We start from the raw sequence: 41257 nt of genomic DNA, 5'->3' as shown, positions 1-41257 counted from the left end.
GAAGGGTCGTTCGAGACCAGGACGTTGATAGGTCAGGTGTGTAAGCGCAGTAATGCGTTCAGCTAACTGATACTAATTGCCCGTAAGGCTTGATCCTATAACAAGTCTGCCTTGTAGATCGGCGCCGTGCTCAGGCACTGGCCGCGATCCAAAGCGACAAGTTGGATTCTCGTGTGTGATACACACAACCTGAATTACTGCTTCTTCTCAGATTGGTTCTGTTGGCCAAGCCAGCAGAACAACCCTCTTTGCCTGATGACCATAGCGAGTCGGTCCCACCCCTTCCCATCCCGAACAGGACCGTGAAACGACTCTACGCCGATGATAGTGCGGATTCCCGTGTGAAAGTAGGTAATCGTCAGGCTCCCCTCAGTCAGAAACCCCCGCCCACCAGGCGGGGGTTTTTGCATTTCCAGCGTCGGAAATGCACGCGCGCGCCGGTGCGCCAAAACCTCGCCCATCCTCTTCGAGACGGGCGGTCAGAAGGCCTGTAGACACCCCAGCCTTCTCGCGAACGGTCCGTTCGCCCCCGATTCTCGCAATCTCCCTCATCCTCATCGAAAGCGCGAGGCGATTTCTCGTCGCGAAATCGACACTTTGCGGCCCACCTCCGCCGTAAAATTCTCCAATCCCCAATCCGCGAATAAAACGATGAACGCCCCTACACAGATGGCCAGGGCCGTATGCCCTCACGATTGCCCTGATACGTGCGCGATGCGCGTCACCGTCGAAAACGGCAAGGCGCTCAAGGTATCCGGCGATCCCGATCATCCGCCGACGCAGGGTGTGTTGTGCACCAAGGTCAGCCGCTACGCCGATCGGGTGCATCATCCCGATCGCCTGACCGTACCGCTCAAACGCATCGGCGCCAAGGGAGAAGGGCGTTTCGTGCCGATCAGCTGGACCGAGGCATTCGACGAGATCGGTCGCCGCCTCGGAGAAATTGCGAGGCGCGCGCCGGAAGCGATTGTTCCGTACAGCTACGCGGGGACGATGGGGCTCGTGCAGAGCGAAGGCATCGCCCAACGATTCTTCCACAAGCTGGGCGCGTCACGGCTCGAGCGCACGATCTGTGCCGCCGCGGGCGCGGCAGGGCTGCGCTACACCTATGGCGGCAGTCTTGGGATGCACCTCGAATATTTCGAAGAGAGCGAACTGATTCTGATCTGGGGCGCGAACCCGATCGCGTCGAGCCTGCATTTCTGGACGCGAGCCCAGGAAGCGAAACGGCGCGGCGCACATCTGGTCGCGATCGACCCGTACCGCTCGCTGACGGCGGAAAAGTGTCACCAGCACATTGCATTGCGGCCCGGCACCGACGGCGCGTTCGCGCTCGGCATGATGCACGTGCTGATCACCGAAAACCTGCTCGATCACGACTATATCGCCAGCCATACGGTCGGCTTCGACGCGCTCAAGGCGCGCGCGATGTCCTATCCGCCGGAGCGGGTCGCGCGGATCTGCGGTATCGACGCGTCCGAGCTGATCGATCTCGCGCGCCGCTACGGCGCCACCCGGAAAGCGTCGATCCGGCTCAATTACGGCATGCAGCGGGTGCGAGGCGGCGGCAACGCAGTGCGCGCGATCGCCAGTTTGCCCGCGCTGACGGGCGCATGGCGCGATCGGGCAGGCGGATTGCTGCTGTCTTCCTCGGAATGGGCGCCGGTCAATCAGCCCGCACTGTTGCGTCCCGACCTGATGCCGGGATGGCCTCACAAGCTGCCGCGCGTCATCAACATGAACGCCATCGGCGATGCGCTGCTGCACCCGGGCGATGAGGCCTTCGGACCGAAGGTCGAGGCGGTGATCGTCTACAACTCGAACCCTGTTGCCGTCGCGCCGGATTCGTCGAAGGTAGCCGCAGGATTCGCGCGTGAGGACCTGTTCACCGTCGTTCTCGAGCACTTCAAGACAGATACCGTCGATTTCGCCGACATTGTGCTGCCGGCCACCACGCAGCTCGAGCATCTCGACGTCCACAAGTCGTATGGCCATACCTATGTGATGGCGAACCTGCCGTCGATTCCGCCGGTAGGCGATGCGCGGCCGAACACGGAGATTTTCCGCGGCATCGCGCGCAGCATGGGGCTCGATGAACCCGCGCTCTACCACAGCGACGAGGAGGTCGCGCGCGCGGCCCTCAGATGGGACGATCCGACGCTCGACAGCAATTGGGATGCGCTGAAGCAGGCAGGATGGATCAAGCTCAAGCTGCCTGACGCGCCGTTCGCGAACGGCGGCTTCAGGACTCCATCGGGCAAATGTGAGTTCTACAGCGCGCGGCTGGCGGAGATGGGGATGGATCCGGTGCCGGACTATCTGCCTCCGTTCGAGTCGGCCGAAGCGGCGCCTGAGCTTGCGGCGCGCTATCCGCTCGCGATGATCTCGCCGCCGGCCCGCAATTTCCTGAACAGCACCTTCGTCAACGTCGACAGCCTGCGCAATACGGAGGGCCAGCCGCATCTCGACATTCACCCCGTCGACGCCGACGCGCGGGGGATCTCGGACGGCGATGTCGTGCGCATCTTCAACGATCGCGGTTCGATGCAAGCGCGTGCACGGATCACCGACCGCGCCCGGGCCGGACTCGTGGTCGGCTTGTCGATCTGGTGGAAGAAACTGTCGCCGGACGGTCGAAACGCGAACGAGGTGACGAGCCAGGCACTCACCGATCTGGGCAATTCGGCGACGTTCTACGACTGCCTCGTCGAAGTAGCGAGAATTTGACGGAAGATCGGTGCGAGCACGCGCATGTGAGCGCCGGAAGTTCGAAGGGGGTGTCTAACCCTGTTGTGCCAAGTCGAGCGAGCCGCTAGGATGCGTTTTCGCACGACCATTCGAAAATCTGTGAGGAGACGCGCAGTATGGACAAGATTTGGCTGAAATCGTACCCGTCCGGCGTTCCGGCCGAAATTGATCCGTCTCCGTATCCGTCCGTCCCCGACCTGCTCGCCGAAAGCTTCACCCAGTACCGTGACCGGACGGCTTTCGTGTGCATGGGCAAGGCGATTACGTACGGTGAGCTGGACACGCTGTCGCGCCAGTTCGGCGCGTGGCTGCAGTCGCGGGGGCTCGCGCGCGGCGCCCGCGTCGCGCTGATGATGCCGAACGTCCTGCAGTATCCGGTGGCGATCGTCGCGGTGCTGCGTGCCGGCTATACCGTCGTCAACGTCAATCCGCTCTATACGCCGCGCGAACTCGAACACCAGCTCAAGGACAGCGGCGCCGAAGCGATCGTCATTCTCGAGAATTTCGCGACGACGCTGCAGGCCGTGATCGCCAATACGTCGGTCAAGCATGTGGTGGTCGCTTCGATGGGCGATCTGCTGGGCCTCAAGGGATGGCTCGTCAACTACGTCGTGCGCAACGTCAAGAAGATGGTGCCGGCGTGGCAGCTTCCGGCCTATACCCGATTCAAGGCGGCGCTGGCCGAGGGCGCGCGGCAGGCCTTCAAGCCGCAGAAGCTCGGCCCGAACGACGTCGCGTTCCTGCAGTACACGGGCGGCACGACGGGCGTCGCGAAGGGCGCGACGCTGCTGCACCGGAACATCGTCTCGAACGTGCTGCAGGCGGGGGCATGGCACCACCCCGCGCACGAGAAGTATCCGGACGTGAAGCAGTTCGTGACCGTGGTCGCGCTGCCGCTCTACCACGTGTTCGCGCTGACCGTCTGCGGATTCCTGACGATGCGCACCGGCGGCATGGGGATCCTGATTCCGAATCCGCGCGATATCGGCGGCATGATCAAGGAGCTGAAGGGGTACCAGATCTCGACGATCCCGGCCGTCAACACGCTCTACAACGCATTGCTGAACCACCCGGATTTCGACCAGCTCGATTTCTCGAAGCTCGCGATCGCCAACGGCGGCGGCATGGCGATCCAGGAAGGCGTGGCGAAGCGCTGGTACGAGAAGACGCACACGGCGATCGTCGAGGGCTACGGCCTGTCCGAAACATCACCGGTCGCAACCTGCAACCCGGTGACCGCCACGACGTACAGCGGAACGATCGGCCTGCCGCTGCCGTCGACCGAGGTGTCGATTCGCGATGACGCCGGCAACGAAGTGCCGCTCGGCGAACCCGGCGAAATCTGCATCCGCGGGCCGCAGGTGATGGCCGGCTACTGGAATCGTCCGGACGAAACCGCCAAGGTCATGTTCCCGGACGGCTTCTTCAAGACCGGCGATGTCGGCGTGATGGATGCGCGCGGCTACGTGAAGATCGTCGACCGGAAGAAGGACATGATCCTCGTTTCCGGCTTCAACGTGTATCCGAACGAGGTCGAGGACGTCGTGGCGTCACACCCGGGTGTGTTCGAGGTGGCCGCGGTCGGCGTGCCGGACGAGCATTCGGGGGAAGCGGTGAAGCTCTTCGTCGTGAAGAAGGACCCCGCGCTCACGGACAAGGACATTCTCGCGTACTGCAAGGAGCGGCTCACGGGATACAAGCGCCCGAAGCTCGTCGAGTTCCGCACCGAATTGCCGAAGACGAACGTCGGCAAGATCCTGCGGCGCGAATTGCGCGACGGACGCGCCTGACGGGGCGCTCGAACGATAGAGCCCGGCTTCGGCCGGGCTTTTTGTTTTCAGGCCGCCATGACTCGACAGCTACCCGCGTATCCGATCGCCACAGTTCGCCGCAGAACAAAGAAAAAGGCGCCCGAAGGCGCCTTCAATCGACTGCGACTTGTCAGGCAAGCTGATTAGAACTTGTGACGGATGCCGACGCGAGCCGCCACCTGGTTCTTGCTGGTCGACGGGTCGAGGCCATTGATCGCTGCGGTTGCATCGACCGGTTCATTATTCTTCGGATCAAGCGTCTTGCCGGATGCATGCTGATACACGCCGATCACGTAGACGTCAGTACGCTTCGACAGGAAGTAGTCGACGCCCAGCGAGCCTTGGTGGTATTTCGCGGCGGACGCGTCGCCGATCTTGCTGCCCTGCGTATAGTCGTACGCCGCGCCCAGGATCAGCGCCGGGGTCAACTGATACTTGAAGTTGATTTCGCCGTTATTGAACGTCGCAGTTCCGGAGAACCCGCCAGCAGTAAAGCCCTTGAACTTCGTGTTCGAGTACGTTGCCCCGATCGTCGCCGCGCCGAACGTGTAGGCACCGCCGGCACCGATAACCTGGTACGTGTTGGCGGTCGCTGCGTACGGACCATAGATCGGCGTCGATGCGATCGTCGTCGATGCGGTCGAACCGTTGTTGAACATGCCGCCGAAGTTCGCCGGCGTGCGCGCGTTCAGGTAGCCGACGCCGAGAACCAGCGGGCCGTTGTTGTAGCCGGCGCCGAGCGACCAGACCTGGTTCTTCGCGAACTGGCCGGCTTGCCCGCCGAAGCTGTACAGGCCGCCGAACGAGAAGCCGTTGTAGGACGGGCTCGTGTACTTGATCGCGTTGTTCACGCGGTACGCGTTGTTGAAGTTGTCGAGGTCGCCCGGGTGCGCGGCGATGTAGCCGCCCCACTGGTCACCCGCCTCGAGCGGGCCGACGAAGTCGACGACGGAGTCGTACTGGCGGCCCAGCGTGACCGTGCCGAAGCCGCTCCCCAGGCCGACGTATGCCTGACGGCCGAATTCGAGGCCGCCCTGCTTGAGGCCGCCGGTGTTCACGTCAAAGCCGTTTTCGAGCACGAAGACCGCCTTCAGGCCGCCGCCCAGGTCTTCCGTGCCGCGCAGGCCCCAGCGGCTGCCTTGCAGCACGCCGCTCGACAGACCGTACAGGTGCTTGCCCTTGGCGTTGTTGTTGAAGATGAAGCCTTCATCGATGATGCCGTAAAGCGTCACGCTGCTTTGCGCGTGAGCGGCGCCAGCGAACGCGCCCAGCGCGACGAGCGCGAGAAGCGACTTTTTCATGAACGGATCTCCAGAAATCATAGAATTTATTGTTGCGGGGCAAATAGTTATGTTCTGCAGACGATCCCCGCTGCAACTTCGCACGAAGTCCGACGTAATGTAGCAAAAGGATTTTTTGCAACAAAGCAAGATCCCCCGGCCCGGGGTCGCCATGTTTCGTTTATGCAACAATGGTTAAAATCACGGGTTAACCGCAATTTCCGCTGAAGAATCAAGTCGGTTACGCAGCGGACACGCGTTTTCGCCGGGTGCGAAAACGCAAGCACTAGCAGCCAGGAGAACAGGATGGTGTTGGATGAATTGATCCGCGAATTCGATCGCGGTCTGCGCTCGATGGCGGGCGTGAACCGCATGAGCCGCCCGGTGCCGGCGCCGGCCGAACCCCCGACCGTCGAGCTCACGCCGGCGGAGCGCACGCATGCCGCAGGACTGATGCGCGTGAACCATGTCGGCGAGATCTGCGCGCAGGCGCTGTATCAGGCGCAGAAGGTGACCGCGCGCACGCCGGCGGCCAAGGCGATGTTCGAGGAGGCTGCCCGCGAGGAGGAGGACCACCTCGCGTGGACCGCGCACCGGCTCAAGGAGCTCGACTCGCGTCCGAGCGTGCTGAATCCGCTGTGGTACGCTGGCGCGCTGGCGATCGGCGTCGCGGCCGGCGCGCTCGGCGACAAGGTGAGCCTCGGCTTCATGGCCGAGACGGAGCGCCAGGTCGAAAGCCATCTGGAAGGTCACCTGTCGACGCTGCCGGCGGGCGACACCGCGTCACGCGCGATCGTCGACCAGATGCGCATCGACGAGGTGAAGCACGGCAAGGCCGCGACCGACGCGGGCGGCATCGAGCTGCCGCTGCCGGCGCGAATGCTGATGCGCGCCGCATCGAAAGTCATGACGAGCACTGCGTACTACCTGTGACGAAATCCGCGGGGGCGGAGCGGTCAGCCGTCCCCGATCGAGCCTTCCGATACCGCCCGCTTTTTCCGCGTTTTCCCGCCCCCGAAAGCCCCGTTCGCACGCCCATCTGGCCGGCCTTGTTCACGTATCACCTTCACAAGTTGCACTAGCTCATTCATTTTTAACGGTTTTTGGAGTGCGGGGCACATGAGCTTGTGCGCGTAAGTCCTTGTTCTAACTAACAAAATTCGTCAAAAAACCGGGCCGCTCCCTTGACCGTGCCACACCCTTCCTCTAAAGTGGGAGACAGTGTGAGAAAGTGTATTTTTGTGTGATTTGGCAGGCTATTCCGGCTAAATTCTGAGCATTGAGCGGGTGCTTCGGTGCCCTGAACGGGAGAGCGGAAAGTGTTCCAAGGGGCGTCGGCGCTGACGCTCGATGCGAAAGGGCGGATGTCGGTGCCGGCTCGCTATCGCGAAGCGCTGCAAGGACAGGCAGAAGGACGGGTGACTGTGACCAAGCACCCGGACGGCTGCCTGTTGCTGTTTCCGCGCCCCGAATGGGAGGTGTTCCGCGCCAAGATCGCTGCGCTGCCGATGGATGCGCACTGGTGGCGGCGGATTTTTCTCGGCAATGCGATGGATGTCGATCTCGACAGCGCGGGCCGGATTCTCGTATCGCCCGAGCTGCGCATGGCGGCCGGGCTGGAAAAGGAAGTCATGTTGTTGGGAATGGGTAGTCACTTCGAGCTGTGGGATTCGCAGACCTACATCGCGAAGGAGCAGGCGGCGATGGCGCAGGGCATGCCCGACGCGCTGAAGAATTTCACGTTCTGATTGCGGTGACGGAGACGCCCGCGATGGGAAACGATTTGCAGCATCGGACGGTGTTGTTGGACGAGGCGGTCGATGCGCTCGTGACGCGGCCGGACGGCATCTATGTCGACGGCACGTTCGGGCGGGGCGGCCACAGCCGCGCGGTGCTCGCGCGGCTCGGGGCCGCCGGGCGCCTGATCGCGTTCGACAAGGATCCGCGTGCGATCGAGACGGCGCAGGGCATCGAGGATGCGCGCTTCTCGATCGTGCACGACAGCTTTGCGTCGATGCAGGGCGCGCTTGCGGCGCGCGGCATCGGGAAGGTGTCGGGTGTGTTGCTGGACCTGGGCGTGTCCTCGCCGCAGGTGGACGATCCGCAGCGGGGCTTCAGCTTCCGCGCGGATGGCCCGCTGGACATGCGCATGGATCCGACACGCGGCGAGTCGGCGGCCGAATGGCTCGCGCGGGCTTCGCTGCAGGAACTGACGGAGGTGATACGAGATTATGGGGAAGAACGGTTTGCTTTTCAGATTGCAAAGGCGCTTGTTGCTCGCCGGGCAGAGTCCGACCGTCTCGGGCCTCTCGACAGCACGGGCGAGCTTGCCCAAATCGTGGGTCACGTCGTCAAGACACGTGAGAAGGGCAAGGACCCGGCAACCCGCACCTTTCAGGCTATACGGATTCACGTCAATCAAGAGCTTGCGGACCTGCAAGTCGTACTAGACGCGGCATTGTCGTTGCTGGAGCAAGGGGGGCGGCTGGTGGTCATCAGCTTTCATTCACTCGAGGACCGGATCGTCAAGCGATTCATGCAGGCGCACGCGAGTGCGCCTGCGGTCGATCGTCGCCTGCCGATCCGCGCCGTCGACCTCCCGAGCCCCCCGTTGAAGATCATCGGCCGCAAATTCCCGAGCGACGCCGAAGTGGCCGCGAACCCGCGCGCGCGCTCGGCGGTGATGCGCATTGCGGAGCGCGTCGCGCCATGAGCCGCTTCAACATCTTCCTGCTGATCATCGTGATGGGCTGCGCGCTGTCGGTCGTCAATTCGACGAACCAGCAGCGCCAGATCTTCATTCAGCTGCAGCGCGCGCAGTCGCAGGAGCATCAGCTCCAGCAGGACTATGCGCAGCTTCAGTACCAGCAGAGCGCGCTGTCGAAGACCTCCCGCATCGAGCAGCTCGCGAACGATTCGTTGAAGATGCAGCCGATCATGACCGGCCGCACCCAATACCTGACGCTGGCGCCGGGCGCCGCGAAGGCGATCGACGCGCCGATCCCCGCATCGGCCGATGCGGCGGCGGGCAAGGGCAGGGGAGGCGCGCGATGAAGCCGTCGCAGAAGCGCCAGAACGTGAAGTTCGCATCGAGCCCCGTGCTGTCGGTGCACCTGCCGATGTGGCGCTCGAAGCTCGTCGTGTTCCTGCTGTTCATGGCGTTCGTCGCGCTCGCCGCGCGCGCGTTCTGGATCCAGGGGCCCGGCAACGCGTTCTATCAGAAGCAGGGCGAAAGCCGCTACCAGCGCACGATCGAGCTGCCGGCGACGCGCGGCAAGATTCTCGACCGCAACGGGCTCGTGCTCGCGACGAGCCTGCCCGTGCGCGCGATCTGGGCGATTCCCGATGCGGTGCCGGACGATCTCGGCGCGGACAAGCTCGACCAGCTCGGCAAGCTGCTCGGCATGACGCAGAAGGAGCTGCGCGCGAAGCTGTCGGAGGACAAGGGTTTCGTGTACGTGAAGCGCCAGGTGCCGATCGACCTTGCCGACAAGGTCGCGGCGCTCGACATCCCCGGCGTGTACCAGCGCAACGAATACAAGCGCTTCTATCCGGAAGGCGAGATCACCGCGCACTTGATCGGCTTCACGAACGTCGAGGACGAGGGCCAGGAAGGCGTCGAGCTCGGCGACCAGAAGCTGCTGTCCGGCACCTCGGGCGTGCGCCGCGTGATCAAGGACCGGCTCGGACACATCGTCGAGGACGTTGCCGAGCAGCTGCCGCCGCACAACGGGACGGACGTCGACCTGTCGATCGACAGCAAGATCCAGTACATCGCGTACGCGAACCTGAAGGCCGCGGTCGACAAGTTCAAGGCGAAGGCGGGCGCGGCGATGGTCATCGACGTGCGCACCGGCGAGGTGCTCGCACTGGTCAACTACCCGACGTACAACCCGAACGACCGTTCGCACCTGACCGGCGAGCAGCTGCGCAACCGGATCCTGACCGACGTGTTCGAGCCGGGCTCGATCATGAAGCCGTTTACGGTGTCGCTCGCGCTCGACCTGCATCGCGTGACGCCGAACACGCTTGTCGAGACCGGCAACGGCCACTTCGTGCTGGACGGCGCGCCGATCACCGACGACGCGGGCTTCGGCACGCTGACGGTCGGCGGCGTGATCCAGAAGTCGAGCAACATCGGCGCGACGAAGATCGCGATGACGATGAAGCCCGAGGAAATGTGGAATATGTATACGAGCATCGGCCTCGGCCAGGCGCCGAAGGTCGGCTTCCCGGGCGCGGCGGCCGGCCGCCTGCGGCAGTGGAAGAACTGGCGCAGGATCGAGCAGGCGACGATGTCGTACGGCTATGGCCTTTCCGCATCGCTGTTCCAGCTCGGGCGGGCATATACGGCGATCGCGCACGACGGCGAGCTGATGCCGGTGACGATCTTCAAGACCAACAGCGCGCAGCCGGTCGCGGGGCAGCAGATTTTCGCGCCGTCGACCGCGCGCGCCGTGCGCGCGATGCTCGAGACGGTCGTGGCCCCGGGCGGCACGTCGCCGGACGCCGCCGTGCCGGGCTACCGCGTCGGCGGCAAGAGCGGTACCGCGTACAAGCACGAAGGGCACGGCTATACCCGCAAGTACCGGGCATCGTTCGTCGGGATGGCGCCGATGCCGAACCCGCGCATCGTCGTCGCCGTGTCCGTCGACGAGCCGACTGCGGGCAGCCACTTCGGCGGACAGGTGTCCGGGCCGGTGTTCTCGGCGATCGCGGGCGACGCGCTGCGCGCGCTGAACGTGCCGCCGAACATGCCGGTCAAGCAGCTCGTCGTGTCTGACGATACGCCCCCCGCGACCGGCCCGCAAAAGCTGGCCGCGGGCGCGGGCGCGAAGCATATGATCGTGTCCAGCACGACACGCAATTCTCCTGGAGTCATTCGATGAGCGCCGCTCGCAGTTCCCATCCGGCGCACCAGCAGATCGCAGCCGCGCTCGCGTGGCTGCGTCAGCATGTGGCCCCCGCGGCGCAACTGCATGCGGATACGCGCAGCCTCGAAGCAGGCGACGTGTTTCTTGCGTATGCGGTCGACGGGGCCGACAACCGTGCCTTCATTGCCGACGCGGTCGCGCGCGGCGCCGCCGCCGTGCTGTATCAGCCGGACGGCCTTGCCGCCGCACCTGCCGCGCCGGTCGCGCTTGCCGTGCCGGCGCTGAACGAAGTCGCCGGCGACATCGCCAGCGGCTGGTACGGCGATCCGAGCGACGGCCTGTTCGCGGTCGGCGTGACCGGCACGAACGGCAAGACGTCGTGCACGCAGTGGATCGCCGCCGCGCTGACGGCGCTCAATCGGCCGTGCGCGCTGATCGGCACGCTCGGCAGCGGGATGCCGGGCCATCTGGTGCCGACCGGCTTCACGACGCCCGATGCGCCGCAACTGCAGCGCAGCCTCGCGCAGTTGCGCGACGCGGGCGCGAAGGCCGTGGCGATGGAGGTGTCGTCGCACGCGCTGCACCAGGGCCGCGTGAACGGCACCGCGTTCGACATCGCCGTGTTTACGAACCTCACGCAGGATCACCTCGACTATCACCGCACGTTCGACGCGTACGAAGCGGCGAAGGCGAAGCTGTTCGCATGGCGCGGCCTGCGCGCGGCAGTCGTCAATCGCGACGACGAGGCCGGCAGCCGTCTGCTCGCGAGCCTGTCCGGCCGCGTGCGCACGATCGCATACGGGATCGGCGACGCGCCGGCGGTGGACGCCGATCGCGAGCTGACCGCGCACGACGTGCGCGCGACCGCGACCGGCACCGCATTCCGTCTGCGTTCGTCGTGGGGCGACGCGGACGTCGAGGTCGGCACGCTCGGCACGTTCAACGTCAGCAACCTGCTCGCGGTGCTCGGCACACTGCTTGCGGCCGACGTGCCGTTCGACGCGGCGCTCGCCGAGATCGCGCGGCTCGAGCCGGTCAACGGCCGGATGCAGCGTCTCGGCGGCCGGCTGCAGAACGATGAGCCGCTCGTCGTGATCGACTATGCGCACACGCCCGACGCGCTCGAGAAGACGCTCGACGCGCTGCGCCCGATCGCGGTTGCGCGCGGCGGCGCGCTCGTCTGCATGTTCGGCTGCGGCGGCGACCGCGACGCGACCAAGCGTCCGCTGATGGGCGCGATCGCCGAGCGGCTGGCCGACGAGGTCGTCGTGACGAGCGACAACCCGCGCAGCGAGGACCCGCAACGCATCATCGACCAGATCGTCGCCGGGATGAGCGTGCCGGACAACGCGCGCCGGATCGAGGACCGCGCGAGCGCGATCCTGCAGGCGGTGCGCGGTGCGGCGCGCGAGGACGTCGTCGTGCTGGCCGGCAAGGGGCACGAGGCGACGCAGGAAATCATGGGCAAGAAGCGCGCGTTCTCCGACCAGGACCACGCGCGGCTTGCGCTCGCGGCGCGCGCGACGCACGGCAAGGGAGGCGGCGAATGACGATGCTCAGCCTTGGTGAAGCCGCTCGCCTGATTCAGGGCGCGACCGTCCACGGCGACGCGAGCGTCACGTTCGAGCGCGTGTCGACGGACAGCCGCACGGTCGGCCCGGGCGACCTGTTCGTCGCGCTGAAAGGGGAGCGCTTCGACGCGCACGATTTCCTCGCCGACGTGGCGGCGCGCGGCGCGGCTGCCGCGCTCGTGTCGCACACGCCGGCGGGCCTCGCGATGCCGACGATCGACGGCGGTGAAACACGGGCCGCGCTCGGCGCGCTTGCGCACGGCTGGCGCAAACGATTCCCGTTGCCGGTCGTCGCAGTGACGGGCAGCAACGGCAAGACGACGGTCAAGGAAATGATCGCGTCGATCTTTGCCGCCGCGGTCGGCGCGGATGCGCGGCTCGCCACGGCCGGCAACCTCAATAATGACGTCGGCCTGCCGTTGACACTACTGCGCCTGAACGCTGCGCACCGGCTGGCGGTGATCGAGCTCGGAATGAACCACCCGGGCGAGACGGAGATCCTCGCGCGCCTCACGGCGCCGACGGTCGCGCTCGTCAACAATGCGCAGCGCGAGCACCAGGAATTCATGGCGACGGTCGAAGCCGTCGCGCTCGAACATGCGGCCGTGATCCACGCGCTCGCGCCGGACGGCGTCGCGGTGTTCCCGGCCGACGACGCGTACGCGGGCATCTGGCGCGTCGCGGCGACCGGCAACCGGATCGTCGACTTCGCGCTCAACGACGGCGAGCGGCACACCGACGCTCAAGTGACGGGCCGTGTGGCCGGCGGCGCGCTCGCGATCGACACGCCCGCCGGGTCGATCACGGTGCGGCTGCGTGCGCTCGGCGAGCACAACGCGCGCAACGCGCTGGCGGCGACAGCCGCCGCGCTGGCGGCGGGCGTTGCGCTGGCGGCGATCGGGCAGGGCCTCGAGGCGTTCGAGCCGGTCAAGGGCCGCCTGCAGGTCCGGCAGGCAAGCGCCGGCAGCCTGGCGGGCGCGACGGTCGTCGACGACACGTACAACGCGAACCCCGATTCGATGCGCGCGGCGATCGACGTGCTCGCGGCGCAGCCCGCGCCGCGCGTGCTGGTGATCGGCGACATGGGCGAAGTCGGCGACGAAGGCCCTGCGTTCCATCGCGAGGTCGGCGCGTACGCGCGCGAGCGCGGCATCGACGCGCTGTTCGCGCTCGGCGACGCATCGCGCGACGCCTGCGCATCCTACGGCAACACGGCCCGCCACTTCGGCGACGTCGGCACGCTGGTCGACGCGCTGCTGGCGGCCGGCTACGGCGTACGGGCGACGGTGCTCGTGAAGGGCTCGCGGTACATGAAGATGGAGCGCGTGGTCGACGCGCTGACGAACCAACCCGCGGCGGGCACGGCGCCCGCCGCACCTTGAGTAGAAGGAAGGAAGCATGCTGCTGGCGCTGGCGCAATGGCTGCAGGGCGACGCAAGCTTTTTGCGCTTGTTCACGTACCTGACGTTCCGTGCGGTGATGGCCACCATCACCGCGCTCGGGATCGGGCTCGTGTGCGGACCGTGGGTGATCCGCAAGCTGACCGAAATGAAGGTGGGGCAGGCCGTGCGCAAGGACGGCCCGCAGACGCATCTCGTCAAGTCCGGCACGCCGACGATGGGCGGCGTGCTGATCCTGATCGGCATCGCGGTTGCGACGCTGCTGTGGGGCGACCTGACGAACCGTTTCATCTGGATCGTGATGCTCGTCACGTTCGGTTTCGGCGTGATCGGCTGGGTCGACGACTACCGCAAGGTCGTCCACAAGGACCCGCGCGGGATGTCGTCGCGCGAGAAGTACTTCTGGCAGTCGGTGATCGGCCTGTTCGCGGCCGTCTACCTGGCATTCAGCGTGTCCGAGGCGAACAACGTGCGCGTGTTCGACCTGTTCATGGCATGGGTGAGGAGCGGCCTGTCGATGGGGCTGCCGGCGCGCGCCGACCTGATGCTGCCGTTCCTGAAGTCGATCAGCTACCCGCTCGGCGTATGGGGCTTCATCGTGCTGACCTATTTCGTGATCGTCGGCGCGAGCAACGCGGTGAACCTGACCGACGGCCTCGACGGCCTCGTGATCATGCCGGTCGTGCTGGTCGGTGCTTCGCTCGGTGTGTTCGCGTACGTGATGGGCAGCGCGGTCTATTCAAAATACCTGCTGTTCCCGCACATCCCGGGCGCGGGCGAACTGCTGATCTTCTGTTCCGCGATGGGCGGGGCAGGGCTCGCGTTCCTCTGGTACAACACGCACCCCGCGCAGGTGTTCATGGGCGACGTCGGCGCGCTGGCGCTCGGCGGCGCGCTCGGCACGGTCGCGGTGATCGTGCGCCAGGAAATCGTGCTGTTCATCATGGGCGGCATCTTCGTCGCGGAAACGTTGTCGGTGATGCTGCAGGTTTCGTGGTTCAAGTACACGAAAAAGCGCTACGGCGAAGGGCGGCGCCTGCTCAAGATGGCGCCGCTGCATCACCATTTCGAATTGTCCGGCTGGAAGGAAACGCAGGTGGTGGTGCGTTTCTGGATCATCACGCTGATGCTGTGCCTGTTCGGTCTGACCACCCTCAAGCTGCGGTAAAGGAAAGGTAACAAGGATGTCTGGCGAGATGTTTGGAGATCGGCAACGGCCGATGGTGCTCGTGCTGGGGCTCGGCGAATCGGGTCTCGCGATCGCGCGATGGTGCGCGAGGCACGGGTGCCGGCTGCGCATTGCTGATACCCGCGAGGCGCCGCCGAACCTTGCCGCGCTGCAGGCAGAAGGCATCGACGCGGAATTCGTCGGCGGTCCGTTTTCGCCGGCGCTGCTCGACGGCGGCATCGAGATCGTCGGACTGAGCCCCGGCCTGTCGCCGCTCGAGCCGGCGCTCGCGGCGCTGATCGCGGCGGCGAACGAGCGCGGCGTCGCGGTGTGGGGCGAACTGGAGTTCTTCGCGCAGGCGCTGCGCGCGCTCGGCGCGAGCGGCTATCAGCCGAAGGTGCTGGCGATCACGGGCACCAACGGCAAGACCACGACGACGAGCCTGACCGGCCTGTTGTGCGAACGGGCGGGCAAGAAGGTCGGCGTCGCGGGCAACATCAGCCCGGCGATGCTCGACCGGCTCGCCGACGCGATCGACGCCACCGCGCTGCCGGACGTCTGGGTGCTGGAACTGTCGAGCTTCCAGCTCGAGACCGCGCGCACGTTCGCGCCGGATGCGGCCGCGATCCTCAACATCACGCAGGACCACCTCGACTGGCACGGCAGCTTCGACGCATACGCGGCCGCAAAGGGCCGGATCTTCGGCGCGACGACGACGCGCGTGCTGAACCGCGACGATGCGGCCGTGATGAAGTTCGCGCCGGCCGCGGGCGCGGCCGATGCGGCGCGCACGGTCACGTTCGGGTTGAACGAGCCGGCGCACGAAGGCGATTACGGGCTGTCGCGCGACAACGGCATTGCGTGGCTCGTCGAGGCGATCGATCGCGACGCGACCGACGAGCCGGTGACGGGCCGCCGCCGCAGGCGCGACGCCGTCCATACGCCGGACATCGCGCAAAAGCGCCTGATGCCGGCCGACGCGCTGCGCATCCGCGGCCTGCACAACGCGGCGAACGCGCTTGCCGCGTTCGCGCTCGCGCGTGCGATCGACCTGCCGGCGGCGCTGCTGCTGCACGGGCTGCGCGAATACCGCGGCGAGGCGCATCGCGTCGAGCTGATCGCGACGCTCGACGACGTCGATTACGTCGACGACAGCAAGGGCACGAACGTCGGCGCGACGGTGGCCGCGCTCGACGGGCTCGCACAGCGGATCGTGCTGATCGCCGGCGGCGACGGCAAGGGCCAGGATTTCTCGCCGCTCGCGGCGCCGGTCGCGCGCTGGTGCCGCGCGGTGCTGCTGATCGGCCGCGACGCGCCGGCGATCCGCGACGCGCTCGCCGATACCGGCGTGCCGCTCGTCGATCACGCGACGCTCGAGGCGGCGGTGCGCGCAGCCAGCGAGTTCGCGGAGCCGGGCGACGCGGTGCTGCTGTCGCCCGCATGCGCGAGCTTCGACATGTTCAAGAGCTACGCCCATCGCGCGGACGTGTTCCGCCGCGCGGTGGAGGATCTCGCCCTCGATCAAGGAGCGACGCCATGAGCTGGTCCGATCGCCTCGTCTCCCGTTTCAACGATCGACGCGACGGCGGCGGCAATGCGGCCGGCGGCCGCGTCGCGTCGGCCACGCGGGCCGCGACGGGCGGCCTCGCGAGCGTCGTCAACGGCGTGCGGCCGGGCCGTTCGCGGATGCTCGATTTCGACTACTCGCTGCTGTGGGTCGCGGTCGCGCTGCTCGGGCTCGGCGTCGTGATGGTGTATTCGGCGTCGATCGCGATGCCGGATTCGCCGAAGTACGCGTCGTATCACGATTACGCGTTCCTGCTGCGCCACTGCGTGTCGCTCGTCGTCGCGTTCATCGCGGCGGTGATCGCGTTCCGCGTGCCGGTGTCGACGTGGGACAAATACGCGCCGCATCTCTTCCTGATCGCGCTGGTCAGCCTCGTGATCGTGCTGATCCCGCACGTCGGCAAGGGCGTGAACGGCGCGCGCCGCTGGATTCCGCTCGGCATCACGAACATGCAGCCGTCCGAAGTCATGAAGCTCGCGGTGACGATCTACGCGGCGAACTACACGGTGCGCAAGCAGGAATACATGCATAGCTTCGCGAAGGGCTTTCTGCCGATGGCCTGCGCGGTCGGCCTCGTCGGCGCGCTGCTGCTGCTCGAGCCGGATATGGGCGCGTTCATGGTGATCGCCGCGATCGCGATGGGCGTGCTGTTCCTCGGCGGCGTGAACGGCAAGCTGTTCGGCGGCCTCGTCGCGACGGCGGTCGGCACCTTCACGATGCTCGTCTGGCTGTCGCCTTGGCGGCGCGAGCGGATCTTCGCGTATCTCGATCCGTGGGACGAGCGCTACGCGCAGGGCAAGGCGTACCAGCTCACGCACTCGCTGATCGCGTTCGGCCGCGGCGAATGGTTCGGCGTCGGCCTCGGCGGCAGCGTCGAGAAGCTGAACTACCTGCCCGAAGCGCATACCGACTTCATCCTCGCGGTGATCGGCGAGGAGCTCGGCTTCGTCGGCGTGATGGTCGTGATCCTGCTGTTCTACTGGATCGTGCGCCGCGCATTCGAGATCGGCCGCCAGGCGCTCGCGCTCGACCGCACGTTCGCGGGGCTGACCGCGAAGGGCATCGGCATCTGGTTCGGCGCGCAGGCATTCATCAACATGGGCGTGAACCTCGGCCTGCTGCCGACCAAGGGTCTGACGCTGCCCCTCGTGAGCTACGGCGGCTCGGGCATCCTGCTCAACTGCGTCGCGCTCGCGGTGCTGCTGCGGGTCGACTATGAAAATCGCGTGCTGATGCGGGGAGGGAAGGTATGACCGCGACGCATCGCACGCTGATGGTGATGGCAGGCGGCACCGGGGGCCACGTGTTCCCGGGGCTCGCGGTCGCGCACCGGATGGAAGCGGCAGGGTGGCGCGTCGTATGGCTCGGCAATCCGGCCGGGATGGAGGCGACGCTCGTGCCGAAGCACGGCATCCCGATGGAATACGTGAGGTTCGGCGGCGTGCGCGGCAAGGGTCTGAAGACCAAGCTGTCGCTGCCGTTCAACCTGCTGCGCGCATGCTGGCAGAGCCTCGGCGCGCTGCGCCGGGTCAAGCCCGACGTCGTGCTCGGGATGGGCGGCTACATCACGTTCCCGGCGGGCGTGATGACGGCGCTGTCCGGCCGTCCGCTCGTGCTGCACGAACAGAATTCGATCGCCGGCCTCGCGAACAAGGTGCTCGCGAAGCTCGCGAAACGCGTGCTCGTCGCGTTCCCGGACGCGCTGCCGCACGCCGAATGGACCGGCAACCCGATTCGTGCGGAACTTGCGCGCACGGAGCCGCCCAAAGCACGCTATGCGGCGCGCAGCGGCCCGCTGAACCTGCTGGTCGTCGGCGGCAGCCTCGGCGCCGCCGCGCTGAACGAAGTCGTGCCGCGTGCGCTGGCGATGCTGGCGCCGGGCGAGCGGCCGCGCATCGTGCATCAGGCGGGCGCGAAGCACATCGACGTGCTGAAGGCGAACTACGAGGCTGCCGGCCTCGTGTGCGGCAGCGACGTGCAGCTCGTGCCGTTCATCGACGACATGGCCGCCGCGTACGCGGCGGCCGATCTCGTGATCTGCCGGTCGGGCGCGATGACGGTATCGGAGATCGCGGCGGTCGGGGTGGCAGCGCTGTTCGTGCCGTTCCCGTATGCCGTCGACGATCACCAGACGACCAATGCCGCGTTCCTCGCCGAGGCGGGCGCGGCGGTGCTGGTGCAACAACGCGACCTGTCGGCCGACCTGCTCGCCGACTGGCTGCGCAGCCAGTCGCGGGCGTCGCTCGCGGACATGGCGGAGCGTTCGCGCTCGCTGGCGAAGCCGGATGCCACCGATGAAGTCGCGCGGGTCTGCGCGACGGTGGCCGGCGCGAACCTGGAAACACTGCAATGAAACACATCGTCAAACACATTCATTTCGTCGGGATCGGCGGCGCCGGCATGAGCGGCATCGCGGAAGTGCTCGTCAATCTCGGCTACCAGGTCAGCGGCTCGGACCTGTCGCGCAACGCGGTGACCGACCGTCTCGAGGCGCTCGGCGCGCGGATCGCGATCGGCCACGACGCGGCCAACATCGAGGGCGCGAACGCGGTCGTCGTGTCGACGGCCGTGCGCTCGGACAATCCGGAAGTGCTGGCCGCGCGCGCGAAGCGCGTGCCGATCGTGCAGCGCGCGGTGATGCTCGCCGAGCTGATGCGCCTGAAGCAGGGCATCGCGATCGCGGGCACGCACGGCAAGACCACGACGACGAGCCTCGTCGCGAGCGTGCTCGCGGCGGGCGGCCTCGATCCGACCTTCGTGATCGGCGGGCGGCTGATCAGCGCCGGCGCGAATGCGCGGCTCGGCACGGGCGACTTCATCGTCGCCGAGGCCGACGAGTCGGACGCGTCGTTCCTGAACCTGTATCCGGTGATCGAAGTCATCACGAACATCGATGCCGACCACATGGATACCTACGGCCACGATTTCGCGCGGCTCAAGCAGGCATTCATCGAGTTCACGCAGCGGCTGCCGTTCTACGGCAGCGCGGTCGTGTGCGTCGACGACCCGAACGTGCGCCAGATCATCCCGTTCATCTCGAAGCCGGTGGTGCGCTACGGGCTGTCGCCGGACGCGCAGGTGCGCGCGGAAGACATCGACGCGCGCGATGGCCGGATGCACTTCACGGTGATCCGCGAAGGGCGCGAGCCGCTGCCGGTCGTGCTGAACCTGCCGGGCCTGCACAACGTGCAGAACGCGCTCGCGGCGATCGCGATCGCGACGGATCTCGGTGTGTCGGACGATGCGATCCAGCAGGCGCTCGCGGAATTCAACGGTGTCGGCCGGCGCTTCCAGCGCTACGGCGAGGTGCCGGTGGCGGACGGCGGCAGCTACACGCTGATCGACGACTACGGCCATCATCCGGTCGAAATGGCTGCGACGATCGCGGCCGCGCGCGGCGCGTTCCCCGGCCGCCGCCTCGTGCTGGCGTTCCAGCCGCACCGCTATACGCGCACGCGCGACTGCTTCGACGATTTCGTCAACGTGCTGTCGACGGTCGATGCGCTGGTGCTGACGGAAGTCTACGCGGCCGGCGAGGCGGCGATCACGACCGCCAACGGCGACGCGCTGTCGCGCGCGCTGCGCGCGGCGGGGAAGGTTGAACCGGTATTCGTCGCGGCAATCGACGACGTGCCGGACGCATTGACGAAGGTCGCGCAGAACGGCGACGTGGTGATCACGATGGGCGCGGGCTCGATCGGCGGCGTGCCGGCGAAGCTCGTGCAACACATTCAACAGAAGGCATGACATGAGCGGGATTGATCCGAAACGTTTCGGCAAGGTGGCGGTGTTGCTCGGCGGCGTGTCCGCAGAGCGCGAGGTGTCGCTCAATTCGGGCCGGCTCGTGCTGCAGGGCCTGCGCGACGCGGGCATCGACGCGCATCCGTTCGACCCGGCCGAGCGTCCGCTGGCGGCGCTGAAGGACGAAGGGTTCGTGCGCGCGTTCAACGCGCTGCACGGCGGCTACGGCGAGAACGGCCAGATCCAGGGCGCGCTCGATTTCTACGGGATCCGCTACACGGGCAGCGGCGTGCTCGGCTCGGCGCTCGGCCTCGACAAGTTCCGCACGAAGCTCGTGTGGCAGCAGACGGGCGTGCCGACGCCGCCGTTCGAAACGGTGCTGCGCGGCGACGACCTCGCGGCGCGCGCGCCGGAGATCGTCGCGAAGCTCGGCCTGCCGCTGTTCGTGAAGCCGGCGAGCGAAGGCTCGAGCGTCGCGGTGCTGAAGGTGAAGACGGCCGACGCGCTGCCGGCTGCGCTCGCCGAAGCCGCGAAGCACGACCCGATCGTGATCGTCGAGAAGAGCATCGAGGGCGGCGGCGAATACACCGCGTGCATCGCCGGCGATCTCGACCTGCCCGTGATCAAGATCGTGCCGGCCGGCGAGTTCTACGACTATCACGCGAAGTACATCGCCGACGACACGCAATACCTGATTCCGTGCGGGCTGCCGGCCGACAAGGAAGCGGAGCTGAAGCGCATCGCGCGCCGGGCGTTCGACGTGCTGGGCTGCACCGACTGGGGCCGCGCGGACTTCATGCTCGACGCCAACGGCGACGCGTACTTCCTGGAGGTGAACACCGCGCCGGGCATGACCGATCACTCGCTGCCGCCGAAGGCGGCGCGCGCGGTCGGCATCAGCTATTCGGAACTGGTGGTGAAGGTGCTGTCGCTCACGCTCAACGACTGAAGCAGGAACGGAAAGACGTCATGTGGAACAACGTTCGCCAACTCAACCTTGCCGCCAGCGCGCTGTACGCGCTGCTGCTGCTCGTGTTGGCGGCGGCCGGCTGCTACTGGCTGATCCAGCGTCCGGCGTTCGCGCTGCGCGCGATCCAGATCGACGGCGACACCGACCACATCAACGCGCCCATCGTGCGCGCGGGCGTGGTCGGGCGGCTGAAGGGCAACTTCTTCACCGTGGATCTCGATACGGCGCGGGTCGCGTTCGAGCAGATGCCGTGGGTGCGCCGAGCGAGCGTGCGCCGGGTGTGGCCGAATGCGCTGGCTGTCACGCTCGAGGAGTACAAACCGCTCGGGACCTGGGGCAGCGACCAGCTGGTGAGCGTCGACGGCGAGCTGTTCACCGCGAACCAGGGCGAGCTCGACGAGGCGCTGCCCGCGTTCGACGGGCCGGAAGGCAGCGCGAAGGAAGTCGTCGTGCGGTATCACGACTTCGCGAAGTGGTTCGCGCCGCTCAACGCGACGCCGGAAGAGGTCACGCTGTCGGCGCGCTACGCATGGACGGTGAGGCTGTCGAACGGGATGCAGGTCGAGCTGGGCAAGGAGCGCAACGGCGACACCCTGCACGACCGGAGCCAGCGTCTCGTCGCCGCGTGGCCGGCCGTCACGCAACGCTGGGGCAACGACATCGAGTACGCGGACCTGCGCTATCCGAACGGATTCGCGATTCGCGCGACGGGCATGCGGTTCCTGACCGATACCGACAAGCGCAAGAAGTAACGAGAGATCACACGCAAGAGCACTCTATGAGCAAAGACTACAAGGATCTGCTGGTTTCCCTCGACATCGGCACGTCGAAGGTGGTGGCCGTCGTCGCCGAGCTGAAGGGCGAAGGTCACTACGAGGTGATCGGTCTCGGCCAGAGCGAATCGAAAGGTCTGAAGAAGGGCGTGGTGGTGAACATCGAGGCCACCGTGCAGTCGATTCAGCGCGCGCTCGAGGAAGCGGAGCTGATGGCCGACTGCAAGATCACCAACGTGTTCACGGGGATCGCCGGCAGCCACATCCGCAGCTTCAATTCGAGCGGAATGGTCGCGATCAAGGACAAGGAAGTCACGCAGACGGACGTCGCGCGCGTGATCGAGACCGCGAAGGCGATCAACATCCCGACCGACCAGCAGGTGCTGCACATCCTCACGCAGGAATTCATCATCGACGGCCAGGAAGACGTGCGCGAGCCGATCGGCATGAGCGGCATCCGCCTCGAGGTGAAGGTGCACATCGTGACGGGCGCGGTGAGCGCTGCGCAGAACATCGTCAAGTGCGTGCGCCGCTGCGGGCTGGAAGTGAACGACCTGATCCTGCAGCCGCTCGCGTCGTCGCTCGCGGTGCTGACCGAGGACGAGAAGGATCTCGGCGTGGTGCTCGTCGACGTCGGCGGCGGCACGACCGACATCGCGATCTTCGCCGAAGGCGCGATCCGCCACACCGCGGTGATTCCGATCGCCGGCGACCAGATCACGAGCGACATCGCGATGGCGCTGCGCACGCCGACGCCGGACGCGGAAGACATCAAGGTCAGCTACGGGATCGCGAAGCAGGCGCTCGCCGATCCGGACGAGATGGTCGAAGTGCCGGGCCTCGGCGAACGCGGCCCGCGCACGCTGTCGCGCCAGGCGCTCGCGGCGGTGATCGAGCCGCGCGTCGAGGAGCTGTTCTCGCTCGTGCAGCAGGTCGTGCGCGAGTCGGGTTACGAAGAACTCCTGAGCTCCGGCGTGGTCATTACCGGCGGCGCGGCGATGATGCCGGGGATGGTCGAGCTCGGCGAAGACATTTTCCTGAAACCGGTGCGCATCGGCGCGCCGGAATACGCGGGCGGCCTGGCCGACGTCGTGCGCAATCCGCGCTATTCGACGGCGATGGGCCTCCTGGTGGAAGGCAGCGCTCAGCGCATGCGCGGCCGCAAGGTCGCGGTGCAGTCCGGCAACGCGGGGCAGATCTTCTCGCGGATGAAGGAATGGTTCCTGAGCAACTTCTGACGAAACGAATCGAAATTCGCGCCGGTGCCGGCGGCCGGCGCGCGACAGGGGGTTGCCCGATCTCCTGCCGAATAACGGCCGAGCAGCAGTAACTTTCTTGACGGAGGCAACAATGGAATTTGAGATGCTGGAAACCGAAACCAACGGCACCATCATCAAGGTGGTGGGCGTTGGCGGCGCTGGCGGCAATGCCGTGCAGCACATGATCAACCGCGGTGTGCAGGGCGTCGACTTCATCGTGATGAACACCGACGCGCAGGCGCTGTCGCGTTCGCGCGCGCCGTCCGTGATCCAGCTCGGCAACACCGGCCTCGGTGCCGGCGCGAAGCCGGAAATGGGCCGTGCGGCAGCCGAAGAGGCGCGTGAGCGCATCGCCGACGGGCTGCGCGGCGCGCACATGGTGTTCATCACCGCCGGCATGGGCGGCGGCACCGGCACGGGCGCGGCGCCGGTCGTCGCGCAGATCGCGAAGGAGATGGGCATCCTGACGGTCGGCGTCGTCAGCAAGCCGTTCGAGTTCGAAGGCGGCAAGCGGATGCGCGTCGCGGAAGCCGGCTCGCAGCAGCTGGAGGATCATGTCGACTCGCTGATCGTCGTGCTGAACGACAAGCTGTTCGACGTGATGGGCGACGACGCGGAAATGGACAAGTGCTTCCAGTGCGCGGACGACGTGTTGAACAACGCGGTCGCGGGCATCGCGGAAATCATCAACGTCGATGGCCTGGTCAACGTCGACTTCGAAGACGTGAAGACGGTGATGGGCGAGCAGGGCAAGGCGATGATGGGCACGGCGACGGTCGCCGGCGTCGATCGCGCGCGCCTCGCGGCGGAACAGGCCGTGGCGAGCCCGCTGCTGGAAGGCGTCGACCTGTCGGGCGCGCGCGGCGTGCTGGTCAACATCACGTCGAGCCGTTCGCTGCGCCTGTCGGAAACGCGCGAAGTGATGAACACGATCAAGAGCTACGCGGCGGAAGACGCGACGGTGATCTTCGGTGCTGTGTACGACGACGCGATGGGCGACGCGCTGCGCGTGACGGTCGTCGCGACGGGCCTCGGCCGCGCGGCGAAGAAGCAGCAGTCGGCGCCGATGACGCTCTTGCGCACCGGCACGGACAACCAGCCGGTCAGCGCGGTGTCGCACAACAGCTACGCACCGGCACATCACGTCAGCACGGCCGACTACGGCGCGCTCGACACGCCGGCCGTGTGGCGCAATTCGCGCGAAACCGCGGCATCGCACGTGCAGGCGCTGCAGGAGAAGGGGGTCGACACGTACGACATCCCGGCATTCCTGCGCAAGCAGGCTGACTGAGGCACACGGGCGAAGCCGCGGCGGTGTCGCCGCGGTGTAGCCGGCGTGACGGATGCTACGGACCGCGACAGGCCGCGTCGAATGCGACGCCGGGCCGGGAGACGTGCCCTCTTCGCTTCGGCGAGGCGGGAGGGGCCGTGTTGTCCGTGTCACGCGAGAAACCGTATCGCTATGAGGGACCAGGCATGATTCAAGTGGGCGACGCGCTGCCCGACGCGCAACTGTTCGAATTCATCGACGACGCGCAGGCGGGTTGTACGCTGGGGCCGAACGCCCGCAGCGTGCGCGAGCAGACGGCGGGCAAGCGGGTGGTGATCTTCGGATTGCCGGGCGCTTTCACGCCGACCTGTTCGGCGCAGCATGTGCCGGGCTATGTCGAGCACGCCGAGCAGTTGCATGCGGCGGGCATCGACGAGATCTGGTGCGTGTCCGTCAACGACGCATTCGTGATGGGCGCTTGGGGACGTGATCTGCACACCGCGGGCAAGGTGCGCATGATGGCGGACGGCAGCGCGGCTTTCACTCATGCGCTGGGGCTGACGCAGGATTTGTCCGCGCGCGGCATGGGGATTCGTTCCCTGCGCTACGCGATGGTGGTCGACGACGGTGTGGTCAAGACGCTGGCCGTCGAAGCGCCGGGCAAGTTCGAAGTGAGCGATGCGGCGAGTGTGCTGGCAACGTTGAAGTCCTGATCGCGCGATGCGCCGTTGCTTGCGGGCAACGTTGCGTATCGGCCGCAGGGCGGTTGTAACACGGGCTGATGACCGGGAACGCCTCCGTTCCGGGCATCGGCCCGTCCCGTATCGGCAGGGGTAAACAGCGGAAACAGATTGATACGCAGTTTCAAACGACGCCGAATAGGGAATTACGCTATAATGCGATCTATCGAATATAACGCCTGATTGAAATCTTCAATCAAGACGAAGAACACCATGCTGAAGCAGCGCACCATCAAATCCATCGTCAAGACCGTGGGGATCGGTGTCCACTCGGGCCGCAAGATCGAGCTGACGCTCCGTCCCGCCGCGCCGGGCACGGGCATCGTCTTCTCGCGCGTCGACCTGCCCACGCCCGTCGACATTCCCGCGTCGGCGACGTCGATCGGCGACACGCGGCTCGCGTCGGTGCTGCAGAAGGATGGCGTGCGCGTGTCGACGGTCGAGCACCTGATGTCCGCGTGCGCGGGCCTCGGCATCGACAACCTGTACGTCGACGTGACGGCCGAGGAAATCCCGATCATGGACGGCAGCGCGGCGACCTTCGTGTTCCTGATCCAGTCCGCCGGCATCGAGGAGCAGAACGCGCCGAAGCGCTTCATCAAGGTCAAGAAGACGGTCGAAATTCGCGACGGCGACAAGTTCGCGCGTCTCGATCCGTATTTCGGCTTCAAGCTGAAGTTCTCGATCGATTTCCGCCACCCGGCCGTCGACAAGACGGGCCAGGAACTCGAGGTCGATTTCGCGAATACGTCGTACGTGCGCGACATCGCGCGTGCGCGCACGTTCGGCTTCGCGCACGAGGCCGAGATGCTGCGCGAGATCGGCCTGGCGCGCGGCGGCAGCATGGATAACGCGATCGTGCTCGACGAGTACCGCATCCTGAACAACGACGGGCTGCGCTACGACGACGAGTTCGTGAAGCACAAGATGCTCGACGCGATCGGCGACCTGTACGTGATCGGCCATCCGCTGCTGGCGTCCTATACCGCGTACAAGTCGGGGCACGGGCTCAACAACGCGCTGCTGCGCGAGCTGCTCGCTAACGAGGACGCATACGAGATCGTGACGTTCGACGATCCGCAGTCCGCGCCGAACGGCTTCGGGTTCGATGCGCAGACGGCGTTCGCCTGAGCGGGTGAGCCCCGTGAATAGATGAAAAAGCGGCCCTTGGGCCGCTTTTTCGTTTGCGTCGTCGACGCGGGTCGAGAGGCGTGCGTGGTCAGCGCGGCGATTTCGCCCCATGCCGCGCCGCCATCCGGGCGAGCGCAGCCTGCAGCGGCGACGGCTCGAGGTGATCGGCCAGGTCGCGCAACGCCGCCGCGCCGACGGACGTCATCCGCGCCTGCTTCACGTGCGGCGGCTCCGGCGCGTCCTTCGGACGCACGCGCACGCGCAGCGTGCTCACCGGCCAGCCGCGCTTTTGCAGATCCGCGAGCAGCCGCGGCTCGACCTGCCGCAGCCGCGCGGCCAGCGCGTTGTGCGCGGCAAACAGGGTCAGGACGCCATCCTTCACGAATCCCGGCTCGACGTGGCTGGCGAGATAGTCGGGCAGCAGCGTGGCGAGGTCGCGCTGCAGCGCGGCGATCTGCTCGACGCCGGCGCGCAGCGCCGCAAACGCGTCGGTGCGGCCGAGCACCTCGGACACGGGTTGCGGACGATACGGGCCGAGCGGGCCGAAACGCTTGGAAAATCGGTTCATCGAGGCTTTCTTCGGGGCGCCGCAGCGCGCGGTGGTTGACGCCGATTGTACCCGTCGCGGCTCGCGCGCGGCCGGATTTGCGGCCGTGCCGGCAGTCGGCACGGCGAGGCTGCCGTCCGCCCGAGTCACGGGCGCAGGCGCCCTCGCGTGCTAAAATTCGATGTTTGAATCCACTATTACGCTAAGCCGCCGAGGCTCGGGCGTCGGGGCGCGCAACACGCGCCGGGCGCCGGTGCTGCGACGCAGGATCCGATCCGATGACAACCGGTTTTCTCCAGAAAATTTTTGGCAGCCGCAACCAGCGGCTCGTCAAGCAATATCAAAAGACCGTCGCGGCGATCAATGCGCTCGAAACGCAGATCGAGCAGCTGACGGACGACCAGTTGCGCGGCAAGACGGACGAATTCCGCCAGCGGCATGCGGCCGGCGAGTCGCTCGACAAGCTGCTGCCGGAGGCGTTCGCGGTCTGCCGCGAGGCGAGCCGCCGGGTGCTGAAGATGCGCCACTTCGACGTGCAGCTGATCGGCGGGATGGTGCTCCACTACGGCAAGATCGCCGAAATGCGCACCGGCGAGGGCAAGACGCTCGTGGCGACGCTGCCGGTGTACCTGAACGCGCTGTCGGGCCGCGGCGTGCACGTCGTGACGGTCAACGACTACCTCGCGCAACGCGACGCCGAGTGGATGGCGCGCCTCTACAACTTCCTCGGGCTGTCGGTCGGCATCAACCTGTCCGGCATGGAGCACGAGCAGAAGCAGCAGGCGTACGCGTCCGACATCACGTACGGCACGAACAACGAGTTCGGCTTCGACTACCTGCGCGACAACATGGTCTACGAGACCGACGCGCGCGTGCAGCGTGCGCTCAACTTCGCGGTGGTCGACGAAGTCGACTCGATCCTGATCGACGAAGCGCGTACGCCGCTGATCATCTCCGGCCAGGCCGAGGACCACACCGAGCTGTACGTGCGGATGAACGCGCTGCCGCCGCTGCTCGAGCGCCAGATCGGCGAGGAGAAGGCGGACGGCACCGGCGTCGAGAAGCCGGGCGACTACACGCTCGACGAGAAGGGGCGCCAGGTGTTCCTGACGGAATCGGGCCACGAGAAGGCCGAGCGCCTGCTGTCGGAATGGGGCCTGATCGGCGACGGCGAGAGCCTGTACGCGCCGCAGAACATCACGCTGATGCACCACGTGTACGCGGCGCTGCGCGCGCACACGCTGTTCCACAAGGACCAGCACTACGTCGTGCAGAACGGCGAAGTGATCATCGTCGACGAATTCACGGGCCGCCTGATGGCGGGCCGCCGCTGGTCCGACGGCCTGCACCAGGCGGTCGAGGCGAAGGAGCACGTGAAGATCCAGAGCGAGAACCAGACGCTCGCGTCGATCACGTTCCAGAACTATTTCCGCATGTACGCGAAGCTGTCGGGCATGACCGGCACCGCGGACACCGAAGCGTACGAATTCAACGAGATCTACGGTCTCGAGACGGTCGTGATCCCGACCAACCGTCCGCCGAAGCGGATCGACAAGCAGGATCAGATCTACAAGACGGCCAAGGAGCGCTACGACGCGGTGATCCGCGATATCCGCGAATGTCACGAGCGCGGCCAGCCGGTGCTGGTCGGCACGACGTCGATCGAGAACTCCGAGCTGCTGTCGCACCTGCTGAAGCAGGCCGGGCTGCCGCACGAGGTGCTGAACGCGAAGCAGCACGCGCGCGAAGCGGCGATCGTCGCGGAAGCGGGCCGTCCGCAGCGCATCACGATCGCGACCAACATGGCGGGCCGCGGCACCGACATCGTGCTCGGCGGCAACGCGGAGAAGCAGGCCGCGTTCATCGACGCCGACGAGGCGATCCCGGCTGACGAGAAGGCGCGTCGCATCCAGCAGCTGCACGACGAATGGGAGACGCTGCACGAGCAGGTGAAGGCCGCGGGCGGCCTGCACATCATCGGCACCGAGCGTCACGAGTCGCGCCGGATCGACAACCAGCTGCGCGGCCGTGCGGGCCGTCAGGGCGACCCGGGCTCGTCGCGCTTCTACCTGTCGCTCGACGATCCGCTGCTGCGCATCTTCGCCGGCGACCGCGTGCGCGCGATCATGGACCGCCTGAAGATGCCGGAAGGCGAGGCGATCGAGGCCGGCATCGTCACGCGTTCGATCGAATCCGCGCAGCGCAAGGTCGAGGCGCGCAACTTCGACATCCGCAAGCAGCTGCTCGAATACGACGACGTGTCGAACGACCAGCGCAAGGTCATCTACCAGCAGCGCAACGAGCTGCTCGAAGCGCACGACATCACCGAGACGATCGGGGCGATGCGCCACGGCGTGATCAGCGACGTCGTCCGCCAGTTCGTGCCGGCGGGCAGCATCGAGGAGCAGTGGGACATCCCCGAGCTCGAGGAAGCGCTGCGCAACGACTGGCAGCTCGATCTCGCGATCCAGGAAATGGTGAACGAGTCGTCGTCGATCTCGGCGGACGAGATTCTCGAAGCGGTGACGACCGCGGCCGACGAGCAGTACGAGTCGAAGGTCGCGCTGGTCGGCCGCGAATCGTTCAGCGCGTTCGAGCGCTCGGTGATGCTGCAGTCGGTCGACCGCTTGTGGCGCGAGCACCTCGCGGCGCTCGACCACCTGCGCCAGGGCATCCACCTGCGCGGCTACGCGCAGAAGAACCCGAAGCAGGAATACAAGCGCGAGGCGTTCGAACTGTTCGCCGCGATGCTCGACGCGATCAAGCAGGAAGTCACGCGGATCGTGATGAACGTGCAGATCCAGTCGCCCGAGCAGCTCGAGGAAGCGGCCGAGCAGATCGAGGAGCGCACCGGGCATCTCGAGAATGTCGAGTACCAGCATGCCGAATTCGCCGAGGCGGGCGCGCCGGTGGCCGGCGGTGCGGCGGTGGCCGCCGCGACGGCCGCCGAGGAGATGGTCGGCAGCGCGATGAGCCATAGCGGCCCCGGCGGCGAGATGCCGAAGGTCGGCCGCAACGATCCGTGCCCGTGCGGCAGCGGCAAGAAGTACAAGCATTGTCACGGCAAGCTGTCGTAAGACGATGCCCCCACGCTCACGTCGTTCGCTGCCCCCCGAGGGGGCGGTCAGCTTCCTTGGGGCGGCCCGGCGGAAGCTGACAGGCGGCGCGCGATGAGCGCGCCGCGTCGTTTATAGCGTTGATTTGTGGTGAGAGTTGCGGCGGTCCGCGCGTGCGGCCGCCGGTTCGTTCAATCGATGCCGGCGCGCGCCGGCATTTTCCCTTCCGGCAGGTGTTCCACATGGCTGTCAATTTCCCGTCGATCGATCCCGCCCAACTGCATCCCGTCGCCGGCGTCACGCTGGGCTGGGCGGAGGCGAACATTCGCAAGCCGAACCGCAAGGACGTGCTGGTCATTTCCGTCGACGATGGCGCGACGGTCGCCGGCGTGTTCACCGAGAACCGCTTCTGCGCGGCGCCCGTGATCGTCTGCCGCGAACATCTGGCGAAGGTGCGCGCGGGCGGCGCGGGCATTCGCGCGCTCGTCGTCAACACCGGCAACGCGAACGCGGGCACCGGCGAGCCGGGCCTCGCGCATGCGCGCGAGACCTGCGCGGAGCTCGCGCGCCTCGCGGGCATCGAGCCGGCCCAGGTGCTGCCGTTCTCGACGGGCGTGATCCTCGAGCCGCTGCCGATCGACCGCCTGAAGGCCGGCCTGCCGGCGGCGCTCGCGAACCGCCAGGCCGCGCACTGGTTCGACGCCGCGCAGGCGATCATGACCACCGACACGCTGCCGAAGGCGACGTCGCGTCAGGTGACGATCGACGGCCACACGGTCACGCTGTCCGGCATCAGCAAGGGCGCGGGCATGATCAAGCCGAACATGGCGACGATGCTCGGCTTCCTCGCGTTCGACGCGACGGTCGCACAGCCGGTGCTCGACACGCTCGTGAAGGAGGTCGCGGACCGCTCGTTCAACTGCATCACGATCGACGGCGACACGTCGACGAACGACTCGTTCATCCTGATCGCGTCCGGCAAGAGCACGCTGCCGGCGATCACGTCGACCGATTCGCCCGCCTATGCGGCGCTGCGCGATGCGGTCACCGAGGTTGCGCAAGTGCTGTCGCAGCTGATCGTGCGCGACGGCGAAGGCGCGACGAAATTCATGACGGTGCAGGTCGAAGGCGGCCGGAGCGTCGCCGAATGCCGTCAGATCGCCTACGCGATCGGCCATTCGCCGCTCGTGAAGACGGCGTTCTACGCGTCGGACCCGAACCTCGGCCGAATTCTCGCGGCGATCGGCTATGCGGGCGTCGCCGATCTCGACGTCGGCAAGATCGACCTGTATCTCGACGACGTGCTGGTCGCGAAGGCGGGCGGCCGCAATCCGGCGTACCAGGAAGAGGACGGCCAGCGCGTGATGAAGCAGAGCGAGATCACGATCCGCGTGCTGCTCGGCCGCGGCGACGCGCAGGCGACGATCTGGACGTGCGACCTGTCGCACGATTACGTGAGCATCAACGCGGATTACCGCTCCTGACCGGGAGCGCCGGGACATCATGGACAAGCTCGAACAGTTCCTGACGCGCGCGGAAACGCTGCTCGGCCGGCTCGAGGCGATGCTGCCACCCGCGCCGGCGGCGGTCGACTGGAACGCCGCGAACGCGTTCCGCTGGCGCAAGCGCCAGGGGCGCGGCTATCTGCAGCCGGTGCCCGCCGTGTCGTCGATCACGCTCGCCGACCTGCACAACATCGATCGCCAGAAAGGGCTGATCGAGCAGAACACGCGGCAATTCGTGCAGAAGAAGCCGGCGAACAACGTGCTGCTGACCGGCGCGCGCGGCACCGGCAAGTCGTCGCTGATCAAGGCGTGCCTGAACGCTCATGCGAACGACGGGTTGCGCCTGATCGAAGTCGACAAGGACGACCTGCACGATCTCGGCGACATCGTCGACCTGATCGCGCAGCGTCCCGAGCGCTTCATCGTATTCTGCGACGACCTGTCGTTCGAGGAAGGCGAGTCGGGTTACAAGGCGCTGAAGGTTGCGCTCGACGGCTCGATCGCCGCGCAGTCGGACAACGTGCTGATCTACGCGACGTCGAATCGCCGCCATCTGCTGCCCGAGTACATGAGCGACAACGAGACGTACAAGCACCTGCCCGACGGCGAGATCCATCCTGGCGAAGTCGTCGAGGAGAAGATCTCGCTGTCCGAGCGCTTCGGCCTGTGGGTCAGCTTCTATCCGTTCAAGCAGGACGATTATCTCGGCATCGTCGCGCACTGGCTGCGCCACTTCGGCTGCGGCGACGCCGAGATCGAGCAGGCGCGCGGCGACGCGCTCGTGTGGGCGCTCGAGCGCGGTTCGCGCTCGGGACGCGTCGCGTGGCAGTTCGCGCGTGACTGGTCGGGCCGCAAGGAGCAGGCATGAGCACGGATCTCGCACAAGGCGCCGTGCGCGCGCCCGATGGCCGGAAGGTGACCGAGGTCGCGGTCGGCATCATGGTGCAGCCGGACGGTCGGTACCTGCTCGCGCAGCGCCTGCAGGGCAAGCCGTACGAAGGCTACTGGGAATTTCCGGGCGGCAAGCTGGAGGCGGGGGAAAGCGTCGAGGACGCGCTCGCGCGCGAACTGCACGAGGAGCTCGGAATCGCCGTCACCGCATGCCACCGCTGGCATACGCTCGAGCACGACTACCCGCATGCGTACGTGCGGCTCTACTTCTGCAAGGTGACGGGCTGGACCGGCGAGCCGCACAGCAAGGAAGGGCAGGCGTTCGTCTGGCAGCATCTGCCGGTCGACGTCGCGCCGCTGTTGCCCGCGGCGCTGCCGGTGCTCGAACTGCTCGCGAAGGACGAAGCGCAACGCTGAGGCCGGGCGGCTCGCCGGGAGGCGGGCCGCGGTGCATGGCGCCGCGCAGCGATTCAGCTCGGGCGGTGCCCGTCCGTGCCGTCTTCTTCCTCGGACAGCGGCGAGTCGTCCGAACCGCCGATCCGGTATTTCTCCGCGGCCCACGCGCCGAGATCGAGCTGCTTGCAGCGGGCGGAGCAGAAGGGACGGAAGCGATTTTCGGGCGTCCAGCGCACCTCGGCGCCGCAGGACGGGCATTTCACAACAGTAGTCATACGAAAGCGTCGATCCGGCACACGGCCGTTACAGATTGCACAGGGTCAGGTGGAACGGCACGTCGATGTCCACGGCACGCGGCCGCACGTCGCCGTCCTGCATGGTGAACCGCACCCACAGCATGTACTTGTTCGCGCTGGCTTCCGGAATCACGCGCAACTCCGGTGCCACGCGCACCTGCATCAGTTGATAACTGCGACCGGACAGCATCTGCTGATAGCTGCCCTGCATGGCCATCACCTTCGATGCCTGCCCCGATTCGCGCGCGAGACGCAGCACGATTGCTGCCGCGTCGCGCAGCGGCAGGAGCGGCAGGATCCATTTGGCGATGTCCTGGCGCCGCTGCTCGGCGGGCCACTGTTGCCACGCGTAGTACGACGGCAGATCGAATTTGCAGGTTCCGCCGGGAATCACCGCGCGGCTGCGGATGCTCGCGAGCCACTCGTTGTCGACCAGATGCTGGCCCGTCTTGCCCTGCATCTGCCCGAGGTTCGCGAGCGTCTGCTCGATTTCGCCAAGCACGGATTCGAGCGCGTTCTGTTCGATACCCGGATTGCCGCGAAAGGGGGCGAGCGTCTGGCGCTGACGTTCGAGTTCTTTCATCAGATCCGATTTCAGGTCTGCGCGGCCCGTGACCTCGGCGATCTCGAACAGCGTCGTCAGCGCGACGTGATGTTCCCGCGCGTCCTCCTGAGCCAAAAAAAACGCGAAGCGCTCGAACAGGTCTTCGAGGCGCAGCAGCGTGCGAATTCGCTCATTGAACGGGTACTCGTAAAGAATCAAGCGCGCTCGCCTCTTGCGTAGGGAATGAAACAATGCAGGACATTCTAATGCTCACTCTCTACCCTAGCAACGCGCCAATTTCGTGCGCCATCGCGGCGCGTCGCACGCACATGGTGCTTACTTTGCAGCGGCCGCACTGGCGAGATAGCGCTGGTGCAGCGCATCGACCTGCGCGGCGAGCGCTTCGGGCGTCGTCGCGTCGTTGACGATGACGTCGTCGGCGGCGGCGAGACGGGCTTCGCGCGTTGCCTGCCGCGCGATGATCGCCTCGACCTGCTCGCGCGTGAATCGGTTGCGGTGCATCACGCGCGCGATCTGGGTCTCGACGTCGCAGTCGACGACGAGCACACGATCGACGCGCGATTTCCAGCTACCGGATTCGACGAGCAGCGGCACGACGAACATCACGTACGCACCCCGCGCTTCCCGGCCTTCGCGGTCGGTCTCCGCCCGGATCAGCGGATGCGTGATTGCCTCGAGGCGCCGTCGCGCGGCATCGTCGCTGAAGATCAGCGTGCGCATCTTCGCGCGGTCGAGCGAGCCGTCCGCCGCGACGAAATCCGGGCCGAACGCCTGCCCGATCGCGGGCATCGCGAGCCCACCCGGCGCCGTGATGCGATGGGCGATCAGGTCAGTGTCGACGATCGACGCGCCGCGGGCCGCGAACAGGTCGGCCACGGTGGTCTTGCCGCTGCCGATTCCGCCGGTGAGTCCCACTGCAAGCATGTGTCAGCCTCCGAGCGCCGAATAGAAAGGGGTGCCGAAAAACAGCGTCGCGGCGCCGCCGGCCGCGAGAAACGGGCCGAACGGAAGCGGCTCCTCGAAACGCATGCGGCCGCGCCACGTCGCGACGAGCCCGACGATCGCGCCCGTCACCGCCGCGAACAGCACGACCTGCGGCAACGCGGCCCAGCCCATCCATGCGCCGAGCGCGGCGAGCAGCTTCAGGTCGCCGAAGCCGATGCCCTCGATGCCGCGCAGCCACCTGAACAGCCAGTAGATCGACCACAGGAACAGGTAGCCGGCCATCGCGCCGATGACGGCCGCGCGCAGCGACGCGAACGTGCCGCCGAGGTTCAGTGCGAGCCCGGCCCAGAGCAGCGGCAGTGTCATCGAATCGGGCAGGTAGCCGGTCTGGATGTCGATCGCGCTCATCGCGAGCAGCGCGGCGCACAGTCCGAATGCGGCGAGTGCGGCCATCGTGGGGCCGAACGCCGCGAGCGAGCCGGCGGCGAGCAGCGCGCCCGCAAGTTCGATAAGCGGGTAGCGCGCGCCGATTGCGTGGCCGCACTGCCGGCAGCGTCCGCGTTGCAGCAGGTAGCTGGCGAGCGGGATGTTCTCCCACGCGCGCAGCACGTGGCCGCAATGCGGACAGGCGCTGCGCGGGCGCCACAGATCGTAGCGCGGCGGATAGCCGTCGTCGGACTCCGCGTTCGTGCCGGTGGCCTCGGCGATCTCGGCCTCCCACGCGCGCTTCATCATGACGGGCAGCCGGTGGATGACCACGTTGAGGAAGCTGCCGACGCACAGGCCGAGCACGACGGCGAATGCGTACTGCGCGGCGGGCGGCAGCATCGCGAACGCGGACAGCGCGGTCACGGGCGAATCGGGGGCGGCGTACAAGGGTTCGGGCGTCATGTTGCGGGGCGGTCGGACAAATCGGCGACAGATTCGGTAGCGATGCTACACCACGTTGCCGAGCTGAAGGATGGGCAGATACATCGCGACGACGAGGCTGCCGACCAGCGCACCCAGCACGATCACGATCAGCGGTTCGCCGAGCGCGGCAAGCGTATCCAGATGCGCGTCGAGCTGGCGTTCGCACAATGCGGCGATGTCGGTAAGCATCGTGTCGAGCGCGCCGGTTTCTTCCGCGACGGCAATCGGCTGAACGACGTCGTCCGGAAAGCAGCCGGCCGCATGCATTGCGTCGGCGAGCCGTGCGCCGCGCAGCACGCGCGCGGCGATGCGCGCGGTGGCCTGCTCGAACACCGGATGGCCGGCGGTGCGCTCGAGCGTCGTGAAGGCGTCCGCGAGCGGCACGCCGGCCCCGAGCAGCGTGGCGAGCGACCGGCACCATCGCGCGGCCGCGAAGCGGCTCAGCATCGGGCCGACGAGCGGCATGCGCAGCAGGTGCCGGGACAGCGAGAGGCGCAGCGCGGGCGAGTGCCGGATCGCGTGCCGCGCGGCCAGGCCGGCGGCCACGACGCCGGCAAGCAGCGGCGTGCCCCATGCGGCCGTGGCGGAAGCGAGCGCGAGCAGCATGCGTGTCGGCGCAGGCAGCGCGGCGCCGAAACCGTCGAAGATCTGCCGGAAGGTCGGCGCGACCCATAGCATCAGCGCGATCGTGATCGCGAGCGCGAACAGGATCACCGCCACCGGATAGGCGAGCGCGGCGCGCAGCTTGCGCCGCTGCGCGTCCGCGCGCTCGCGGTGATCCGCGATGCGCGCCAGCACCGGGCCGAGCGCGCCGGACGTCTCGCCGATCTCGATCAGCTGGCGATACAGCGAGCCGAATTGAGACGGGTAGCGGGCGAGCGCGGCGGCAAAGCGCCGGCCGCCGACGATTTCCCGTGCGAGGCCGGCCGCGATGCGCGGCATGCCGTCGGGCCCGCGGGTGCGCGCGAGCATCTCGAGCGCCGGCGCGAGCGGCAGGCCGGCCTGCAGCAGGCTGGCGAGCTGCTGCGTGAAGCGCGTGATCTCCCGGGTGCGGGCCGTCGGCGGCCGGGCCGCGCCGCGCGCATCGAGCGACAGCACGGTGATGCCGGCGCGCGCGAGCGTCGCGCGTGCGCCGGCGGGGTCGAACGCGACCACGGTGCCGCGGCGCGGCGCACCGTCGGGGCGGCGGCCGCGCCACGCGAAGCGGGTCTCGCGCGGCGGCGTGTGCGCGTTCATGCGTCGGGCGTGGCGGCGAGCGCTTCCGCCAGGCTCGTCGTGCAGTCCCGCACGCGCGCAAGCGCGGCATCGCGCAGGTTGCGCACGCCTTCGCCGGCCGCATGGCGGGCGAGTTCGCCGACGCTCGCGCGCGCGACGATGTGTTCCGCAAGCCCGGGCGACACCGGCATCGTCTGGTGGAGGCCGATGCGGCCGCGATAGCCGATGCCATGACAGGCGGGGCAGCCGCGCGCGACGAACGGCCGCCACCCGGACGCGAGCGCCGACGCGTCGCAGCCGGCTTCGCGCAGCACGCGCGGCGGCGCGTCGGACGGCGCGCGGCAAGCCACGCAAAGACGGCGCACGAGCCGTTGCGCGGTGACGAGGCGCAGCGCCGCCGCCAGGTTGTATGGTGCGACGCCGATGTCGAGCAGCCGCGAGATCGCGGCCGGCGCATCGTTGGTATGCAGCGTCGACAGCACGAGGTGCCCGGTTTGCGCGGCCTTGATCGCGACGTCGGCCGTCTCAGCGTCGCGGATCTCGCCGACCATGATGACGTCCGGGTCCTGCCGCAGCAGCGCGCGCAGCGCGGTCGCGAAGGTCAGCCCGGCTTTCTCCGCGACGCCGACCTGATTGATGCCGTCGAGCTGGATCTCGGCCGGATCCTCGACCGTGCAGACGTTGTGCGCGTCGCGATCGAGCATCTGCAGCGCGCAGTAGAGGGACAGTGTCTTGCCGCTGCCCGTCGGCCCGGTGACGAGCACGAGCCCGTGCGGTGCGCGTATCGCCGCCTCCATCGCGCGCGCCTGCAGCGCGTCGAAGCCCAGGCGCGCGAGCGTGAGGTCGGGCGGCAGCGTTTCGAGCCGGCGCAGCACGAGCTTTTCGCCGAACAGCGTGGGCAGCGAGCTGACCCGGTAGTCGCCGCGCCGGCCGCCGGCGAGCGCGACGCGCAGCCGGCCGTCTTGCGGGATGCGGCGTTCCGCGATGTCCATGCGCGCGAGCACCTTGACCCGCGTGACGAACGCATCGCGCAGGTGAAGCGGCGGCCGTGCATGTTCGTGCAGCACGCCATCGACGCGCAGGCGGATCCGCCAGCCCGTTTCGAACGGCTCGACATGGACGTCGGAGGCTTCGCGGGCGCACGCGGCGTGCAGCGTGTCCGTCAGCAGTCGCACGGCCGGCGCGTCGTCGAGCTGGGCCGCGTCGAGCGGGCGGGAGTCGGATGAGGGCGCGGAGCCGAGAGCGGCGGGCATCCCGCCGGAAGGTGTGAACAGCATGCATGCCGGCGCGTTGGCCGCCTGGTTACCGTGACCGTTGCATGGTCGCGCGACAGGGGCTGCGCCGGCAGTCGGCCATCCGGCTAACGCGTGGCGAGACTGCGCGCGCTGCGCGCCGGGCGCGGCCTGAAGAGCTTGACGGTGCGGACCGCCTGGTCGTCGCTGCGCATCACTTCGAGCATCACGTCGCCGATCTTCAGGCACACGTCGTCGTCGGGAATGTCCTCGAGGACTTCGAGGATCAGCCCGTTGAGCGTCTTCGGCCCATCGGTCGGCAGCTTCAGGTGCAGCCAGCGGTTCAGCTCGCGCAGCGGCATGCTCGCCGCGACGATGCATTCGCCGTGCTCGTCCCAGCCGCCTTTGCGCTCGCTGCGCGGCATCGAGGTCGTGAACTCGCCGATCAGCTCCTCGATGATGTCCTCGGGCGTGACGAGACCTTCGAGTTCGCCGTATTCGTTGACGACGAGCGCGGTGCGCTGGCGGCTTTCCTGGAAATACTGGAGCTGCTGCACCACCGGCGTGCCCGACGGCACGTAGTACGGCTCGGCGAGCAGCGTGCGCAGCGTCTCGCGGTCGAAATCCTGGTTGTGCAGCGCGGTCAGCGTCTTGCGCACGTGCAGCACGCCTAGCACCTTGTCGATGTCGCCTTCGTAGACGACGAGCCGGTTGTGATAGCAGGTCTCGAGCTGATGCAGGATGTCGTCGAGCGGCGCGTAGAAATTGAGCGATTCGATCTGGCGGCGCGGCACCATCACGTCGTCGACCGTGATGTTCTCGAGATCGAACAGGTTCAGCAGGATGCTGCGGTGCTTGGTCGGCATGAAGCTGCTCGACTCGAGCACGATGGTGCGCAGCTCGTCGGCCGACAGCCGCAGGTCGCGGCCCTTGGCCGTGTTGATGCGCAGCACCCACAGCACGCCGTGCGCAAGTGCGTTCACGAACCAGACGATCGGCTTCAGCACGCGCATCAGCGGCGCGATGACGAGGCTCGCGGGCAGCGCGATGCGCTCCGGGAACGTCGCACCGGCGATCTTCGGCGCGATTTCGGCGAACACGATGATCAGGAACGCGACGATGCCGGTCGCGATCGACAGCGCGAAGTTGTTACGGCCGAACGTGTGCAGCGCGATCGACGTCGTGAGCACCGGGATGATCGTGTTGAACAGGTTGTTGCCGATCAGGATCACGCTGAGCAGCTGGTCGGTGCGCGTGAGCAGGCCCTGGGTGGTTTTCGCGCCGAGCGCGCCCTGGCCGGCGAGATGCTTGAGCCGATGGCGGTTGAGCGCCATCATCGCGGTCTCGGAAATGGAAAAGAAGCTGGAGCAGAGGAGAAGCAGGAAGACGGCGCCGATTTGCGCCCATAAGGGAATTTGGTCCACGCGTCGGAAAGGGCAGTGAAGGACAGGGATGGAGGGACTATAGCAGAGGCCGGTGGCAGGGGCGTGTCGCGCCGGCTGCATGGGTTGCGCGGCGCGCAGGCAAAAAAAAACCGTGCACCTCGGTGCACGGTTTTTCACAAATCTGGTCGGGGTGAGAGGATTCGAACCTCCGGCCTCTACGTCCCGAACGTAGCGCTCTACCAGGCTAAGCTACACCCCGATTTGGACTCTTCCGACTTCGCAGTCTTCTTCAAGACCGCTGCGTCGTCGAGCAAGAACATAACTATAACAGCGCTTTTTCTGAAATGGAAGACCTTGATGAAAATATTTTTTGAGTCGTTTGTCCGGAGCGCGCTCAGGACTGCCGCGACGTCGAATACGAGCACAGCTCGAGCAGGCTTTCCTTGTAAACGGAATCCGGAAACGCGGCGATCGCGGCCGCCGCGGCCTGCGCTTCCTGCCGTGCGCATTCGAGCGTGTGGTCGAGCGCACCCGAGCGCGTGATCGCGTCGAAGATCGTTTCGAAGCGGTCGGTGCCGCCCTGTTCGATCGCCTCGCGCGCCAGCGCGGCCTGTTCGGGCGTGCCGCGCTCGATCAGGTAGATGAGCGGCAGCGTCGGCTTGCCTTCGCGCAGGTCGTCGCCGGCGTTCTTGCCCATCGCCTCGGCAGTGCCTGCGTAGTCCAGCCAGTCATCCATGATCTGGAACGCGGTGCCGATGCGGCGCCCGTACTCGGCGGCGGCGGCCTCGGTCGTCGCGTCGGCGCCCGCGAGCACCGCGCCCAGCCGGGCGGACGCTTCGAACAGCTTGGCCGTCTTGTAGCGGATCACCTGCATGTAGCGGGCCTCGTCGACGTCCGCGTCGTGCATGTTGAGCAGCTGCAGCACTTCGCCTTCGGAGATGATCGTCGTCGCTTCCGACAGGATCTCCATCACGCGCATCTTGCCGACGCCGACCATCATCTCGAACGAGCGCGAATAGAGGTAGTCGCCTACCAGCACGCTCGCGGCATTGCCGAACAGCGCATTGGCCGTCTGGCGGCCGCGCCGCAGTTCGGATTCGTCGACGACGTCGTCATGCAGCAGCGTGGCCGTATGGATGAACTCGACGACGGCCGCGAGCACGTGCCGCTGGTGCGACGTCTCGCCGAGCGCGCCCGCGACGAACAGCAGCAGCGCCGGACGCAGCCGCTTGCCGCCCGCGCCGATGATGTACTCGGCGATCTGGTTGATCAGCACCACGTCGGACGCGAGGCTTTGCCGGATGACGCGATTCACCTGCTCCATGTCGCTCGCGATCGGGGCGAGCAGGTGGGCGGCGCTGAGGGTGGGGGAGGCGGTGGACGACGACATGATCATGGAATTGGGTGATGCGGCGGATTATAAGTCGAATCCGCCGAATCCCGGTCTGTCGCGCGCGCCGTGGGCGCGATTTTGGCCGTCCGGCCGAGGGGCCGGCGCGGCAATCGTCGATCGGCTTTGACAGCGATGCTAACTCTCTGTATAATCACGCCTTTTCCGCGCGTGGTGTGCGGAAAAATGGATCCAGAGTGAGGTTCTCAATGTACGCGGTCATAAAAACCGGCGGCAAGCAGTACAAGGTTGCCGTTGGCGAAAAACTGAAAGTAGAACAGATACCGGCTGACATTGACGCTGAAATCACGCTCGACCAGGTTCTCGCAGTGGGCGAAGGCGAATCGATTAAGTTCGGTACGCCGCTGGTCAGTGGGGCTTCCGTCAAGGCCACCGTTGTGTCGCACGGTCGTCATGCCAAGGTCACCATCTTCAAGATGCGTCGCCGGAAGCACTACCAAAAGCACGGCGGCCACCGCCAGAACTACACTGAGCTGCGCATCGACGCGATCAACGCGTAAGCGCCTCGGTAAAGGAGCAATCAGATGGCACACAAAAAGGCAGGCGGCTCTTCCCGGAACGGCCGCGACTCCGAGTCGAAACGTCTCGGCGTGAAGGT

The 41257-nt window shown here is 66.9% G+C and carries 36 protein-coding genes, 1 tRNA gene and 2 rRNA genes (1 of these 39 only partly in view); 28 read left to right on the top strand and 11 right to left on the bottom strand.

Annotated features, from left to right (window positions below):
* The 4 genes from HWX31_RS31355 to HWX31_RS31340 all read left to right on the top strand — a co-directional run.
* A 23S ribosomal RNA gene (locus HWX31_RS31355) occupies positions 1–97 on the top strand; the annotation flags it as partial.
* 154 nt (positions 98–251) lie between these two features.
* A 5S ribosomal RNA gene (rrf, locus tag HWX31_RS31350) occupies positions 252–364 on the top strand.
* 287 nt (positions 365–651) lie between these two features.
* Positions 652–2727 carry a molybdopterin-containing oxidoreductase family protein gene (locus HWX31_RS31345; protein WP_174965659.1) on the top strand — a complete coding sequence of 692 codons (2076 nt, stop codon included), beginning with the start codon at positions 652–654 and terminating at the stop codon, positions 2725–2727.
* Positions 2728–2864: 137 nt separating this feature from the next.
* Complete coding sequence (locus HWX31_RS31340; protein ID WP_174965658.1) at positions 2865–4538, top strand: long-chain fatty acid--CoA ligase; 1674 nt, start codon at positions 2865–2867, stop codon at positions 4536–4538.
* A 164-nt stretch (positions 4539–4702) separates the two neighbouring features.
* Here the strand turns inward: HWX31_RS31340 and HWX31_RS31335 are convergent, their stop codons facing one another.
* On the bottom strand, positions 4703–5860 hold the full coding sequence (locus HWX31_RS31335) for a porin (RefSeq protein WP_174965657.1): 1158 nt from the start codon (positions 5858–5860) through the stop codon (positions 4703–4705).
* A 285-nt stretch (positions 5861–6145) separates the two neighbouring features.
* Here HWX31_RS31335 and coq7 point away from each other — a divergent pair, with 285 nt between their 5' ends.
* The 18 genes from coq7 to lpxC all read left to right on the top strand — a co-directional run bounded on the left by coq7 (position 6146) and on the right by lpxC (position 26303).
* Complete coding sequence (gene coq7 / locus HWX31_RS31330; RefSeq protein WP_174965656.1) at positions 6146–6772, top strand: 2-polyprenyl-3-methyl-6-methoxy-1,4-benzoquinone monooxygenase; 627 nt, start codon at positions 6146–6148, stop codon at positions 6770–6772.
* A gap of 386 nt (positions 6773–7158) precedes the next feature.
* The gene (gene mraZ / locus HWX31_RS31325) at positions 7159–7587 is read left to right on the top strand and encodes a division/cell wall cluster transcriptional repressor MraZ (RefSeq protein ID WP_006400450.1); all 429 of its coding nucleotides are present in this window, start codon (positions 7159–7161) and stop codon (positions 7585–7587) included.
* 23 nt (positions 7588–7610) lie between these two features.
* A complete protein-coding gene (gene rsmH / locus HWX31_RS31320) occupies positions 7611–8552 on the top strand; it encodes a 16S rRNA (cytosine(1402)-N(4))-methyltransferase RsmH (RefSeq protein ID WP_174965655.1) in 942 nt (313 codons plus the stop codon).
* Positions 8549–8893 (top strand): cell division protein FtsL, encoded by a 345-nt coding sequence (gene ftsL, locus HWX31_RS31315; protein WP_059672933.1) that lies wholly within the window; start codon positions 8549–8551, stop codon positions 8891–8893. Before rsmH ends, ftsL begins: the two co-directional genes overlap by 4 nt.
* Complete coding sequence (locus HWX31_RS31310; protein WP_174965654.1) at positions 8890–10728, top strand: peptidoglycan D,D-transpeptidase FtsI family protein; 1839 nt, start codon at positions 8890–8892, stop codon at positions 10726–10728. Before ftsL ends, HWX31_RS31310 begins: the two co-directional genes overlap by 4 nt.
* Positions 10725–12263 (top strand): UDP-N-acetylmuramoyl-L-alanyl-D-glutamate--2,6-diaminopimelate ligase, encoded by a 1539-nt coding sequence (locus HWX31_RS31305; RefSeq protein WP_174965653.1) that lies wholly within the window; start codon positions 10725–10727, stop codon positions 12261–12263. The genes HWX31_RS31310 and HWX31_RS31305 overlap by 4 nt, the downstream gene beginning before the upstream one ends.
* Complete coding sequence (locus tag HWX31_RS31300; protein WP_174965652.1) at positions 12260–13666, top strand: UDP-N-acetylmuramoyl-tripeptide--D-alanyl-D-alanine ligase; 1407 nt, start codon at positions 12260–12262, stop codon at positions 13664–13666. Before HWX31_RS31305 ends, HWX31_RS31300 begins: the two co-directional genes overlap by 4 nt.
* A gap of 16 nt (positions 13667–13682) precedes the next feature.
* Positions 13683–14852, top strand: coding sequence for a phospho-N-acetylmuramoyl-pentapeptide-transferase (gene mraY, locus HWX31_RS31295; protein WP_045566724.1), 1170 nt, complete (start codon positions 13683–13685; stop codon positions 14850–14852).
* Positions 14853–14880: 28 nt separating this feature from the next.
* The gene (gene murD / locus HWX31_RS31290; protein ID WP_174965660.1) at positions 14881–16392 is read left to right on the top strand and encodes a UDP-N-acetylmuramoyl-L-alanine--D-glutamate ligase; all 1512 of its coding nucleotides are present in this window, start codon (positions 14881–14883) and stop codon (positions 16390–16392) included.
* Positions 16389–17672, top strand: a complete 1284-nt coding sequence (ftsW, locus tag HWX31_RS31285) for a putative lipid II flippase FtsW (RefSeq protein ID WP_174965651.1) — start codon at positions 16389–16391, stop codon at positions 17670–17672. Before murD ends, ftsW begins: the two co-directional genes overlap by 4 nt.
* A complete protein-coding gene (gene murG / locus HWX31_RS31280) occupies positions 17669–18772 on the top strand; it encodes an undecaprenyldiphospho-muramoylpentapeptide beta-N-acetylglucosaminyltransferase (protein ID WP_059609270.1) in 1104 nt (367 codons plus the stop codon). Before ftsW ends, murG begins: the two co-directional genes overlap by 4 nt.
* Entirely contained in the window at positions 18769–20166 is a 1398-nt protein-coding gene (gene murC / locus HWX31_RS31275; protein ID WP_174965650.1) for a UDP-N-acetylmuramate--L-alanine ligase, read from the top strand. Before murG ends, murC begins: the two co-directional genes overlap by 4 nt.
* A 1-nt stretch (position 20167) precedes the next feature.
* Positions 20168–21109: a D-alanine--D-alanine ligase gene (locus HWX31_RS31270; protein WP_059609272.1), complete on the top strand. Its 942-nt coding sequence runs from the start codon at positions 20168–20170 to the stop codon at positions 21107–21109.
* A 20-nt stretch (positions 21110–21129) separates the two neighbouring features.
* Positions 21130–21882 carry a cell division protein FtsQ/DivIB gene (locus tag HWX31_RS31265; protein WP_174965649.1) on the top strand — a complete coding sequence of 251 codons (753 nt, stop codon included), beginning with the start codon at positions 21130–21132 and terminating at the stop codon, positions 21880–21882.
* Positions 21883–21908: 26 nt separating this feature from the next.
* On the top strand, positions 21909–23141 hold the full coding sequence (ftsA, locus tag HWX31_RS31260; RefSeq protein WP_010091242.1) for a cell division protein FtsA: 1233 nt from the start codon (positions 21909–21911) through the stop codon (positions 23139–23141).
* Between the two features lie 112 nt (positions 23142–23253).
* Entirely contained in the window at positions 23254–24453 is a 1200-nt protein-coding gene (gene ftsZ / locus HWX31_RS31255) for a cell division protein FtsZ (RefSeq protein ID WP_059995624.1), read from the top strand.
* A gap of 185 nt (positions 24454–24638) precedes the next feature.
* Positions 24639–25145, top strand: a complete 507-nt coding sequence (locus HWX31_RS31250) for a peroxiredoxin (protein ID WP_059716731.1) — start codon at positions 24639–24641, stop codon at positions 25143–25145.
* Between the two features lie 240 nt (positions 25146–25385).
* A complete protein-coding gene (lpxC, locus tag HWX31_RS31245) occupies positions 25386–26303 on the top strand; it encodes a UDP-3-O-acyl-N-acetylglucosamine deacetylase (protein ID WP_174965648.1) in 918 nt (305 codons plus the stop codon).
* Between the two features lie 88 nt (positions 26304–26391).
* On the opposite strand, the gene HWX31_RS31240 is transcribed toward lpxC, so the two are convergent.
* Entirely contained in the window at positions 26392–26871 is a 480-nt protein-coding gene (locus HWX31_RS31240) for a DciA family protein (RefSeq protein ID WP_042583049.1), read from the bottom strand.
* Positions 26872–27128: 257 nt separating this feature from the next.
* Between HWX31_RS31240 and secA the strand changes: the two genes are divergently transcribed.
* The 4 genes from secA (at position 27129) to HWX31_RS31220 (ending at position 32719) form a co-directional block, all read left to right on the top strand.
* Entirely contained in the window at positions 27129–29927 is a 2799-nt protein-coding gene (gene secA, locus HWX31_RS31235) for a preprotein translocase subunit SecA (protein WP_174965647.1), read from the top strand.
* 221 nt (positions 29928–30148) lie between these two features.
* Positions 30149–31390: a bifunctional glutamate N-acetyltransferase/amino-acid acetyltransferase ArgJ gene (gene argJ / locus HWX31_RS31230; RefSeq protein WP_042583051.1), complete on the top strand. Its 1242-nt coding sequence runs from the start codon at positions 30149–30151 to the stop codon at positions 31388–31390.
* 19 nt (positions 31391–31409) lie between these two features.
* A complete protein-coding gene (locus HWX31_RS31225) occupies positions 31410–32279 on the top strand; it encodes an ATP-binding protein (protein WP_059760468.1) in 870 nt (289 codons plus the stop codon).
* On the top strand, positions 32276–32719 hold the full coding sequence (locus HWX31_RS31220; RefSeq protein WP_010091252.1) for an NUDIX domain-containing protein: 444 nt from the start codon (positions 32276–32278) through the stop codon (positions 32717–32719). The genes HWX31_RS31225 and HWX31_RS31220 overlap by 4 nt, the downstream gene beginning before the upstream one ends.
* Positions 32720–32772: 53 nt before the next feature.
* Here HWX31_RS31220 and HWX31_RS31215 read toward each other — a convergent pair whose 3' ends face one another.
* From HWX31_RS31215 to HWX31_RS31175, 9 genes are all read right to left on the bottom strand, one after another.
* A complete protein-coding gene (locus tag HWX31_RS31215; protein ID WP_059533576.1) occupies positions 32773–32973 on the bottom strand; it encodes a DNA gyrase inhibitor YacG in 201 nt (66 codons plus the stop codon).
* A gap of 28 nt (positions 32974–33001) precedes the next feature.
* Complete coding sequence (gene zapD, locus HWX31_RS31210) at positions 33002–33757, bottom strand: cell division protein ZapD (RefSeq protein WP_059609277.1); 756 nt, start codon at positions 33755–33757, stop codon at positions 33002–33004.
* 117 nt (positions 33758–33874) lie between these two features.
* Positions 33875–34483, bottom strand: coding sequence for a dephospho-CoA kinase (gene coaE, locus HWX31_RS31205; protein WP_174965646.1), 609 nt, complete (start codon positions 34481–34483; stop codon positions 33875–33877).
* A gap of 3 nt (positions 34484–34486) precedes the next feature.
* On the bottom strand, positions 34487–35395 hold the full coding sequence (locus tag HWX31_RS31200) for a prepilin peptidase (protein WP_174965645.1): 909 nt from the start codon (positions 35393–35395) through the stop codon (positions 34487–34489).
* A gap of 45 nt (positions 35396–35440) precedes the next feature.
* A complete protein-coding gene (locus HWX31_RS31195) occupies positions 35441–36652 on the bottom strand; it encodes a type II secretion system F family protein (protein WP_175934004.1) in 1212 nt (403 codons plus the stop codon).
* Positions 36649–37908, bottom strand: a complete 1260-nt coding sequence (locus tag HWX31_RS31190; RefSeq protein WP_174965141.1) for a GspE/PulE family protein — start codon at positions 37906–37908, stop codon at positions 36649–36651. The genes HWX31_RS31195 and HWX31_RS31190 overlap by 4 nt, the downstream gene beginning before the upstream one ends.
* Before the next feature lie 83 nt (positions 37909–37991).
* The gene (locus HWX31_RS31185) at positions 37992–39287 is read right to left on the bottom strand and encodes an HlyC/CorC family transporter (RefSeq protein WP_174965140.1); all 1296 of its coding nucleotides are present in this window, start codon (positions 39285–39287) and stop codon (positions 37992–37994) included.
* A 143-nt stretch (positions 39288–39430) separates the two neighbouring features.
* Positions 39431–39507, bottom strand: a tRNA-Pro gene (locus HWX31_RS31180).
* A gap of 135 nt (positions 39508–39642) precedes the next feature.
* Positions 39643–40638 carry a polyprenyl synthetase family protein gene (locus HWX31_RS31175; RefSeq protein WP_010091260.1) on the bottom strand — a complete coding sequence of 332 codons (996 nt, stop codon included), beginning with the start codon at positions 40636–40638 and terminating at the stop codon, positions 39643–39645.
* 209 nt (positions 40639–40847) lie between these two features.
* Between HWX31_RS31175 and rplU the strand changes: the two genes are divergently transcribed.
* Together rplU and rpmA are read left to right on the top strand one after the other, a co-directional pair.
* The gene (rplU, locus tag HWX31_RS31170; protein ID WP_006025184.1) at positions 40848–41159 is read left to right on the top strand and encodes a 50S ribosomal protein L21; all 312 of its coding nucleotides are present in this window, start codon (positions 40848–40850) and stop codon (positions 41157–41159) included.
* A gap of 24 nt (positions 41160–41183) precedes the next feature.
* Positions 41184–41257 carry the 5' end (the start) of a 50S ribosomal protein L27 gene (gene rpmA, locus HWX31_RS31165; RefSeq protein WP_006476999.1) on the top strand. The gene runs 190 nt beyond the window's last position, so 74 of the gene's 264 nt are visible here — the first part of the coding sequence; its start codon is at positions 41184–41186; the stop codon falls past the right edge of the window.

Source organism: Burkholderia ubonensis, assembly GCF_902833085.1.
In the GTDB taxonomy this organism is placed as follows: domain Bacteria; phylum Pseudomonadota; class Gammaproteobacteria; order Burkholderiales; family Burkholderiaceae; genus Burkholderia; species Burkholderia ubonensis.
The sequence above is the reverse complement of the archived record's forward strand: the minus strand, read 5'-3'. Positions and strand labels throughout refer to the sequence as shown.

Coding starts and splice junctions, on each gene's coding strand:
- HWX31_RS31190 (WP_174965141.1), bottom strand. CDS start 37,908: ATGCTGTTCACACCTTCCGGCGGGATGCCCGCCGCTCTCGGCTCCGCG.
- murG (WP_059609270.1), top strand. CDS start 17,669: ATGACCGCGACGCATCGCACGCTGATGGTGATGGCAGGCGGCACCGGG.
- rplU (WP_006025184.1), top strand. CDS start 40,848: ATGTACGCGGTCATAAAAACCGGCGGCAAGCAGTACAAGGTTGCCGTT.
- ftsZ (WP_059995624.1), top strand. CDS start 23,254: ATGGAATTTGAGATGCTGGAAACCGAAACCAACGGCACCATCATCAAG.
- HWX31_RS31200 (WP_174965645.1), bottom strand. CDS start 35,395: ATGACGCCCGAACCCTTGTACGCCGCCCCCGATTCGCCCGTGACCGCG.
- HWX31_RS31215 (WP_059533576.1), bottom strand. CDS start 32,973: ATGACTACTGTTGTGAAATGCCCGTCCTGCGGCGCCGAGGTGCGCTGG.
- ftsW (WP_174965651.1), top strand. CDS start 16,389: ATGAGCTGGTCCGATCGCCTCGTCTCCCGTTTCAACGATCGACGCGAC.
- HWX31_RS31310 (WP_174965654.1), top strand. CDS start 8,890: ATGAAGCCGTCGCAGAAGCGCCAGAACGTGAAGTTCGCATCGAGCCCC.
- HWX31_RS31300 (WP_174965652.1), top strand. CDS start 12,260: ATGACGATGCTCAGCCTTGGTGAAGCCGCTCGCCTGATTCAGGGCGCG.
- ftsA (WP_010091242.1), top strand. CDS start 21,909: ATGAGCAAAGACTACAAGGATCTGCTGGTTTCCCTCGACATCGGCACG.
- HWX31_RS31250 (WP_059716731.1), top strand. CDS start 24,639: ATGATTCAAGTGGGCGACGCGCTGCCCGACGCGCAACTGTTCGAATTC.
- HWX31_RS31240 (WP_042583049.1), bottom strand. CDS start 26,871: ATGAACCGATTTTCCAAGCGTTTCGGCCCGCTCGGCCCGTATCGTCCG.
- HWX31_RS31270 (WP_059609272.1), top strand. CDS start 20,168: ATGAGCGGGATTGATCCGAAACGTTTCGGCAAGGTGGCGGTGTTGCTC.
- rsmH (WP_174965655.1), top strand. CDS start 7,611: ATGGGAAACGATTTGCAGCATCGGACGGTGTTGTTGGACGAGGCGGTC.
- HWX31_RS31340 (WP_174965658.1), top strand. CDS start 2,865: ATGGACAAGATTTGGCTGAAATCGTACCCGTCCGGCGTTCCGGCCGAA.
- HWX31_RS31225 (WP_059760468.1), top strand. CDS start 31,410: ATGGACAAGCTCGAACAGTTCCTGACGCGCGCGGAAACGCTGCTCGGC.
- HWX31_RS31345 (WP_174965659.1), top strand. CDS start 652: ATGAACGCCCCTACACAGATGGCCAGGGCCGTATGCCCTCACGATTGC.
- HWX31_RS31220 (WP_010091252.1), top strand. CDS start 32,276: ATGAGCACGGATCTCGCACAAGGCGCCGTGCGCGCGCCCGATGGCCGG.
- mraY (WP_045566724.1), top strand. CDS start 13,683: ATGCTGCTGGCGCTGGCGCAATGGCTGCAGGGCGACGCAAGCTTTTTG.
- argJ (WP_042583051.1), top strand. CDS start 30,149: ATGGCTGTCAATTTCCCGTCGATCGATCCCGCCCAACTGCATCCCGTC.
- ftsL (WP_059672933.1), top strand. CDS start 8,549: ATGAGCCGCTTCAACATCTTCCTGCTGATCATCGTGATGGGCTGCGCG.
- HWX31_RS31175 (WP_010091260.1), bottom strand. CDS start 40,638: ATGTCGTCGTCCACCGCCTCCCCCACCCTCAGCGCCGCCCACCTGCTC.
- lpxC (WP_174965648.1), top strand. CDS start 25,386: ATGCTGAAGCAGCGCACCATCAAATCCATCGTCAAGACCGTGGGGATC.
- HWX31_RS31195 (WP_175934004.1), bottom strand. CDS start 36,652: ATGAACGCGCACACGCCGCCGCGCGAGACCCGCTTCGCGTGGCGCGGC.
- coaE (WP_174965646.1), bottom strand. CDS start 34,483: ATGCTTGCAGTGGGACTCACCGGCGGAATCGGCAGCGGCAAGACCACC.
- murC (WP_174965650.1), top strand. CDS start 18,769: ATGAAACACATCGTCAAACACATTCATTTCGTCGGGATCGGCGGCGCC.
- secA (WP_174965647.1), top strand. CDS start 27,129: ATGACAACCGGTTTTCTCCAGAAAATTTTTGGCAGCCGCAACCAGCGG.
- HWX31_RS31335 (WP_174965657.1), bottom strand. CDS start 5,860: ATGAAAAAGTCGCTTCTCGCGCTCGTCGCGCTGGGCGCGTTCGCTGGC.
- coq7 (WP_174965656.1), top strand. CDS start 6,146: ATGGTGTTGGATGAATTGATCCGCGAATTCGATCGCGGTCTGCGCTCG.
- murD (WP_174965660.1), top strand. CDS start 14,881: ATGTTTGGAGATCGGCAACGGCCGATGGTGCTCGTGCTGGGGCTCGGC.
- HWX31_RS31305 (WP_174965653.1), top strand. CDS start 10,725: ATGAGCGCCGCTCGCAGTTCCCATCCGGCGCACCAGCAGATCGCAGCC.
- HWX31_RS31265 (WP_174965649.1), top strand. CDS start 21,130: ATGTGGAACAACGTTCGCCAACTCAACCTTGCCGCCAGCGCGCTGTAC.